The following is a 46,593-nucleotide window of genomic DNA, read 5'->3' as shown; positions in this document are numbered from 1 at the left end:
GCGATTGATCCGCAGCAGCGGTTGATGCTGGAGGCGGCGTGGGAGGCGTTCGAGGACGCGGGTATTGACCCGACCTCACTGCGCGGCTCCGACACAGGCGTCTACTGCGGTGTGGGCGCCTCGGATTACGGAGCGGTACCGGCCGGCAGCCTTCCGGAAGTCGAGGGACTGCGGTTGACCGGAGCGACAACGAGTGTTGTGTCGGGTCGGGTTGCTTACAGTCTGGGGCTTGAGGGTCCGGCGGTGTCGGTGGACACCGCGTGCTCGTCGTCGCTGGTGGCCATGCACATGGCATCCCAGGCGCTCCGCTCGGGTGAATGCTCGCTCGCGCTGGTGGGCGGCGTGACGGTGATGGCAGGTCCGTTCCTGTTGATGGAGTTCAGTCGGCAGCGTGGGCTGTCGCCCGACGGGCGTTGCAAGTCGTACGCGGCCGGAGCGGATGGCACGGGTTTCTCGGACGGTCTTGGTCTGGTCGTGCTGGAGCGGTTGTCGGATGCGCGGCGCAACGGTCATCGGATTCTTGGTGTTGTCCGGGGCAGCGCGGTGAATCAGGACGGTGCGAGTAATGGTCTGACGGCGCCGAACGGTCCGTCGCAGGAGCGGGTGATCCGGCAGGCTCTTGCTAATGCTGGGTTGAGCCCTGCCGATGTCGATGCCGTGGAGGGTCACGGCACCGGCACGAAGCTGGGTGACCCGATCGAGGCGCAGGCGCTGCTGGCCACGTACGGGCAGGAGCGGGCTGACAACGATCCGCTGCGGCTCGGGTCCATCAAGTCGAACATCGGTCACACGTCGGCGGCGGCCGGTGTCGCGGGTGTGATCAAGATGGTCATGGCGATGCGGCATGAGAAGTTGCCTGCCACGTTGAACGTGGATGCGCCGTCGCCGCATGTCGATTGGGAGGCCGGTCAGGTCAAGCTGCTTACGGAGGCGGAGGAGTGGCCTGCGGGTGAGCGGCCGCGGCGCGCGGGGGTGTCCTCCTTCGGAGTCAGCGGTACGAACGCCCACCTCATTCTGGAAGAGGCGCCGCAGGATTCTGCGGTGTCGGTCGGGGAAGTGAGTGTGCCGGACCGGCCGGCCGCGGTGCTGCTGTCGGGCAAGGGCGAGGTGGCCTTGCGGGCCCAGGCCGAGCGGCTGCGCGCCCATCTGCTGGCGCATCCGGAGCTTGACGTCCTGGACGCTGGTTTCTCGTCGGTGGTGTCGCGGGCGCAGTTGGAGCAGCGGGCTGCGGTGGTGGCGTCGGACCGGGAGGGGTTGCTGGCGGGGCTTGCGGCTTTGGCCGGCGGTGTACCGGCGGCTGGTGTGTTCGACGGTCGGGTGGGGGCGGGTCGTACGGCGTTCTTGTTCACGGGGCAGGGGGCGCAGCGGGCGCGGATGGGTGTGGAACTCGCCGCTGCTTACCCGCAGTTCGCGCGGGCGTTGGATGAGGTGTGTGCGGAGCTGGACCCGCGGCTGGGCCGTTCGCTTCAGAGTCTGCTGGCTGCTGAGGAGGGCTCTGCGGATGCGGGGTTGCTGGATGCGACGGAGTTCACGCAGGCTGCGTTGTTCGCGGTCGAGGTGGCCCTGTTCCGGCTGGTCGAGTCCCTCGGAGTGCGCCCGGACTATCTGATCGGGCATTCGGTCGGTGAGCTGGTGGCCGCTCACGTGGCGGGGGTGCTGTCGCTGGCGGATGCGTGTGCGCTGGTGGTGGCTCGTGGCCGGTTGATGGGTGCGTTGCCGGCTGGTGGTGGGATGGCGGCGGTGCAGGCGGCGGAGGAGGAGGTGGCTGGGGAGCTGGCCGGGTTCGAGGGCCGGTTGTCGATCGCTGCGGTGAACGGTCCTCGTTCGGTGGTGGTGTCCGGGGACTTGGATGCGCTTGATGAGTGGTTGCCGCGGTGGCAGGGCCGGAAGACGACTCGGTTGCGGGTGAGTCATGCGTTCCATTCGCATCGGATGGAGCCGATGCTGGCCGACTTCCGCAAGGTGGCCGAGACCCTCACGTACCACGTCCCCCGAGTCCCGGTGGTGTCGAATGTGACGGGTGCTCTGGTGTCGGCGGAGCTGGCTGACCCTGGCTATTGGGTGGATCACGTCCGTCAGGCGGTCCGGTTCACCGACGGGGTTCGTACCCTGCAGGGCGAGGGTGTGACCCGGTTCCTGGAGTTGGGTCCGGATGGTGTGCTGACGGCGTTGGCGCGTCAGGCGGTGGATGAGGACACGGAGGCGGTGTTCGCGACCGTGTTGCGGGCGCGTCACCCCGAGGCGGAGACGTTCGCGGCGTTTATTGCGCAGGCGCATCTGGCCGGCGTGCCGGTGGACTGGTCGGCGCTGTATGCCGGTACCGGCGCTCGGCGCGTTTCCCTGCCGACCTACGCCTTCCAGCGCGAGCGCTACTGGCTGACCCCCGGCGCCGGGGCCGGTGACGCGGCCGCCGCCGGACTCGGGCGGCTCGACCACCCACTGCTGGCTGCCGCTGTCCAGGTGGGGGAGCGGGACGAGTGGCTGTTCACCGGACGCATGTCGCAGGACAGTGCGCCCTGGGTGCAGGACCACGTCGTGCTCGGCACGGTGATCGTGCCCGGCACCGCGCTGGTCGAACTGGCCGTGACGGCAGGGCAGCACGCGGGCAGCCCGGTGCTCGAAGAGATCGTCATGGAGGCACCGCTGATCTTTGAAGGCAGTGCGGCGGTGCAGTTGCAGGTCACTGTCGGCGAGCCCGATGAGGATGGCCGCCGTGCGGTCGTGCTCTACTCCCGTGCGGAGCAGCGGGGTGAGGGCGAGCGGCCCGAGGTGGTGTGTCACGCGCGGGGTGTGCTCGTGGCGGAGACGCAGCCGTTGGTGTCGGTGTTGCCGGTCGAGTGGCCGCCGCCGGGTGCCGAGCCGGTTGATGTCGAGGCGTTGTACACGCGTCTGGCGGACGCCGGGTATGACTACGGGCCGGTGTTCCAGGGGCTGCGGGCGGCCTGGCGTGATGGTGAGTACATCTTCGCCGAGGTCGCGCTTCCTGAGGAGCACGCCGAGTCCGCCCGGGGTTTCGGTATCCACCCGGCACTCTTCGACGCCTCGCTCCACGGCGGACTCGAGTGGCTCGACCACGGGGAGGAAGGGTTCTCGGCAGGGCTGCCGTTCTCCTGGTCCGGCATTCGTCTCGGGAACGGTGGCGTCTCCCGCGTACGGGTGCGGATCGGATCGGGGGGTGAATCAGCGCTGCGGATCGACATCGCCGACGAGTACGGCGTGCCGGTTGCGAGCGTGGACGAGTTGGCCTTCCGTCCGGTCGACCAGGCGCAGCTCGCGAGCGTCCAGCGACCGGGGAACAGTTCGCTGTTCACGGTGGACTGGACCACCCTCCCGACACCGCCTGCGGCCTCCGTACGGATCGCGGTGCTGGGTGAGTCGGGGTATGCCGATCTGGATGCGCTGGAGGGGGCGTTGGTCGGTGGTGCGCCGGTGCCGGATCTGGTGCTGGCCGAGGTGGACGGGTCGGCGGGTACTCCGCTGACCGTGGCCACGGGGGTGCTGGGGCTGGTTCAGCGGTGGTTGGCGGGTGAGGTGTTGGCTGATGCGCGGTTGGTGGTGGTGACGAGGAACGCGATCGCGGTGGGTGATGAGGTTCCGGATCTGGCGCTGGCGCCGGTGTGGGGTCTGGTGCGCAGTGCGCAGTCGGAGCATCCGGGCCGGATCACCCTGGTGGACATTGACGATGATGCCGACGGTGACGGTGGTGTGCCGGACTGGGGTGTGCTGGCTGCTCTGGAGGAGCCTCAGCTCGCTGTTCGTCGTGGTGGGTTCCTGGCGCCGAGGCTGGCGCGGGCGTCCTCCGCATCGGTCGAGGCGCCGGTGCTGGATCCCGACGGCACGGTGTTGATCACGGGTGGTACGGGTGGTCTGGGTGCGGTGTTCGCCCGGCATCTGGCCGCACAGCATGGTGTCAGGCGGTTGGTGCTGGTCAGTAGGCGTGGGCCGGAGGCTCCTGGTGCTACCGGACTCGTGCGGGATCTGGCGGAGTTGGGCTGCGAGGCCCAAGCCGTGGCCTGTGACGTGTCCGACCGCGGCGAGCTGGCCGCTCTGATCGGTTCCCTCGCCCATCCGCTGACGGCGGTGATTCATGCGGCCGGTGTCCTGGACGACGGTGTGATCACCTCCCTCACTCCCGCGCAGCTCGAACGCGTCATGCGGCCGAAGGTGGACGCGGCCCTGCACCTGCACGAACTGACCGCGGACATGGAGTTGTCGGCGTTCGTGCTGTTCTCGTCTGTGGCGGCTCTGATCGGCAGTCCTGGTCAGGGCAACTATGCGGCGGCGAATGCCGTGCTTGATGCGCTGGCTGCGCGCCGTCGTGCTGCTGGTCTGCCGGCGACCTCGTTGGCGTGGGGGTTGTGGGCGGATGCGACCGGGATGACCGGGGAACTGGACGAGGCGGAGTTGGCGCGGCTGGAGCGGATGGGGGTCGGTGCGCTGTCGACCGAGCTCGGTCTGGAACTCTTCGACGAGGCCCGGCGGCGCGATGCGGCCCTGGTCGTGCCGGTGCAGTTGGACCTCGTTGCCCTGCGGGCGCAGGCCCGGACGGGCCTGCTGCCGGCACTCCTGCGCGGCCTGGTCCGTGTGCCGGCACGACGTACGGACCGGACGGCCGGTGGTTCGCTCGCGCAGCGGCTGGCCGACGTCCCGCAGGCGGACTGGGAGCGGGTCGCGGTCGATCTCGTGTGCGGTCAGGTGGCGGCCGTACTCGGCCATGCCACACCCGAGGCGATCGAACCCGAACGCGCCTTCAAGGAGCTGGGCTTCGACTCGCTCGCCGCTGTGGACCTGCGGAACCGGCTCACCCAGGCCACCGGCGTGCGGCTCCCGTCCACGCTGGTCTTCGACCACCCGTCGCCCGCCGCCGTCGCACGGTTCCTGCTGGCGGAGGTCGGCGAAGCACCGGCCCGCGCGCGGCACCAGAAGTCCGCGGTGGCCGCACCCGTCGATCCCGTGGCCGGCGGAACGCTCAGTGCGCTGTTGCGCCACGCCCACGACGCGGGTTCGATCGTTGCGGCGGTACCGCTGCTGACCGAGGCGTCCAGGTTCCGGCCGTCCTTCGCGTCGGCCGCTGAACTCGGCGGCAGCGACGGGTACGTCGTACAACTCGCGCAGGGCGGTGAGGGCAGGGGGCTGCCGAAGCTCGTCTGTGTGCCGTCGTTCGTGGTCGGTTCCGGTCCGCACCAGTTCATGCGGTTCGCCGACCACTTCGACGGGGAACGCGACGTATACGTCTGTTCGCTGCCGGGATTCCGTGGCGACGAAGCCGCGCCGGGGTCCTGGAACGCCGCGATCGAGGTCCTCGCGGAGGCGATCCGGCGGGCCGTCGGCGACGATCCGTTCGTCCTGGTCGGGTACTCGATCGGTGGTGTCATCGCGCATTCGCTCGCCGTCCGGTTCGAGAACGAGGGCGTGATACCTGCGGGTGTGGTCATGATCGACACACCCACGCCTGAGGGCGAGGAGGAGACCAACCGGGTCTTCTCCCTGGTGATGACGGAAATCCTTGAGCGCGATCACGAGGCCATCGCCATCGACGACGCCAACTGGCTCGCGATGGGCACCTACATGCGCCTCCTCGCGGAGCGCGACGCAGCCCGGATCACCGCCCGCTCCCTCCTGATCCGCGCGGGCGAACCGCTGGGCCGGCGGAGTGAGAGCGGCGGAGCAGACATGCGCGGCGGAGCAGACGTGCTCGGCGGAGCAGACGTGCTCGGCGGAGCAGACGTGGACGGCGGAGCAGACGTGCGCGGCGGAGTAGACGTGCGCGGCGCAGTGGAGGTAAGCGGTGAAGGACATGCGAGCCGTGAAGGGGGCGCGAGCCGCGAGGGAGATGCCGGAGCGGCCGACGGCTGGCCCGCTTGGGAGGTCGGCGACGACCAAGTGGTGATCGTCGCCGACCATTTCGAGCTGATCGAGTCCGCGGCATCCGCGACCGCGGACGCAACTGAAAGGTGGCTTGAGGCATGAGTTCGACCACGCCCCGTCGAGGTCTGCAGATCGCCGTGGTCCTCACCGGCGTCTTCGTGTCGTCGCTGGATCTGTTCATCGTGAACATCGCGTTCCCGGACCTGGGCCGCTCGTTCCCCTCGGCGACCCTGAGCGATCTGTCGTGGGTGCTCAGCGCGTACGCGATCACCTTCGCGGCTCTGCTCATGCCGGCCGGCCGCTGGGCGGATCGCTCCGGACGCAAGAAGGCGTACCTGAGCGGGCTCGTGGTGTTCACGGTGGCGTCGGCCGCCTGCGCGGCCGCGCCTTCGCTGGGACTGCTGGTCGCCGCGCGGGTTCTGCAGGCGATCGGTGGCGCCATGATGCTGCCGAGTTCGCTCGGTCTGATGCTGCCGCTCTTCCCAATGGAGCGGCGCGGTACGGCGATCGGGCTGTGGTCGGCGATGGGCGGCGCGGCCGCGGCGGCGGGCCCGCCCATCGGCGGGCTGCTCGTGGAGGCCGACTGGCGCTGGGTGTTCCTCGTCAACCTTCCCATCGGCGTCGCCACGGTGTTCCTCGGCTGGTGGACGCTGCGGGAGATCCGGGAGGAGTCGCGTCAGGTCCCCGACGCGCTCGGTGCCCTGGTACTCGCCGGGACCATCGCGGCGGTCGTCGCGGCGATCGTGCAGGGCGAGGACTGGGGGTGGGGCGGGGCCCGGGTCCTGGGCCTGTTCGCCCTGGGCCTGCTCGGTGCCTGGTACAGCCTGCGGCGTGCCTTCCGGCATCCCACTCCCGTCATCGAGCCGGCCATCCTGCGGATGCGGGCCGTGGCCTTCGCCGACCTCGCGACACTGCTGTTCTTCGCCGGGTTCGGAGCGATGATCCTCGCGTCGACGCTGTTCCTGACAGAGGTCTGGCACCATTCGGTGCTGCGGGCCGGCCTGGAGATCACACCCGGTCCGGTGATGGCCGCCGTCTTCGCCGTGCCCGGCGGCCTGCTCACCACCCGGTACGGGGCGCGTGTCGTCGGCCTGGGCGGCAGCGTGCTGTTCGCGGCCGGCGGTGTCTGGTGGGGAGTGGCGACCGGCGGCACCCCGGACTACGTCGCCGACTTCCTCCCGGCGGGCATCATCGCGGGGATCGGCTCCGGTCTGGTGCTGCCGAGTCTGTCCGGGGCGGCCACGCTGCCGCTGCCGCCCGAACGCTTCGCCACCGGCACCGCGATGCTCTCGATGTGCCGTCAGGTCGGGCTAGCGCTGGGTGTCGCCGCCGTCGCGGCCGTGCTCGGTTCCCGGCCGGACGTCTCCGCCTTCCACACCACGTGGCTGTTCATGGCGGCGTGCGGGCTCGCGGGCGGAGCCACGTTGCTGGCGATCGGCGCAGAACGGCGCCCGGTGGCGGCGTACACGCTCGCTGAGGCACGCGAATGAGAGGGCCCAAGAAACGTCCGCGGCCTGAACCGACCATGTGGTGTTCGAGAAAAGGATGACAGAGATGGATGTGTCCAAGTCGAGTTCGGGCCAGGGCGGTCAGCCCGAGGCGGAAGGCTGCCCGGTCGACCACAGCGCGCTCGCCGCGGCCTCCGGGGCTTCCGCTGCCGGCGAGGCTCCCGAGATCTCCGGCGCCGAGCGTCCGGCCGAGTCGGCCGCCCCGCACCAGCGGGCCGCCATGCCGGCCACCGCGCTGCCGGGGCCGCGGATCCCCGCGCCGTTGCAGATCATCAAGTACTGGAAGCGCCCGGCCGATTACGTGGAGCGCTGCCAGGATCAGTACGGCGGCCGGTTCGCGCTGCGTATTCGCGTCCCGCCCAAGCCGCTGTACGTACTCTCGGACCCCGAGGACATCAAGCAGATGTTTCTGGCGCCCGCCGATGTCCTGCACACCGGCACCGGTTCCTCCACCATCGAGAAGTTCACCGGCCAGTCGGGTCTCGCCTGGCTGGACGAGGACGAGCACAAGGTCCGGCGCAAGCTCCTCATGCCGAGCTTTCACGGCAAGGCGCTCCAGCGCGTCGGGACCTCGATCGACGAGATGGCCGTACGCGAGGTGGCACTGTGGCCGCGCGGCCGTGACATGCCGCTGCACCCGCACATCCATCGCTTCACCCTGCATGTGATCCGCGAGGTGATCTTCGGGTCCAAGGTGCCGCGGCAGTGGGACGAGCTGATCGAGGTGCTGATCGGGATGATGCGGTTCAACAACCGCATCGGCTCGGCCATGATGATCCACAAGATGCCGCCCGCGGCGGTCAAGGTGCTCAGGGCCATACGGCCGCTCGGCTTCCACGAGTTCCTCACGCTCCGGGAGCGCGCCGACGCACTGATCGCCGAGGCGGTCGACGAGCGCCGCGCCTCGGGCGATCCCGGTGACGACATGCTCGCGGTGATGCTCGGCATCACCCATGAGGACGGCTCGCCGCTGACCCACCGGGAACTGCGTGACGAGATGATGACCATCTTCCTCGCCGGTACCGAGACGACGGCCGCTGCCATCGCCTGGTCGTTCGAGTTCCTGAGCCGGGAGCCGGAGGCGCTGAAGAAGCTGGTCGCCGAGATCGACGCCGGCGAGAGCGACGAGTACCTGACGGCGACGGTCCACGAGGTGCTGCGGATGAAGCCGTCGATTCCGCAGATCATCCCCCGTACGGTCATGAAGCCGATCGAGATCGGCGGTGTGCGTTTCGAGCCCGGGATGCTTCTGTGGGCGAGCGCGTACCTGATGAACCGCGATCCGTCCCTGTACCCGGAGCCGAAGGCGTTCCGCCCCGAGCGTTTCCTGGGGACCAAGCCCGGTGTCTACACCTGGATCCCGTTCGGAGGCGGGCGGATCCGCTGCCTCGGGGACAAGATCGCCCTTCTGGAGATGAAGGCCGTCCTCCGCGAGGTGCTGTCGCAGTGCGAACTGCACCGCCGGGATCCGCGTCCGGAGGGGACCCGAAGCCGCAGCGTCTCCGCTCTGCCGGAGCGGGGGGCGATGCTGGAACTACGGCCCAGGGTGCGGGAGGCGAGCCTGAGCGCCGGCTGAGTCCGGACAGCGAAAAGGGCCGCGGGGCTGCCTCACCATCCCCGCGGCCCGCTGTCCTTTCACCTCACGTCACGGCCCAGGCTCTCGGCCACGTGCCCGGCCCCTCGACGGGAGCAGCCGGGCCGGACACCGGTCAGGCCGTGATGTTGATCCCGGCTGCCGCGAACTGCGCGATCATCGCCTCACGCAACGCCAGGGTCGCAGTGAACGGGCGGACCATCACCACGAGTTCACTGACCGCGCCGGACTCGTCGACGTGGAAGAAGTTGCTTCCCTCGATCTTCTTGTCGCCGACGTGCGCGTGGAAGAGGAGGGAGTGGTCGACGCCGTCCTCGGAGACGATGTCACGCACGAAGACGACGTCTTCGAGAACCTGCCCCACCGCGCGCAGGATCGGGGCGACGGCTTCACGGCCCTCGAAGGCCTTGAACACGACAGGGCTGCGGAAGACCACGTCGTCGGCGAGCAGCGCCACGGCTGCGTCCATGTCTGTGGTTTCGAGCGCGGCGCGGAACGGATGCACAGTCGGACCTCCTGCTGGACAGCAACGAGTGTGGATGTCGCGCCCACCCGAGTGGACGCGCCTCACGCTATCCCCGCCCCCTGGCCGTCACCCGACAGTCGTCCTAAAGCTGCCAGCAAGTTCCCAGCGGCCACGCACACGTTCAGCGGCCACGCCTCTCGCACAGCACGTTCCGTCCGGCCGCCAGGCTCCCCCCACCGCACACCGTCCGTCTCCGGAAGAAGCCCGGCCCCCTCGGTGAGTACGGGACCAGGAGGTTCTCCGCCCAGGGCGGGGCCCGCCTCGTGACAGCGGCGGCCCCCGCCTCGAACCTTCCGTGAACGGACGGGAACTGACGAGCCGTTCAGCTTCTCGGTCCCCTGGGCGCCGAACATCCCTCGGCCAGCAGTTCGAGCAGCTTCTCGGGAGGGCGCAGGAAGTCGTAGTGCCCACCGGGGAGGATCGTCTGACTGAATCTGCGGGGCTCGGTGTAGGAGGTCCAGCCCCCCATCAGCGCGGGCTCGATCTCCCGGTCGTCCCGCCAGCCGATCGCGTGGATGTCGGAGGGGATGATGACAGGCTGCTCCAGACGGTACTGCTGACTGGCGCCGAGATCGGCCCGCAGGACCCGGAGGTTGATGTCGATCAGGTCGGGCTGCGGAAGACCGCCCATTGCCCGCGTCAGCTGCATCAGCTCCTCGGCCAGCTCGGCATCGGTCATGCTGAGGAACCGTCCGTAGGGACCGTCGTGCGGGGCGACCTGGGAGGAAACGAACAGGATGTCGGGGCAGGGCAGGCCGTTGCGCGCCAGGTGAAGGGCGGTGGCGAAAGCGGGCAGCACGCCGCCGCAGTGACCGAAGAAGCCGAAGGGCCGGTCCAGATGAGGGAGCAGGCGCTCGGCCGCCTGCTCCGCGAAGGCCTCATAGGTGCCGAAATGCGGCTCTCGGATCCGGTTCTCGCGGCCCGGGGGCTGGATCAGGCATATCTCGACATCGCCCATTCGCCGCGGCCACTTGTTGTACATGGAAGCGCCGAGACCTGAGTAGGGGAAGCAGAACAGCCGTGCTGCCGCCCAGTCCTGCGGGTCCCGCAGCAGAAGCCGGCCCGGTTGTCTGGCAGTTCTCATCCTTCACCTCCGGACGGCGGGTACGGGTACGGGCCCGGCCGAGGCAAGGGCCCGGGACAGCGCCGCGGCGGCACCGGGACGCAGCCGCGCGGTCACCGGCACGCTCTTGACGCCGGCCACGAAGTTGGAGGCCAGATGCTCGACCGGGCCTGCCACCTGGAACTCCTCGATCAGTTCGGCGATCTCGGCGAACGCCACCTGCAGCGCGATACGGGCGAGCGGCGCGCCGATGCAGTAGTGGGGGCCGAATCCGAAGCCCACGTGGCGGTTCGGGGTACGGGTGATGTCGAAGCGGAAGGGGTCGGGGAAGACCCGTTCGTCGCGGTTGGCGGAGCCCAGCCATGCCACCACCGCGTCCCCCTCACGCAGGACCGTGCCCGCCACCTCGGTGTCCGCCGTCACATGACGCATGATGTGGTTGGCCGGTGAGGTCCAGCGCAGCCCCTCCTCCACGCAGCTCGCGGTACGCGACGGGTCCTCGGTCAGCCGGCGGTGCTCGGCGGGATGCTCGGCCAGCGCCAGCACGGTGCCTGCCAACGCATGCGGCGTGGTGACGTTGGCGCCGAGCAGAAGGCTGTAGCAGTTGTAGACGATCTCGTCATGATGCAGCCGGCGGTCCCCGGCCTCCATCCGGATCAGGAAGTCCACCAGGTCTTCCTCGGCGTCGGCACCGCCGTGCCGGAGTCTTCGGCGGACCTGTGCGGAGAAGTAGGAGAACAACTCGGCATGGGCGGCGGCCAGTGTGCCGTAGCCGTCGCTTTCACGGTATTCCTCGTCATGAGGGGCGACCGCTGCCGTGCTCAGTCGAGTCAGCTCCGGCCAGTCGGTCTGCGGCAGGCCCATCACTGTGCCGATGAACGCCATCGGGAAGCCCGCCCCCGCCCGGGCCGCGTCCCACGTGCCACCGTCGAGGAGAGGAGCCAGCAGCCGCTGCACGATGAGCCGGATCGCCGGGCTGCGGGAGGCCAGGGAGCGGTGCGACAGCACCTTGGTCATCGGTTCGCGCATCGCGGTGTGGATCGGCGGGTCGCTGGCCACCATCATCATGTCGGCCGCGGGATCCGCACCACCGAGGACGGAGAGCAGCGTTCCGCGCCGCGAGGTGAACCGGTTGTGGTCGCGCAGTACGTCATTCACGTCCTGGTAGCGGGTGACGGACCAGAAAGCGCGGCCGTCCGGCAGGACCTGGCGGTGTACCGGAGCCCGCAGCCGCATGTCAGCCCAGACGGTGTGCGGATCACCGTCGGTGTAGAGCGCGGTGTCGAAGAGGTTCACCCCGCCCAGGTCGGTTTCGTGCCGCTCCGGATCCGGCACCGTGATCCTCATGCCCGCGCCTCGTCTTCTCGTACCGCGGCGGTGATGAACTCCGCCAGCTCGGAAATGGTCGGATGCCGGTAGAAGGTCATCGCCGGGACCCTCACGTCGTACTCGACGCTGATCTCGCTCGTGATTCTGGCCGCCATCAGCGAGTGGCCGCCCAACTCGAAGAAGTCGTCGTCGGCGCCCACTTCGGACAGCTCCATGAGCTCGGCCCACAGTTTGGAGAGCCAGATCTCGACGTCGGTGTCGGGCCGGCGGTAGCTCGTGCTCAGCTCCGGGCGGACGGGCAGGAACACATCGGCAAGAGCAGCCCGGTCCACCTTGCCGTTGGCGTTGAGGGGCAGCGACGCCAGCCGCACAAAAGTCGCGGGGATCATATGGGCCGGGAGCAGCGCCGAGAGGTGGCCGCGCAGTTCGGCTGACAACGACGCCTCGCTGCCGACGTAGAAGGCTGCCAGATGGCGGTCCGTGCCCGGCTCGCCCCGGACGACGACGGCCGCGTCCGTTATCTCCCCGTGGCTGCGGAGCGCTGCCTCCACCTCGGCGGGCTCGATCCGGAACCCGCGGATCTTCACCTGGTCGTCGGCCCTGCCGTGAAAGAGCAGGACGCCGTCGGGTCGGCGGCTCGCCAGATCGCCGGTCCGGTACAGCCGTTCACCCGGTGATCCGAAGGGGTTGGCCACGAATCTCTCGGCTGTCAGGCCCGGTGCGTTCAGGTATCCGTGCGACAGGCCGAGGCCCCCGGCGTACAACTCGCCCACCTCGCCTTCGGGGACCGGAGCCAGGCGCTCGTCCAGGATGTGCACCACGGTGCCGTCGATGGGACGGCCGATGGGCACGGTGCCGCCCCCCACCGGAGATGCGATCGGGTGGCAGGTGGTGAACGTGGTGTTCTCCGTGGGACCGTAGCCGTTCACCAAGGTGGTGTCGGGAAGCTCGCGCAACGCGCGGTCGACATGGCCGGGCGAGAGGGTGTCCCCGCCGGCCAGCAGGTATCTCAAGCCGGTCAGATCGGCGGTTCCGGACTCGACCACCGCGTGGAACAGTCCGGCGGTGAGCCAGAGGAACGTGACGCCCTCCGCACGGACCAGGGCGCTGATTTCCGCCGGCGAGAGGTCGCCGGGCGGAGGTATCACCAGCCGCCCTCCGTTGAGCAACGGTCCCCATATCTCCAGGGTCGAGGCGTCGAAGGCGACCGGGGCGAACTGGAGGAAGACGTCGTCCTGCTGGATCGGCAGGAGACTGTTGCCCAGCACCAGCCGGATCACCGCGCGGTGCGGTACGCACACGCCCTTCGGACGGCCGCTGGAACCGGAGGTGTAGGCGATGTAGGCCGTACTCGATCCGGTGGAGGCCGGAGCCGGAACACGGTCCGGTACACCGTCGTTGTCCGGACCGGACAGCGGTTCGTCGTCCAGGACCAGAGCGGCGGCGGTCTCGCCGACCCGGCCGACGAGACCGCGCTGTGTGATCACGACGGCGGCCCCGGCGTCCCGCACCAGTTCCGACAGGCGCTGCGGCGGCTGCCTCGGGTCCAGCGCCAGGTAGCCGCTGCCGGTCTTCAGTACTGCGAGAAGGGAGGCGATCAACGCCGCGGACCGCTCCAGGCAGATGGCGATGGGTGGGTCACCGCCTCCTCGCAGTGCTCGTAACCGGCGGGCGAGCCGGTCCGACCACGCGTCCAGGGCGGCATAGGTGAGCTGGGCGTCCGGCGCACTGACCGCGATGCGGTCCGGAGTGGCGGCGGCCTGTAGAGCCACGATGCGATCCAAGGTCGTCATACGTGGGGTGATCCCTTTCCGATCGGTCGTTTTCCCGGGTTACCGGGACCTGCTGTCAGGGAGATCCGGGTCGGCGACGCCGTGACGCCCGGCTCGCCGAGGCACCGTGCCGGACCGCGTCGACTCCGGCGCCGGCCCGGTCGTCGGGCCGAGGGCCCACGGGGCTGCCAGGGAGGCACCGGCTCGGCGGGGACGAGTACGTCCAGCGAGAGCGGACGGTTTGCCGACTGGCAAGGGGGAAATGGCGCAGAGATTACTTCTCGACCGGAAGGAGCTGATTCGGGATCTCGGGCGGAATGTGAAGGACGTGTGCGGTGAACGGGACAGTGCGTGATTCCTTCCCGAGTCGCATGGGAGGGGTGTCGAACAACGCCATGAAGGAAATGCCGACGGTTCCTGGCTATGCGGTCACTGCGCACCCTTCGGGGTGGATTGCGAACTCGAGGTGGATCGCAGACCGCGATGAGGTTTGTTTTTGTCAGGTCGACGTGCAGGTCGATGTGCCCGGCGCATGTGCCACTTCCCACAAAGCGGCGACATTAGCGCAACTTTCAACTGGTTGACAAGAGTGCTTTTCGGCCAGCGATCTCTGATTGCCCATCACTCTTGATGCGCCGGACTTGACATCTACGTGCAGTGCGAAATTTACTACCCGGGCTGCTCTCCGGGTATCGCCGAGTGGATGCGTCGCACTGCTTAACAAACACCCTAAAGGGAGCAATTGCGCAATCCTTCGCTGAAAGGTCGTGATGTCCCAATGGCTGGCCCGCACTCGCTGTGACCATCGCCCGCTCCGGTCCCGGGAGTCCAGCGGTCCAACTGTCCGCGTGTCCACGGCCGACGGTTCTCGACCGCATCAGTGGCGATGAAATCCAGTTCCGGCCGGCCGGTGTGTTCCGGTAGACAGGGTCACCGGGAACGACAGCGAAGGGGGAAGCAGTTGCGCACGGATCTGTCCATTTTGCGGGAACGCTCCTTCCTGCTGCTGTTCTCGGCACGCTCCATCTCGCTGCTCGGCAATGCGATAGCCCCGGTCGCCACGGCATTCGCCGTGCTGGGCATGCCCGGCGGCTCGGGCTCGATGCTCGGGCTGGTCCTCGCCGCCCGGCTGATCTCGCAGGTGGTGTTCCTGCTGTTCGGCGGCGTCCTCGCCGACCGGCTGCCGCGCAACCGGGTGATGATCTCGGCGGACCTGGCCGCGGGCCTGTCCCAGGGGGCGGCCGCGTTCCTGGTGCTCACCGGGTCGGCCTCCGCTCTCAGGCTGGCCGTGCTGGCCGTGGTGAGCGGCGGCGCCACCGCGATGTTCACCCCCGCGTCCCGTGCGTTGGCAATCCAGCTGGTGCCCCCGGAGAAGATCCAACCGGCCAACGCGCTGGTGCAGTTGTCGATGAACGCCGGCAGCATCTGCGGCGCCGCAGCCGCGGGTGCGCTCGTCACGGTGTTCGGTCCTGGCTGGGCGCTGGCCGTGGATGCGGCGTCCTTCCTGGTCTCCGCGACGCTGCTATCCGGCATCCGCCTCAGGAGACAGCACGACGAACAGCCGGCTACGGGGAACATGCTGGACCAGCTGAAGGACGGCTGGCGCGAGTTCACCGCACGCCAGTGGGTGTGGGTCATGGTCTGCCAGCTGGCTCTGGCGAACGTGTGTATCGCCGGCGGCTTCTCCGTTCTCGGGCCCATCGTGGCGACGGACCACCTCGGTGGTGCGTCCGCCTGGGCCACCGTACTGACCGCCCAGGCAATCGGATTCGCGGTGGGCAGCCTGATAGCCCTGCACCTGCGGCCGCGGCGGCCGGTCCGGGCCGCCGCCCTGTTCACCCTGGGCTTCGTACCGCCCTTCATCTGCCTGGCCGGCGCCGCACCGGTCCGCGTCATCGCCCCCGCGATGTTCGTCACGGGCATGTGCGTCAGCCTGTACGACGTCACCTTCCAGACCGCTCTGCAAAAGCACATACCGCCGGAGTCGATGTCCCGGGTGATGTCCTACGACTCGTTCGGCTCCTTCGTCTTCATGCCGCTCGGACTGGCCGTCGCCGCGCCGCTCGCGGACCTGGCCGGCATAGGTACGACCCTGGTCGCCGGGGGCTCCGTGATCGCCCTGACATCGCTCTTCCTCCTGACTCTGCCCAGCGTGAAGGGGGTGCGCGACGAGTCGCGGCGGCCGGCTCAGCCACCGTTGCAGCCGGCCGACGGCCCTGGGCCGAGCGCACCCTCCGCCAGAAGACAGCCGCGCCGTCTTTGACATCGATCAGCCGTCTTCATCGCCCCGGGGAGTGAGATCATGCCGGTACGGCCCCTGAAAGACGTGATGGTGAGCCGGGACGGGCGCGGCCCGACGCAGCCGCACCGCATCCCGGGCCGGCAGCCTCTGCCAGCAGACGGCGGGGCCCTGCTGCCGAGACCCGGCCGAGCCTCCGTCCACCCCAGGGCAGACCCTTCTTCTCGCGTTCGATCGACGCCCCGGGGCCGCGGCCGGACCGGCCGGTGACCGAGGCGGAACTGGACCAGACGACCGACCGACTGGCCGATGCCTTCCGGCACGAGTGGAAAGGACGCGGAACGGCGTGAGCGACTCCACCTCTTCCGTCGAGAAGGAATTGCTCGACATCATGAGGACCGAACTCGACGATGAAGACATCGATCTCGACGACGACTTCTACGCCATGGGAGGGGATTCACTGATCGCGCTGCGTGTGGTGGCGCAAGCGGTCGGCAGGGGGATCGACATCCGGCTGCGCGACATCCTCTACTACCCGACGGTCCGTGAACTCGCCGCTTCCCGCACCCGCGCCGCGGATCCGGTCCCGCCCGTCGGGACGGCCGTCGGCACCTCCGCCTTCGGCCTGATCGACGACGTGGATCGCGCTCGGCTGCCGCGCGGTGTCGCGGATGCGCTGCCCGCCTCCGCACTCCAGGTGGGCCTGATCTACATGTCCGAGATAGCCGGAGACACGCGTCTTTACCATGACCTGATCGGCGTCGAGGTCAAGGGCCGTTTCGTCGAGGACCTCTTCCGGACGTCCCTCGCCGCGCTCTGCGCACGGCACCCGGCGCTGCGGACGTCCCTGGATCTGGCCGCGTATGCGGAGCCGATGCAACTGGTGTGGGCCGAAGTCGAACCGCCGCTCAGTGTGGAGCGCGTGGACACCGGCGATGCGGAGGCCGCGGACACCAGGGTGAAGGCGTGGGCGGAAGCGGAGCTGAACAGACCGATCGACTGGAGCGCTGCTCCGGTCTGGCGTTGCCATGTGGTCGTCCTCCCGGATTCCTTCCGCCTGGCGCTGGCCATTCCCCACAGTGTCATCGACGGCTGGAGTTACGCCCGCTTGTTCGTCGATCTGCTCGGCCTCTACGACCGTGCACTGGTCGGCGACGGGGGGACACCGACGTCACCGCCGCCCTGGGGGCATGCCGAATTCGTACGGTTGGAAAGGGAGTCGCTCGGCTCCCCGGAGGCCGCGGCCTTCTGGCGGGCGGAGGCCGACTTCCCCCCGCTGCTGTTCGACACCGCGGAGTTCGACGATGTGCCGCTTCAGGACGGGCGGCACTTCTTTCCCATCGGCCCGGAGACGATGGAGGGCCTTCGGGAGACGGCGAAACGGGCGGAGGTCCCCCTCAAGTGCCTTGTCCTCGGGGCGCAGTTGTGGGCGCTCGGCGAGGCGACCGGCCGCTCACAGGACATCCTGGCCGGAGTCACCGTCAACGGCCGGCCGGAAGTCCCCGACGCCGACCTGCTTGTCGGGCTCTTCCTCAACACACTGCCGATACGACTGCACTCGAGGGACGGCGGCTGGGCCGAACTCGCCCAGCGCGTCTTCGCCGCGGAGAAGCGCATGTTCGCGTACCGGCGCTACCCCTTGGCCGAACTCCAGAGGCAGCTGGGGCGCCGTCCCTTCGACGTCGCGTTCAACTTCACCGAATTCCACACCTATGAGGAGCTCGGCGCGCTGCGTGAGCTGAGCACGGCCGGCTGGTGGTCGTACGACCGCAACAGCTTCCCCGTCAATGTCGAGTTCATGGTGAACCCGCGTCATTCCGGCACCGGCGTCTCGATCTCCTATGACCCGGCCCTGGTCACCGAGGAGTGGGTCACGGGGTTCTCCAGCGTGTACCGTGCCGCGCTGGAGTCTGCGGCCGGGGAGCAGACGTGACCCTGGCCGTCGTGTACGACCGCGGAGCCGCGTCCGCGGGGGACATCGCCGTCGGATTGGCCGATGTCTCGTCCGTCGTGTTCGTACTGCCCCGCTCACGGCACAACGAGCAACTGCACGAGGTGCTGCGGGGGCTGGGCGACGTGGTGGTGCTGAGCGGTGATCACGAGGCCGACGCCGCGGCTGTGCGCGGCACTCGGCCGTCCGGCATCGTGACATTCAGCGAGCCGATGCTCGCCGTCACCGCCGCGCTCGCCGAGACCCTCGGACTGCCGTTCCACAGTCCCCGGACCGCGAAGCTGCTCACCGACAAGCTGGCTCAGCGCGACCAGCTGCGCTCCGCGGGAGTGGACGACGTCAGAAGCCGCTTGGTGCGCTCCGCCGCTGAGTGGCCGGACGCCGTGCGGCATGTCGGCCTGCCCGCCGTGCTGAAACCTCTGCGGGGCGAGGGCAGCCGGGACACCTACTTGATCACCCGGGAGGAAGAGGGTCGCCGGCTGCTTGCCGGACTGGCTTCGGCCGACGGCCCGATGCTGGTCGAAGAGCTGCTGCACGGACAGCCCGCCCCGCCCTTCGGGGACTATGTATCGGTGGAAAGCGCATGCGGACCGGACGGCGTGCGGCATCTCGCCGTCACAGGCAAGTTCCCCCTGGCACAGCCCTTCAGGGAAGTCGGCAAGTTCTGGCCGGCCACTCTCCCCCCGGAAGAGCGGCGCGAGGTTCTGGCACTGGCGACCCGCGCGCTGCACGCACTCGAGGTGACCACCGGGCTTGCGCACACCGAGATCAAGCTCACCCCGGACGGGCCGCGGGTCATCGAAGTGAACGGCAGGCTCGGCGGCCACATCAACGACATGGCGAAGCAGTCCTGCGGAGTCGATCTGGTGAAGCTGGCCGGTCGGCTGGCTCTCGGACAGCCCGCCCCGGTCACCCAGCTCGACCCCGCCGGCGTGCACTTCCAGTACCACACGCTGGCCCCGGTCGAGCCCTGCCGGCTGGTGCGGAGCTTCGGCAGCAAGGAAGTCAGACGAGTCGACGGGATCTCCGGGTACCGCGCCTACACGAAGTCGGGGGAGGAGCTGCCGGGCGGCGTGGGAACACACTTCGTCGATGTTCTGTGGGGATTCTCCGCGACCCACCAGGAGATGCTGGAGGTACTCGGATCGGCATTGCCGAAAATCTCACACGAAGTAATGGCCGGGGATCTTCGATACCGTATTTCGCCCCACCTCTGAGACCGGTCTGACATCTCTTCGAAGGAGGTGGCACGCGTGCGCGCTGACGTCCGGACGTACTGTTCCCTCTGCGGCGTCGGCTGTCCGTCGGTCGTCACGGTCGACGCGGGACGAGTGCTGTCCCTCGAACCCGACCGAGGCCACCCGCTGGGCGGAACGACCTGTTCCAAGGGCCGGGCCGCCCCGGAGATGCACGACCACGCCCATCGGCTGAATCATCCGATGCGACGGACCCGGTCGAAGACCGACCCCGATCCGGGGTGGGAGCCCCTCTCCTGGGACGATGCGCTCGACCTGATCGCCACGGAGCTCAGCCGCATCCGGGAGGAGTCGGGGCCCCAGGCGGTGGCCTTCGGCCGGGGAACTCCGGGCGGCACGGGTCTGCAACCGGCCGAACCGTGGGTGCAACGCTTCGCCAGAGCGTTCGGCTCGCCCAACTACATGACCAACACCCACCTGTGCAACTGGGCTCGGGACGGCGCGTCGCACCAGGTCTTCGGTGAATACCCGCTGCCGCCGCCCGATGTGGACCGCAGCAAGTGCATCCTCCTCTGGGGGGCGAACCCGGCGGCGACCCGTATCAACCTGGCGCGGTCGATCGTCCGCGCGCGTCAGCGTGGGGCACGGATCGTGGTCGTCGATCCGCGGCGGGTCGGCCTCGGGGGGAGGGCGGACGTGCTGCTCCAGGTCCGTCCGGGCACCGACGCGGCGCTGGCGCTGGCCTTCGTCCACCTGCTGATCGAGAACCGCTGGTTCGACGAGGCGTTCACCCGCGACTGGTCCAATGCTCCGTTCCTGGTCAGGGAAGACACCGGCCGACTGCTCCGCAGCGACGAGGTCGTCCAGGGCGCGTTCGCCGACACGCGCGCGGGCGGCGAGACGGGCTACGTCGCCGGGCAGAGCGGACCGGGCCGACTCATCGAGTACGTGCCGGCGCTGGGCTGTTACCGTGGTGCGACCGGCCCACCCGCGCTGCGGGGGAGGACCGTGGTCGAACTCAGGGACGGGCGCCGGGTACGCTGCCGTACCGTCTTCGACCTGCTCGCCGACGAGGCGAGCCGGTGTGCTCCGGAGGAGGCGTCGCGGATCACCGGCGTGCCCGAGGGGCAGATCCATGACGCGCTGCGGATGATGGTGGAGAGCCGACCGGTCTCGCACTACGTGTGGAACGGGATCGCTCAACACACCAATGCGACCCAGTCCGGTCGAGCCATCGAGATCTTCTACGCGCTGCTCGGAGACTGGGACCGTCCCGGCGGCAACGTGGTCCAGCCCGCCTTGACCACGGCCCGTATCGAGGGTGAGGTGCCGCTTCCGCCCGACCGGGAGGCGCTCCGGCTGGGCCTCGACGAACGTCCCCTCGGGCCGCCCGCGATACCCGGTGACATAGCGGCCTACGATCTCTTCACCGCGGTTCTCGAGGCCCGGCCGTACCGGGTGCGTGCGCTCCTGTCGTTCGGCGGCAACACCTTGATCAATTCGGCCGACCCGTTGCGGGGGCGCGAGGCCCTGCGGAATCTGGAGTTCTTCGCCCAGGCCGAGTTGTTCCACACACCGACCAACCATTTCGCAGACGTGATCCTGCCGGTCACGAGCTTCCTCGAGACCGATTCCCTCGTCATCACCAGGGCGGGGCGCGCCGAGCGTCGCCGCCGGGCCGTCGATCCGTTGCACGAACGGCGATCCGACGTCTCGATCGTCTTCGATCTGGCCACGCGTCTCGGTCACGGCGACAGGTTCGCCGGCGGTGACGTGGCGGCCGCCTACGACGAGGTACTGGCACCGGCCGGGCTGACCTGGGAGGGGCTGTCACGGCATCCGGAGGGCCTCTCGGTGTCCGCGGCACAGGTGCGCTACGAGAAGTACGCCGCGAAGGGCCTCCACGGGACGCCGAGTGGCTTCGCCACCGGGTCGGGCAGGGTCGAGCTTTTCGCGGACGGGCTACGCGCCCACGATCGGACACCCCTGCCGGTCCACGAGGAGCCGGCCGAAAGTCCGCTGAGCACCCCGGAGCTGGCTCGGGAGTATCCATTGGTCATGACCAACGCGAAAAGCGCGTGGTACCTCCACGGCCAACATCGTGGGATCGCCGCGCTGCGCCGCCGCGATCCGGACCCGACGGTGCAGATTCATCCGGACACGGCCGCTCGCCATGGCATCGACGACGCGACCTGGGTGTGGATCGAGACCCCTCGGGCACGCGTACGGGCCAAGGCCGAGGTCACCCCTGACATCGTCCCCGGCGTGGTCTGCGCCAACCACGGATGGTGGGAGGGATGCGAGGAGTTGGGCATGCCTCCCCTCGATCCGTTCAGTGAGGAGGGGGCCAACGTCAACCTGCTCATGCACAACGACGTTCGTGACCCCATCAGCGGGAGCGTGCCGAACCGTTCGTCACTGTGCCGCGTACGACCGTTGGGCGATGACGGCTGACCCCCGTCAGCCGAGGGCCGATTCGCCTCGTTTTTTCTTGGTTCCTGCAACTCGTGGCAATCACCGGCACATTGCCGGTCCAAATTCTTCGACGGTTGTTCAGGGGGATGCATGCGGGTAGATTGGTCGACGGCTTGATCCAGAACGAGCAAGTGCGCTGCATGTAGGTTCAACAGCTGGGTCACACGGGGGATCGTTGATAGCCATGTCCACTCCGCCTTGTCCATGTGATTCTTTCCAGAAGCGGCGGATGTTGCGTTACGTCCGTTCTGCGTTGCGGTGTTGTGGTTTCTCTCCATCCCTCGATCACAGAGAACATCGTCGATTTGCTCGGCGGCACAGTGGTGCGCTCGCACGACCGCGGCGTATCCCTCCGCAGAGCGGACACGGCGGCAGGCCGACAGGAATCGAGGTCGAGTAATGGCGTATATCCCTGCCCGTCCTGATGTCTACCCGTGGACCGGACGAACGCTTCTGGATGTCTTCGCCGAGGCCGTTCACGAGGATCCGCAGCGAATTGCCGTGGAATCCGGCGGCACCCGTATGACGCTGGGAGAAGTCGACCGCCGTAGCGCCGTGATCGCCGCCGAACTCGCCGCGGCCGGGATCGGAAACGGCGACGCGGTCGCCGTCATCGTGAACCGCAGCGTGCACCTGCCGGCCGCGCTGCTCGGAGTACTGCGCAGCGGTGCCGCCTTCGTGCCGATCGACCCCGACTACCCGGCCCAGCGCCGCGCCTACATGCGGCAGGACGCGCGCACACGGGCGACGTTGACCCTGGAACGGCTGCGCGGCGAGGTGGACGACACTCGCCCCGTCGTCCTCGTGGACGCACTGAGCACGGACGTTCCGGAGGTGAGCCTGCCCCCGGTCCACGCGACCGACCTCGCCTACATCATGTACACGTCCGGTTCCACCGGGCGCCCCAAGGGCGTGGAGATCGACCACCAGTCGTTAATCAAGGCCCTCTTGGCGACGGCCGCGGTGCTGGAGCTGAAGAGCGACGAGGTCTGGCTGTCGGTGACCTCCCCGTCCTTCGACATCAGCCTGGTGGAACTCTTCCTTCCGCTGCTGACCCAGGGACGGCTCGTCATCGCGGACAACGACCAGGTCGTGGCCGGTGACGCGCTGCACGCCCTGCTGATCGAGAGCCGCGGGACGATCATGCAAGCCACTCCGCTGACCTGGCGGATGCTGCTGGAGGCCGGCTGGAGCGGGCCGCTGCGCCTCGCGGCGTGCGCCGGCGAGGTCATGCACCCGGACCTCGCACAAGCCCTGACCGGGCGTTGCGACGAGGTCTGGAACCTCTACGGACCGACCGAGACCACCATCTACGCGACCGCCCACCGAATCGGTCCGGCGGACACCGGGAACGTTCCGGTGGGCCGTCCACTGCCCGACACCGACGTGCGCATTCTCGACGAGGACCTCGCCGACGTACCGCAGGGCGCGGAGGGAGAGCTCTGGATCGGCGGCACCGGGGTGGGTGTCGGCTATCGCGGCCAGGACGAGCTGACCGCGAAGTGTTTCCGTACCCTGCCGGGTGCCCCGCCCGCGGAGCGGTTCTACCGGACCGGCGACCTGGGGCGCCGACGCGAGGACGGGACGATCGAGCTCCTCGGCAGGGCGGACGGCCAGGTCAAGATCAGAGGGTTTCGGGTCGAACCCGGCGAAATCGAGAACCAGCTCCTGGACCACGAAGGCGTGGAGAGCGCGGTGGTGGTGGCACGCACCGCCCCCGGGGGATCCGGCGTCCAGCTGGCAGCCTATTTCCGGCCTGCCGGAGACGGCCGGGTCAGCACCGCGGAGCTGCTCGACTTCCTGGGCGATCGGCTTCCGAAGTACATGGTGCCGACCACCGTCGTCCAGGTCGGCGAATGGCCGCGTACCGCCAGCAACAAGATCGACCGCAATCGGTTGCCGGACCCCGGCGCCGCCACGGGCCGGACCCGGTCCGGTTCCGCTCCGCGGACGTCGACCGAGCGTGCTCTGGCCCGCCTGTGGGAAGAGGTGCTCGACCACCGGCCGGTCTCCCGTGAGGACGACTTCTTCGCCCTGGGCGGGCATTCGCTCCTCTCGATGCGGCTGATCGCTCGCATCCGTCAGGAGATGGGCATGGCCGCGACGGTACGAGATCTCGTCAAGGCTCCCGTCCTGACCGACCTTGCCGAGCGCGTCGACCGGACACCCCCGGTAGCGCGTCCCGCAACACCACCGACCGGCACGCCGAGGTCGTTCCTGCCGGTCTCACCGGAACAGCGCCTCCGCCTGGCCAAGGAGCGGTGGCGGCTGGAGCGCGGCCTCGGCCCCGGAACGCACAACGTCCGCATCGGGTCCACGGTCGAAGGGCACTTGCACCTGGACAAGTTGGAGCAGGCCCTGACCGATGTGGTGAACCGCCACGAGGCTCTGCGGGCACGGTTCCTCCAGGGCGGATCAGGAGGCGTCGCGGGCCAGGAGATCGCCCCTGTCCACCCGGTGCGCATCCGCAGGGAAACCGTGCCTGCGGGGCAGGGCGTGCCTCTCCCGGCCGTCAAGAAGGTGGCCAACGAACCCTTCGACCTCGGCTCGGGTCTGTTGCTGAGGGCGGCGCACTGGGCCTGCGACGACGGGACGGGTGTGCTGTTGCTGGTGTGCGACCACTCCGTCTTCGACGGGGTCTCCGCGGCCGTGCTCATCGGCGACCTGCGGCGTGCCTACGCCGCGCGGCTCGCGGGCATGGAGCCGCCGTGGGAAGGCCCGGACCCGGCCTACCGGACCTTCCTCCTGGAAGAGGCGGCGTGGCTGGAGTCACCGGAAGCCGACGAGATCCTGGCGACATGGCGCGGGAGACTCGCCGGCGACGCGCCGTACTGCCTGCTCGAGGGTCTGTCCCGGCCTGCGGAGAGAGCCGCGCACGAGCCCCTGGCGGGGGCGCGGACCCTGGATCTGCCCCGCACCGTCACCGACCCGCTGACGGCCACGGCCGGCGAACACGGCGCGTCCCTCGCCCACGCCATGCTGGCCCTGGTCGCCGTGGCCCTCTCCGGAATGACGGGTCAGGACCGCGTCGGGGCGATCGTCCCCATGGCGAACCGTGAAACCGCCGGCTCGGACCGGCTCGTCGCCTACGCCGCGCACGGTCTGCCCGTGCTTCAGGACGTGGCTCTCGAAAAGCCCTTCACGCACCAGATAGAGGAGGCCGCGGGGCGCACGATGGAGGTCCTGGCCGGCCAGCGGATGGCGCTGGCGGAGATCGTGCGCAGACTGGACCCCGACGCCTTCGGCATGCCGTCCGCACAGCCCTACGTGATGTTCAACTACATCGCGGCGGACCTGCTGGAAGCCTCGATGGCGCCCGTACTCGACGGGGTGCGGGTGACACCCCTGGCCGTGGGAGCGGTCGAGCCGGCGGCTCCTCTCGTCGTCATGCTCGAGGAGAGCCCGGAGCGCCTCATCGTGAGTATCGTCCACGACCGGAGGTTCATCGAGGACGCGGACGCCGAACGCGTGGCCGCTCTCCTCGCCGGACTGGCCCAAACGGCGGCGGTCACGCCCGAGGCGACCGTCGCTGAACTCCTCGCCGCTCAGGACGTCGATACGTGACCGCCGCGGAAGTCTCGAGCGCGGACCGGCCGACGCACATCCTCCCCCGCGGACCGGGAGTCGTCTGGTTCGCTGCCGCAGGTTTTGTCAACGCGTTCGGCACCGGATTCTTCTACCCGTTCACCTTCCTGTTCTTCGTGAAGATGTCGGGTGTCTCGCTGAGCACGGTGGGCGTGGTGCTCACGATCGCCGCGCTCGCCGTCCTGCCGGGTCTGCCCGTCGGCGGCCGGCTCATAGACCGGTTCGGGCCGCGGCAGGTACTCGTCGTGGCGGCTCTGCTACGAGCCTGCTGTTTCGTGGGTTTCGTGTCGACGCGTGGCATGGTGCCGCTGCTCCTGTTCAACATCGCCTTCGCCCTCGGCAACCGCGTTGAACAGGCGGCGGTTCCGTCGCTCGCGGTGGGCCTGGCCGGTGAAGGACAAAGTGCCCGGTGGCTCGCCCTGTCCCGGGTGGTCTTCAACGCCGGTATCGGCTCGGGTGCCATGATCGCGGGGTTGCTCGTCGTGGACTCGCGGTCGGGGTTCACCGTGCTCGGCGTGGTCAACGCGGTGAGTTTCGCGCTGACCGCCCTGCTCTACCTCCAGCTGTCCGCCGGGAAATCCCCGACGAGAACCGAGGACACGGCGGACAGCGCCGTGCGCAGCCGCGCCTGGCGCGACACTCTCTTCCTGCGCGTGTCGGGCGCCAATGCCGTCCTGTGGACCTCGACTCTGATCGTGGAGACCGCGCTGCCGGTCTTCGTCGTTCAGGAACTGGGTCTGGCCACATGGACGGTGGGCGCGCTGTTCGTCGTCAACACCAGCCTGCTCACGCTGCTGCAGTTGCCGGTGGGCCGCTTCCTCGAACGGTTCCGACCCGGCCCGGTCCTGGCGGTCGGAGGGTGCAGCTTCGCCGTGCTGTACGTGACGGTGGCGGTGCTGGGATCTGTCCCCCATACCGCCAGAACAGGGGCCTTGCTGGGCGCTATGGCCGTGTACACGCTGGGAGAGATGGCCGTCTCGCAGGCGGGACTGGTGATGGTGACGAGTGTTCCTCCCAAGCGTGAGCTGGGCAGCTACCTGGCCTTCAACCAGCTGTTCGTCGGTGTGGGCGCCGCGCTCGCACCGACACTCGCGGCGAGTCTGCTCGACAGCCGGTCGGGCGTGCTCTGGTGGACTCTCACCGCGATGAGCGTCCTGGCTGCGCTGCTCATTCTGCGCCTGCCGCGAGATGCCGCCCCGGAGCCGGGAGACGGCCCTGCGGACAGGCGCCGAGGATGAAACCCGAGTACCACCGGACGAATTAGGTTCGATGCGGATCGAGTGTCTCTCGGACAGGTCCGCGGGTTCCTTCTCCTACCGCCGGCCCAGGAAACACACGCCATTGTGTTCCGCAGCACCAGGAATGAGGGATTGTCCCATGCCAGGCAAGCCACGATTCATGCACTTCTTCCTCGTCATCGGCAACGTCGGACAGCATCATGGGGCGTGGCGCGAACCGGGCAGCGGCATCGAACTCGCCGACTCGATCGACTTCCATGCCGAGGTGGCGCAGCGTGCCGAGGCCGCCAAGCTCGATGCCGTCTTCATCGCCGACCACCTCGCGATGCTGGGCCGGGAGGCGCACGCGCCGGCGCAGCACCTGGAGCCGGTCACCCTGCTGTCGGCCCTGAGCACGCAGACCCGATCGATCGGCCTGGTGGGTTCGGCCAGCACGACGTTCAACGAACCCTTCAACGTGGCCCGCCAGTTCGCCTCGCTCGACCACCTCAGCAAGGGCCGGGCCGGTTGGAACATCGTGACTTCGGCTTTCGGCGAGGAGAACTTCGGTTCCGATGACCTGCCCCCGCACGCCTCGCGTTACGAACGCGCGGGAGAATTCGTGGAGGTGACCAAGGCGCTGTGGCGCAGCTGGGACGCCGACGCCTTGGCGCTGGACCGGGCGTCCGGGGCGTACGCCAGGCCGGAGAAGGTCCATCCGATCAACTTCATGGGCAAACACCTGACGGTCTCCGGGCCGCTGAACATGCCCCGGCCGCCGCAGGTGCACCCGGTGCTGGTGCAGGCCGGCACGTCCGCCGACGGCATGGCCTTCGCCTCCAGGCATGCCGAGGTGGTCTTCTCGGCGCACCAGGGACTCGCGGCGGCGAAGCGCTACTACGACGAGATCAAGGACGGTGCGAAGCGGGTGGGCCGTGACCCGGACTCCGTCAAGGTCCTGTTCGGCCTGAGTCCGATACTCGGCGACACCCAGAAGGACGCCGAGGAGCGGCAGCGCGTCCTGGCGGGGCTTCTCAACGGCGACTACGTGAGGCAACTGGTGGGCTTCCAGCTCGGCGGAGTCGACCTGACCCAGTACGACCTCGACGAGAAGATACCGCTGGACGCCTTGCCGGACCCGACGACCATCAACCGCAGACAGGGCCGCTTCGATCTTTACCGACAGCTCATCGAAGAGGGCGAAACCCTGCGGCGCCTGACCGAGATCGAAGCCACGGCGGCGGGACTCCAGGTGGCCGTCGGCGATGTGGAGCGCATAGCCGACGAGATGATCACTTACTTCGAGGCCGGCGCGGCCGACGGCTTCATCCTCATTCCGCCCTCTCAGCGGGTGGACGGACGGCGCCTGCTCAGTCAGGTCATTCCGCTGCTGCAGGAGCGTGGGTATGCCCGCCCGACCTACCAGGGCACCACCCTGCGCGAGCATCTCGGCCTCGCCCGGCCCTGAACGTCATGTGTGTTCCGGCCGCGGCCTGTCGGCTGAGGCCTGCCGGGCGGGAGCTGCTCGCCGGTCCGTCGGGGCGACCGCCCTCGGACCGGCGCGGGGCCGTGGTGGTGCGGTCCGGTCCGCGGCTGTTCCCGCGGACCGGTCGTCTCATTTGGGGGCCGGCGCGAACGTAATCATTTCGACTTCCTCCAGTGTCACCATTCCTCCTTCAAGGAGCTCTGACAATTGAGGAAGAAATGTGCGGACTTGCTCCTCCGTGTCGACGATGATCACCAGAAGTGGTAATGAGTCCGACATGGAGAGCAGTCGAAAGGTGTGCACGATGCCGTCCGCGCCGTAGCCTTCTACGCCCCGTATCACGGTGGCCCTGGACATTCCGGCGTCTCGAGCCCTCCGTACGATCTCGTGAAACAGGGGCTTGTGGTTCCACGTGGAGTCATCGTGGGTGAAGATCGTCAGCTTGAGTCCACGGCTGGCTGACATGGCGCGTCTCTCTTCTAAGCTGTGACGGTCAACGATCCAGTTCGGCAGGGCAGAACAGGGCATTCAGTGAGTTCACGATCTCCGTCAAGCTATCAGCGGTCTGTGATCACCGCAATGCCCTGCGGCGGCCCCATGTCACGTACGAAGTCGGGCAGTTGAGATCTCGGCAGTGGGAAACCTGTGCCTCCGGTTACTCGAACCGAAGCCCGTCTCCTTGATCCTGCGCTCCTCGATGCGACATGTGACGCAGTCGATGTTTGGCCGATGAAAACCTATACGGGCGGTGATGGCGAGGTCATGAACGGGACTTGTGTCCACCCGATTGCGAAAAATGGATAGCCCCCGGACGTAAATCGGATTGAGGTGAGTTGATCTGCCGGGATAGTGTTCTTGTCAACGGGGAGTACTCATCATGCCCCGGTGTCTCTGACCGAGGAGGTAGCGATGGCCGCGAATACGCCTGCGACCGGTGCTCGTGCGCTAGACCAGGATTCGTTCGACGGACACCTCAGGAAATTCTCCGAGAATGCCCCCATCCTCGAGTATTCGCAGCAATTCCGTCGGGAAGGGTACGTCAAGCTTCCCGGTCTGGTGCCGACGGATTTGTTCGCCGAGGTCACCGACGAAGTCAACGACCTGCTGGCCCAGCACGCTCGACGCATCGACATCGAGCTCAAGGAGACCGGTAACTCGCCACGCAAGATGCGCACGGTCAGCGCAGCCGACATCGTCCGCGACTCCGGGCTCATTCCCGCGATCTACGACTCCGCGAGCATCCGTGAGGTGCTGGGCCAGATCGCCCAGGCGGACGTGCTGCCCTGCCCCTGGGACGGCGAGAAGTACGTCATCATCCGTCAGGATCAGCCCGGCGACACGCATGGGTGGCACTGGGGCGACTTCAGCTACACGCTGATCTGGATCATCGAGGCGCCCGGTCCCGAGGTGGGCGGCATGCTGCAGTGCGTGCCCCACACCAACTGGGACAAGCAGAACCCGCGGGTGCACGAGTATCTCCAGAAGCACCCCATCCGCACCTACGCGAACGCGACCGGCGACCTGTACTTCCTGCGTTCGGACACCACGCTCCACCGGACGATCCCGCTCAGCAAGCCGGCCACCCGGATCATTCTCAACACCTGCTGGGCAAGCGCCGCCGATGTCGCCCGCCCGGCGACACACGAAACCATGGATGCGATGTTCTCCTCCTGACCGACGCATGAAGGGGGAATTTTCATGAGCACCACACCTGAATTGCACAGCGACATCGACCTGAGGGAACTGGTCATTTCGCTGCTGGCCGGGGACGAGGACGTGGCCACGGTCAACGCCCGGGCAACCGACATGGTCTACCGGTCGGAAGTCCGCACCGCCGCCGAGGAATTGGCACACGTCGCTTTCGTGCGCGGCGATCGTGCGGCGCTGCACACCGCGCACTGGGTGCTGAGCGACATCTACGAATGGTGTTTCAGCCTGCCCTCCATCGATCAGGTCGACTCGCTGGTGAGTGAGATCCTGGACGATATCCGGACAGTTCTGGAGAACGCCATGCTGGCGGATCTCCGAGGGAAGCTGGACGACGGCGGACTGGATTCTGCGCCCCAGGATCCGGAATCCTTCCTGCCCTGGTACCGGAACTTCATCAGCAGCCACAGGGCGAGCAATCACCCGTTCTATCGAGACTTCCTGGAAAACCGGGCCTCAGTTGAGGACATCCGGTTCTACTTGGCCCAGGAAACGTCGCTCGATCCACGCTTCGACGACATCTTGTCGCTCCTGACCGTGGGTACCGACGGCTCGGAGAAGATGGAGCTCGTCACCAATCTCTGGGACGAACTCGGCAACGGCAGCCCGGACGAGGTGCACACCGCGGTGTTTGCGAAAACTCTTGCGGACGCCGGTGTTTCGAAGAGTTTCGTCGACACCAACATCATGTTGGAGTCGCTCATCTGCGGAAACGTCTCAGCAGCCCTCGCGCTGTCCAGGCGGCACTGCTACAAGGCATTCGGATACTTCGGTGTCACCGAGTATCTGACGCCCCGTCGATTCCGTTCCTACATCGTGGGCTGCAAACGGATGGGGCTGCCGAAATCGTCCTACGTCTACCACGACCAGCACATCCAGATCGACGCCCGCCACGGGCCGGCCTGGTTCAAGAACATTCTGCTCCCGGTGATTTCCCGCGAGCCGCGATGCGCCTCCGACATCGCACTGGGAACCGTCATGCGGCTGGAGACCTCCGCCTGGTACCTCGATGCGCTGCAGGCGAAGCTAGAGCCGGCCGGATGAGCCTGCCGAGGCGACGGGATCTGTGTCCATGCGGTTAGCCATCATCGGCGGCGGCGCGTCCGCGGTCACACTGGTGGACGCCCTCGCGCGGAGCGCGCCCAAGGAGAAGGTCAGGGTCAGCATCTTCGAACCCCGGGCAGTGCTCGGCCCGGGGCGGCCCTACCAGGAGGACGCGGACAGCGCCCTGATCAACAGACCAGCCGATGCGATGTCCATCCGGCACGCTGATCCGCTGGATTTCCGGAACTGGCTGAGGGAGGTGGCCGGTAGCGGCGAATTTCCGTCGGTCGACCCGGAAGCACGGTTCCAGCCGAGATGGCTGTTCGGTGTCTACCTGCGTCGGCGGCTCGCCTCGGCCGCGGCCCGACTGGCCGCCGGCGGAGGGACGGTGGACGTCTGTGCCGCCGCCGTCGAGGACGTGATCCCCGTCGACGGCCAACTGCTCACCCTGACGTCGACAGGTGTGACACAACCACACGACCATGTCGTGATGTGTCTGGGCACGCCCAGGCCGGCCGACATCTACGGGCTGTCCGGACGGCCCGGCTTCGTCGCCGATCCCTATCCGTTGACCGAACCGCTGCCCACCGGAGAGCCGGTGACCGTGCTGGGCAGCAATCTGTCCGCGGTGGACATCGCGGTCGCGCTCCTGCGCCGCGGGCACACCGCCCCGATCCGACTGATGTCCCGCAACGGGCTGCTGCCCAGCGTGCGCTGCCGGCCGGTCGCCATCGACCCGGTGGAGGCCGACCGGCTGGCCGAGGCGGTCCGGCACACGCCCCCGGCGGCGCTCTGGACGACCGTCCGCAGGCTGCTGCGCAGCAGCCTGGCCGCGCACGGGGCATCGCCCGACGAAATCGCTCTGGACCTGGCGGTGGGTGAGTCGGCCGCCGGGCGGGTCGCCCGCCAACTCGGGCGGACGGATGCCGCGGACTGCTGGCGGGCGGTGTTGCTGCCCCTGCTGGATCCCGTCGGTGAACTGCTCTGGCAGCGGCTCCCGTTGCACACGCGAGAGTCGTTCCTGCGTCGGCACAACACGCGGATCGCCACCGTGCTCAATCCGATGCCGCCGGCGACGGCGGCCCTGCTGCTGGAAGCACTGCGCAACGGCTCGCTGGAAGTCCACTCGGGGGTCACCGCGGTCACCGCCCGGCCGGGCGGCGGTTTCACGGTGACTGCCGCCGGGCAGGAACACCGCGCCGGTGTGCTGCTGAACGCCGCGCGAGCCACGCCTTACGACCCTGAAGAGTCGGCTGGATGGCTGCTCGGCCGGCTGGCCGAACGCGGATTGGCCCGCCCGCATCCGTGCGGTGGTGTGTACGTCGACTTCACCACCAACCAGGTCCTTGGGCGGGCCTCCGGCCTGTACGCCCTCGGACATCTGGCCTCGGGCGACATCTACTACGCCAATGCGGGCTCACTTCTGGGCATCAGCGCCAGGGCCGAACGCATCGTGGCCCGGATCCAGCGCGGTTCGACACCCGGCACCTCCCCATTGGCCACGTCTTCAACACTGACGATCGGGGGTCGGCTCGATGGCTGAGTACTGGTACACCATGCGCGACGAGATATTCGCCGACGGACTGCGCGGCCGGCTGCCCAGACTTCCGGCAGATCCCGCGGAACTGGAGCAGTTGGCAAGGCAGCACCTGCCCGTAGGCCTGTGGTCGTTCGTGGCGAACGGCGCGGGCGGGGGTCGCACTCTGGCGGCCAACAGGGCCGCCTTCGACAAGTGGGAACTCGTGCCGCGCATGCTGCACACGGACGAGCCACTGTCGCTGCGCACCGAACTGCTGGGCACCAGGATGAGCGCACCGGTGCTGCTGGCTCCGATCGGCCTGGCCGGTCTGGCCCACCCCGATGGCGAGGCCGCCGCCGCCCGGGTCGTCCGCGAACTCGGACTGGCCATGGCCCTGTCGAACTCCTCCTCGCTGTCCCTGGAGGAGGTCGCGGATGCCGCACCCGGAGCGGGGCTGTGGTTCCAGTTGCATCCCCCGAAGGACGACGAACTGGGCGCGTCGATCGTCCGGCGGGCGGAGAAGGCCGGGTACCAGGGCATCGTGGTCACCGTCGACTCCTGGACCCGAGGCTGGCGGCCCGCCGACCTCGACCATGGGTACGACCCGTTCCTGCGCGGCCAGGGAATGGGCACGTTCCTGGCCGATCCGGTGTTCAGGAGGTCGCTGCCCACGGACGTGCCGGTCGGCAGTGAGCCCTGGCTCGCGGCCGCCGCGGCCCGATGGCGCGAGGTGTTCGGCCACTCCAGCCTGTCCTACGAGTACTTCGACAGGCTGCGCGAGGCGACCGACCTGCCGATCCTGATCAAGGGCGTGCTGCATCCGGACGATGCGGAACAGGCCGTCGCACACGGTGTGTCGGGTGTCGTGGTGTCCAACCACGGCGGCCGTCAACTGGACCGGTCGATGGCCGCTCTCGACGCGCTGCCGGCTGTCGCCCGGCAGGTGGCCGGCCGGGTTCCCGTGCTGTTCGACTCCGGAGTGCGCAGCGGTGCGGACGCCGCCGTCGCGCTGGGCCTCGGTGCGGACGCCGTGCTGTTGGGACGGCCATGGCTGTACGGGCTGGCCATCGACGGTGCCGAGGGGGTGCGCCACGTACTGCGCTGTGTGTTGGCCGAGCTGGAACTGACCATGCTCATGTCCGGCGCCGCAACAGTCGCCGATCTGCGGCGCATGGTCTCACCGGTCCGCGGACGAGCGGACGAGCGCTGAGCAGGACCATCGATCAACCATACGGGTGAAAGGGAGAACACATGCGATCCCAGAGCAAGGTGCTCGTCATCGGTGGCGGACCGTCCGGGTCCACCGCCGCGACGTTCCTGGCACGCAACGGTGTCGATGTGACACTGCTGGAACGGGACACCTTTCCGCGCTACCACGTAGGGGAGTCGCTGTCCCTGTCGGTCGTGCGCATGATGGACCTGCTCGGAGTCTCCGAGAAGCTCGACAAGTTCGGCTTCCGGCACAAGGACGGCTCCTACTACGAATGGGGCAAGGAGAAGTGGGACTTGCCCTTCACCGATGTGCCCGGCGGCAAGCACAGTTGGCAGGTCACCAGGGCCGACTTCGACAAGATCCTGCTTGACCACGCCCGGGAAGCGGGGGTGGAGGCGTTCGAGGGCCACCGGATCCGCGACATCAAGTTCTCCGGGGACCGGGCGGTGGCAGCGCGCTGGCAGAACGCCGAAGGACGCGAGGGCGATATCGAGTTCGACTACGTCGTCGACGCCTCCGGCCGTGCCGGCCTGCTCGCCAAGCGCCACTTCGACATGCGGCGGATGCACGACGTGTTCCGCAACATCGGCGTCTGGACGTACTGGAAGGACGCCAAGGACATTCCCGAGGGCCCGGACGGCGCGGTCACGGTGTGCAGCATTCCGGAGGGCTGGATCTGGGTGATCCCGCTGCACAACGGGATCACGAGCATCGGCCTGGTCACCGACAAGAAGCGGTTCAGCGAGCAGTGCCATTCCCCGTCCGACGTGCAGGCCCTGTACGACCGGGCCGTGAACGTGCATCCGCTGGTCAAGCGGACCATCGCCGACGCGGAGCAGGTCTCGAAGATCCGCACCGAGACCGACTACTCCTATGTGGCGGACCGGTTCAGCGGCCCGGGCTACCTGATCTCCGGCGACGCCGCCTGCTTCCTCGACCCGCTGCTCTCCACCGGCGTGCACCTGGCCACCTTCAGCGGCATGCTGGCGGCTGCCTCGGTGACCTCGATGGTGGACGGCACGGTGGCTGAGGAACGGGCGCTGAACTTCTACGACGTGGCCTACCGGTACTCCTACGAACGGCTGCTGGTGCTGGTCTCGGTGTTCTACGACAGCTACCGCGGCAAGGACGACTACTTCTACCGCGGCCAGGCGATGACCCGCTCGGAGCAGCAGCGGCTGCACATCCACGAGGCGTTCCTCAGCATCATCGCCGGCGTCGAGGACCTGGCCGACGCGACGACGGTCGACGCCTACCAGGTCATCGAGAAGAGCCTGCACAGCGGGGACCCCGGGGCGATCCCGCCCACTCGGATCCACAGCCAGTCGCGGGAATGGACCATCGTGCCCAACTCCCCGGCGAACGCCATCGAGGGGGTGTACCTGGAGATGGAGCCGGGCGTGCGGCTGCGTGACACACGGCATTGACGGACCGGAGACGACCAGGAGACAAGGGAGAAGGCAGTGGCCAACATTGACCGTATCGCCGCGAAACTCATGGAATCAGCCGGTGACGATTCCTATCCGGTGACCCGGCGCACCGTGCCGATCCGGTACCGGGAGCGCGTTCGCTATGACCGCGAGGCGGCGCACGCCATTCTGGACGAGGGTCTGGTGGCGCACATCGCGTTCAGCCGGGAGGACTATCCGGTGGTGCTCCCCGCGGCGTACGCCCGGCGCGGCGAGACGTTGTACTTCCACGGCTCGCGGGCGGGACGATTCGCTCAGCTCGGGGCGGAGAACGCACCGGTGTGTGTGACCGTCACCCTGCTCGACGGCCTGGTCTTCGCCCGGGCCTGGCTGATCCACTCGTTCGCCTATCGGAGCGTGATGGCACACGGCCGACTGCGCCTGATCACCGATGACGAGGAGCGGATGCAGGCGCTGGCGACCATCTTGGAGCACATGGCCACCGGCCGCAGCTCGGATGCCAGGCCGCCGACGCGGCAGGAGTTCGCCAGCGTGGCCGTGGTCGCGCTGGACCTCGAGGAGGTGTCCACCAAGGTACGCCGGGAAGAGCAGAGCAAGTACGAACCCGCCGACCTCCAGGGCGGGTGCTGGGCCGGATTCGTGCCGCTGCGTCAGGTCGCGCTGGATCCGCGGTCCGCGCCGGACCTGCCGGAGGACGTGGAGGTGCCGGCCATCGTGGAGAAGTACAGCGGGCCCTTCCCGGTGCCGGAGGAAGCCATGGCCGCTGTTCCCAGCCCGCCGACCAAGCCGGGCGCGTAGCGGAGGGGGCTGCTGCCCGGTCCCCGATGGGGCCCCGGGCAGCAGCCCCGATCGCAGACACCGATCAGCCGCACACGGCCCTCCCGGGCCACACCGAGACTTCACGGAGCACCTGCCATGGCCGACTTGATCGCAGCCCTGCACCAATCCGCCTCCGACACCAGGCTCATCGTCTACGACCGGGACGGCAACAAGCTGACCGCGCAGCGCGTGGAGCTCACACCGTCCGCTTCCGGAGACGGCACACTCGAATACGACCCCTTGGAGATCTGGCGGCACGCTCAGGCCGCCGTCGGCGCGGCCCTGTCCGAACTGGGCCGTCCGGCTTCCGACCTGGCGGCCGTCGGTATCGCGGCCCAGCGTGAGACGACGGTGGTGTGGAACAGGCACACCGGACAGCCCTACGCCCCGGCCATCGCCGGTCCCGACCTGCGATCCGCGGGGCAGATGGCCGACTTGGCGCGCGACGGCCAGACCGAAATGATCCACAAGAAGACGGGACTGGTGCCCGACGCCTTGTTCTCGGCCGGCAAACTGAGCTGGCTGCTGCGGAACGTCGACGGCCTGCGCGCCGACGCGGAGCGCGGCGACGCCCTGTTCGGCACCATGGATTCCTGGTTGGTGTGGAACCTCACCGGGCGGCACGTCACCGACGTCACCAGCGCCAGCCGCACCATGCTGCTGAACCTGGACAGCGAGGACTGGGACGACGAACTGCTGGCCCTGTTCGGCGTACCGCGAGCGATGCTGCCCGAGGTGGCGCCGTCGTCCACCGCGGACCGCTTCGGGAGCACGGCGGCATCCGGGCCGTTCGGCACGGAACTGCCTGTGTCGGGGGTGCTCGGGGAACACCAGGCGGCCCTCTTCGGCCAGCACTGCTTCCTCCCGGGCCAGGCCCGCTACAGCTTCGAGGGCAGCAGTGCGCTGCTGGTCAACACCGGCACCACTCGGGCGGATGCCGATTCCCGGCTGCTGGGCACCATCGCCTACCGGCTGGCCGACGAACCCGCGGTGTACGCGCTCGAGGGGTTCGTCCCCTACACAGGTGCCACGGTGCAGTGGCTGGTGGACGGACTCGGCATCATTCGGGGCGTCGGGGAGATCGAGGCCATGTCCCGGCGGGCCGACGATCCGGAAGGACTGTACTTCGTACCCGCGTTCACGGGACTGGGGCTGCCGCGCTCCGATCGCAGCGCCCGTGGGGCCATCCTCGGCATGGACACCCATCACAACCAGAACCACGTGGCCCGAGCGGCCCTCCAGGCCCTCGCCTACCAGCTTCGCGACCTGACCGAGACCATGCGGGAAGAGACGGGGTACGCCCCCACTCAAATCCGAGTCGACGGCAACGGCGCTTGGTTTGATATGTGCATGCAAATTCATGCGGACATCCTCGGCGTCCAGCTCCGTCGCCCGTCGGACGTCGCGGACACCGCGGCCTTCGGCGCGGCCAACGCCGCCGGCCTGGGCGTCGGCCTCTGGGCGGACCTTACCGAGGTCGTCGGCACCCGCCAGGAGAGCCACCGCTGGTCCGCGCAGTGGATGCCCGAGGACCGGCAGCGCGGTTACGCCGGCTGGCGGGCGGCCGTCGAGCACACCGTGGGCTGGGTCGACAAGGCCGGCTTGCCGCAGGGCGACTGGCTGGCCACGGTGACCGCGGCCGAATGGCGTGCGGACGGCTCACGGTGATGGCCGCTGTCGGTCAGACCGGTCTGCTGACCGCGGCCGCTCCTGTGGCTCCCCTGGGCGGCCACCCGCTGGTGATGCTGCTCACCCAGCTCAGCCTGCTGATCGTGTGCGCCTACCTCCTGGGGCGGCTGGCCAATCGGGTGGGCCTGCCGGCGGTGGTCGGCGAGCTCAGTGTCGGTGTGCTGCTCGGGCCGAGTGTGTTCGGAAACCTCGCCCCGGGGGCGAGTGATTGGCTGTTCCCGCGCGATGCGGGGCAGTTCCACCTGCTGGACAGCATCGCCCAACTCGGCGTGCTGCTTCTGGTCGGGGTGACGGGAATCAGCCTGGACTTCAGCCTGGTACGCCGCCGCGGCGGGACCGTCCTGTGGACCAGCCTGCTGGGCCTGACCATTCCGTTCGGCCTGGGGGTCGGGGTGGCCATGACGCTGCTGCCGGGGACCCTGCGCCCTGGAAACACGCAGCCTCTGGTGTTCGCGCTGTTTCTCGGGGTGGCGCTGTGTGTCAGCGCGATCCCGGTCATCGCCAAGACCCTTCTGGACATGGGGCTGATCCACCGTAACGTCGGTCAGATCATCCTGGCCGCCGGGACCATGGACGACGTCGTCGGCTGGCTGTTGCTCTCCGTGGTGTCCGCCATGGCGGTCGACGGCCTGCACACGGGAACCGTGGTCGAGCCGATCCTGCACCTGATCGGGCTCCTCCTGGTGCTGATCCTGCTGGGCCGGCCCCTGGTCCGCGCGGCGATGCGCTGGGCGCAGCGCTCCGAATCCTCCGCGGCGGTGGTGGTCACGGCGGTCGCGGTCATCCTGATGTGCGCGACCGGCACCGCGGCGCTGGGCCTGGAACCGGTCTTCGGCGCGCTTCTCGGCGGCATCCTCATCAGCACCAGCAGCACTGTCAGCCTCAGTTCGCTCGCACCGCTGAACAACGGGCTCTCCGCCGTTCTCGCGCCGGTGTTCTTCGCCACCGCGGGGCTGCGGATGGACATGCGCGCGCTGGTGCACCCGACGGTACTGGCCGGCGCCCTGCTCATCCTGGGGGTCGCGATTCTCGGCAAATTCACCGGCGCGGTGCTCGGTGGGCTGACCGGGGGCCTCAATCGGTGGGAGGTCCTGGCGCTCGGCGCCGGCATGAACGCGCGCGGGGTCGTGCAACTCGTGGTGGCTTCGGTCGGTCTTCGGCTGGGTGTACTGAATACCGAGTCCTACACCATCATCGTGCTCACCGCCGTAATTACTTCGGTGATGGCGCCGCCCTTGCTGAGAATTGCGACGCGGCACCTGGAGGTCACAGTCGACGAAGAATCGCGGCGTCGGATGATGGAGCCTCTCCTGGATTGAGGACCTACGCGCCGGACGTGCGTATCGCTCGATACCGCCGTACTGTTTCCGAGGGATTCTCGTGGTACTTCTTCCGATATTCCTGAGCGAATCGACCCAAGTGACTGAAACCCCACCGGGCCGCTACTTCGCTCACCGTTTTGTTCGCGGCGTCCGGTGCGGTCAATTCGGCTCGGACCCGTTTCAGCCGGACCTGGCGGAGATATCCGTACGGCGGCAGGCCGAAACGGCGGTGGAACCCCTTTTCCAGCGTGCGCACACTGACCCCGGCGGCCTGCGCGAGGTCGGCCACCGTGTGACCGGCCTCCGGATATTCGTTGATCAACCGCACCGCCGTCTCGATCGGCTCGACCGGCTGGGCCGGCGGGTCGTGGACCAACGCCGGGCTGTGCGTGTTCGGCTGGGTAACCAGCAGGCCCGTCATCAGGGCCCGTTCCAGCTCGGTGGCGACCAGCGGATGGAACAACTCCTGACCCATGCTGTCGGTTGCGTTGGCGCGTTCGACCAGGAACATCAGCGACTCGTACCAACTCAGTGCGCCACCGGCGTCGAACCGCATGAGCGGCTCGAAGGCCGGCGACTCGGCCGAGGAGCAGTTCAGCAGGCTCTGCACGTGCGCGGTCAGCACCGCCTGGTTCATGTGGACGATCAGCTGCTGGCAGTCCGCCGAACACCGGGCGCTGACCGGGTCGCCCGGTCCGAGCACCGCGCCCATGCCGGGCACGAGGCGCATCCGCTGCGCGCCGCGCAGCCAGATGCTCCCGGTCAGCGGCACCAGTACCAGATAGCCGGACCGCGCCCCGGCCAGTTCGAACTGTGCCGTGGCGTTGAGGGACAGATAGCTCAGCCGCAAAGAACCCAACTGGCAGCTGTGAAAACGGATCTTGGGGTGCGTCGTTGCCGCCACCGACAATTCGTGCCGACCGAGGAGCGGAGTGAGCCATTCTCGGCTGGCGGCGACATCATCGGTGTGTAGGACAGCATGTTTAGTCAACAGTGGTGCTGCAGACATCTGATCTCCCTCGCGCCAGGTCATGGCGAATCGAAGTGGAGTAGTTGCTGTTAGTGGGGGGTGAGGTTCGGAAGAAACACGACATCACAATTCGATAATAATGACTGACGTGAGGCTGAAGTGCAATGATCAGTCAGGACGCCTTTTCGGCCATAGTCGAAAACGGACGAAAACCTGCCAGCGGGGGTTCGCCGGTCAATGGACCGGTGGTGCCGGGCCCCGTGTTCTGGGCCGAGTGGACGGGCGAACGGAGAACGAAAGGGGGAATCCCTGCTTCCGGAAGTCCTGTTCCCGATCCTCCACGTGGCCGGGAAGTGCTGTGGATGCGCTTGCTGCGGTCACGTGTCACCCTCCGGATCCCGCCATACCGCTGTCGGCCACCAGCACGAACCGACGAGTCTCGATCCGTCGCGCCCCGCCAACCGCTCCTGAACCGTCAAGAGAGAAAGGCCCCACGATGATCCTCAGGTCATGGGGTGCGCGAGCACCCATCGGCAACACGGCCACCTTCCTCGACACCTTCAGCGAGACCATTCGGCCGCACATGGAAGGGTTCGGCGGCTATCGCGGCTGCTACGTGCTGTGCCGGGAGGAGGGCGACCAGGTCCACATCCAGGTGCTCAGCCTGTGGAATTCGCTCGAGTCGATCAGAGAGTTCGCGGGCACCGACGCGCTGACAGCGGTGGTGTCGCCGGCGGTCGAGGGCCTGATGACCGACTACGACACCGAGGTCAGGCACGACACCGTGGTGGTCGACACCGCGAGCGGCCACCACGCGATCCCGGCCACGCCGAACCAGGGCAGCGGATCATGACTCTTCAGTCACCCGACCTGATGCACCTGTTCGTCGCGGTGACGGTTCTGCTGGTCGTCGCTCACACCGTCGGCCATCTCTTCCTGGTTCTCCGCCAGCCGCCGGTCATCGGCGAGATACTCGGGGGCCTGCTGCTCGGCCCGACCGTCCTCGGTGTGTTCGCGCCCGATGCGCACAAGTGGCTGTTTCCCTCCTCGGGCCCGGTGGCCGCGGGTCTCGGCGTGCTGTACGAGGCCGGGCTGCTCCTGCTGCTGTTCCTGTCCGGCCGTGAGATGGTCGAACACCGCGGCGACGGCCGGGGGAAGTCCACCGCCTCGATGGCGCTGATCGGTGTCGTCGTGCCGTTCGCGGTCGGGATGTTCGCCACCCGTTTCGTCGACGTGACCGAACTGTCCGGACCGCAGGGCACGCGGACGAGCGTGGGGCTGGTCTTCGGCATCGGAGTGGCCGTCACGAGCATCCCGGTGATCTCCCGGATCATGCTCGACCTCGACATCCTGCGGACCGCCTTCGCCCGAACGGTGCTCTCCATCGCCGTGTTCGAAGACGTGGTGCTCTACGTCATGCTGGCCGTGGTGCTCGGCCTGGCGCAGGCGAAATCCGGTAGCTCCTACGGCCTCTGGTCGTTGTTCCACAACAACGGAGCGGTACCCAGCACGATCTACTACGTGGTGGCCAGTCTGGTCTTCTTCGCGGTGTTCCTGCCGTTCGGCCGGCCGCTCTTCCGCCTGCTGTCCATCGGCCCGGGAAGCTTCATAGAAAAGCGCAGTCCCACCGCGTTCCGGCTGGTGTTCATGCTGCTGATGGCGCTGACCTGCGTCGGCCTCGGGATCAACCCGGTGTTCGGGGCGCTGCTGTCCGGAGCGGTGGCCGCCCGCGCGGACATGCGGGTGACCAACCCGGAGCGGCAGGCATCGACGGCCGGCGCGTGGGAGGCGCTGAAGAAGTTCTCACTCGCCTTCTTCGTTCCGCTCTACTTCGCCAACGTCGGTGTCCAACTCGACCTGGCGCACCACTTCTCGGCGCTCTTCTTCTTCGCCTTCCTGATCATGGCCTGCCTGGTGAAGCTGGGCAGTATCTGGGTGGCGGCCAGACTGGCCGGGGAGGACAACAGGGCCGCCGTCCACTTCGCGGTCGCTCTGAACGCGCGCGGCGGTCCGGGCATCGTGCTGGCGACGGTGACGCTGGGGGCCGGAGTGATCAACGAGGACTTCTACACAGTGCTGGCCATGCTGTCGATCGTCACCTCGCAGATCGCCGGTGTGTGGTTGTACGTCTACCGCAGAGAAGTGGCGGACATGGCCCGGCAGGCCCCGGCTGAGCCCGTGCTGGCGGCATCGAGTGGTGTGGCCCCATCGACGAAGCAGGTGTGAGCACCATGACGGACTTCATCGGAGCCTTCGACCAGAACACCACCGGTACCCGGTTCACCGTCGTCGACGCGGAGGGCGTCGAGGTGGCCGGCAGCGTGCGGGAGCATGCCCAGCTGCGGCCCGCGGACAACTGGGTGGAGCACGACGCGGAGGAGATCTGGGCCCACGCCCAGGGCGTCATGGCCGACGCGCTCGGCGAAGCCGAGCTGACGGCCGCGGATCTGGCGGCCATCGGCATCACCAACCAGATCGAGACCACCGTGGTCTGGGACCAGCGCACCGGCGAGCCCTACCACCACGCCATTGTCTGGCAGGACACCCGTACGGACCGGCTGGCCGCCGCACTGGCCGCGGACGGCCGGGCCGAGACGATCCACCGCAAGGCCGGCCTGGTGAGCAATGCGCACTTCTCCGCGACGAAGATCCAGTGGCTGCTGGAGCACGTGGACGGGTTGCGCGCGGCGGCCGAGCGCGGCGATGCCCTCTTCGGGGGCATGGACACCTGGCTGATCTGGCGGCTGACCGGCGGGGTCGCGGGTGGCCGGCACGTGACCGACGTGACGAATGCCAGCCGCACGATGCTGATGAACCTGACCACGCTGGACTGGGACGACGAACTGCTGGACTTCTTCGGCGTGCCCCGTGCCATGCTGCCCGAGATCCACTCGTCGATCAGCCCCGACGGCTTCGGCACCACCGGACAGGACGGTCCACCGATCACCGGCGTCCTCGGGGGGCCGCAGGCCGCCATGTTCGGCAACGGCTGCTCGACCACCGGTACGGCATGGTGCAACTACGCCCACCGCAACCTGGTCATGCTCAACATCGGCGGCGAACCGGTGCGGTCCGGGCGCGGCCTCCACACGACGGTCGCCTATCAGCTGCCCGGCAGGCCCGCCGTGTACGCGCTGGAGGGGAACATCCCGCACACCGGCGGTACGGCACGCTGGGTGGTGGAGGATCTCGGCTCGCTGCCCAGCCCGGCGGCGTTCGAGGCCGCGGCCGCCTCGGTCTCCGAGACCGACGGCCTGTACTTCGTACCCGCGTTCACCGGCCTCGGGGCACCGGACCCGAGGCCGGACGCCCGTGGCGCGCTCATCGGCCTGGCCCCCGGGCACGGCAGGGGCCACCTCGCCAGGGCCACCCTGGAATCGATCGGGTATCGGATGCACGAGGTGCTCGCCGCCATGACCGAGGACTCTGCGGTGGTACCCGTCGGGCTGACGGTCGACGGGCCGGCCGCCGCCTCGGACGTCTGCCTGGCGATCCAGGCCGACGTGACCGGGGTGCCGGTGCGCAGAGCCGCCATCGCCGAGCCGCCCACGCGCGGCGCGGCGTACGCGGCCGGGCTCGGCGTCGGGTACTGGAAGAGCACCGATGAACTTCCGGTGGACCGGTCGGCCGAAGATCGTTGGGAGCCACGCTGGGAGGCCGGGCGGCGGCGGGCCGAGCTGGCGGGCTGGCGCCGGGCGGTGGACCGCAGCGGCCCACTGGTCACGGCGGAGGCAGCAGCACGTCCGTGACACGCGGTGCCCGTGCCGGGTGGCACGGGCACCGAGCGGTACGCGTGGTCCGTCAGCCGAGGGCGTCGAGCGCGGCGAGGATGTCCGCGGGTTCGGCGCGCACGGTGAAGTCCGTGTCGACGAAGGCCCATCGGACGACGCCGGACCGGTCGACGACATAGGTGGCGGGTATCGGCAGGACGTGCGGGTGACCGCCGTTGACCCGTTCCAGTTCAAGCCCCGACCGGGCGTAGTGGGCTGCCAGCTCGTCGGATACCCGGAAGGCGACACCATAGCGCTGCGCCGTGGCCGAGCCGACGTCGCTCAGCACGTCGAAGGCCAGTTCCTGCTTCTCGCTCAGGGACAGCGACTCGTCGGGTATCTGCGGGGACACCGCGACCAGCTGGGCGCCCCGTGCCGTGATGTCCCCGTGGTGCCGCTGGAGGGAACGGAGCGTCATGTTGCAGTACGGGCACCAGGCGCCCCGGTAGAAGGTGAGCACCACCGGGCCCTGGGAGAGCAGCGCTTCCAGCGCGACGGTCCGGCCCGTGGCCGACGGCAGGCTGAAGTGCGGTGCCCGCGCGCCGACGGCCAGCGCGCGCTTCGCCTGATGGGACTCGGCGAGTTCCCGGGCCGCCCGCGCCTTGAGGGCCCACGCCTCGGCCGGGTCCTGGCGCTGCTGGACTTCGCGGAACGCGCGCAACTCGTCGTTGAGGCTCATCGTGCCCTGACTCTCCTTGACTTGACAGCGGGGGAGACCGGCAGGCGGACCACGGTCACGGCAGTCGTGCACCGCGCCTTCCAACGTAGCGTGTCCCCCGCGGCCGCGCGGTGGACTTCTGCCCGGTCAGGAATCCGGCACATGGACGACGCACTCGTGGGGGAGGAGTACCACGGTTGTTCCAGCCCGGAGCGGGAGTCCCGGTGGCGGGCCGTCCCCCTTCGTGGGTGCGGCGCGTATCGGGAGTAATTGATAGCCTGTCACTTCCGCATGCACGAGGAGGTGATTGCCGGATGGTACGGCGTATGGGCTGTCGCCACTCCTCCTGGCCCGCCGCTCCCGCTCACTGAGCGGGGCTCGGCGAAATCCGGTACCCGGCGCAGGGGCCGGGCCCTGGGATCTGGCGATGCGACGGATGAACCCGTGTTCGCCTCCTTGGTCCGACACCTCGTCGCCTCCGCACCGGTACCCCATCGGCCTCGCGTTCCGCCTTGGAGATGAGCCGTTGTCGATCGGCCATGACAATGTGAACAACCCAGTGGATCCGACGGCCGAGAAGCCGCGGGTCCTTTGCATGCACCGAAGCGAAACCCTCCCCATCAGCAGCGCCGAAGGAGAATCACGTATGGGCGTTCTGGAGTCGGTCCGCGGGCCGCAAGACCTGAAGAAGCTCGACACCGGTGAGCTGGACACACTGGCCGCGGAAATTCGCGAGTTCCTCATCAACGCCGTTTCCCGCACGGGAGGGCACCTGGGGCCGAATCTGGGTGTGGTGGAGCTGACCATCGCGCTGCACCGGGTCTTCGACTCCCCCAAGGACAGTATCGTCTTCGACGTCGGCCACCAGGCCTATGTCCACAAACTGCTGACCGGCCGCCAGGACTTCTCCAAGCTGCGCAAGGAAGGCGGCCTCTCGGGATACCCGAGCCGCGCCGAGTCACCGCATGACATCGTGGAGAACCAGCATGCCTCCGCGGCGCTCAGCTGGGCCGACGGCATCGCGAAGGCCAATCGGCTGATGGGCCGGCATGACCGCTCGGCGGTTGCGGTGGTGGGCGACGGGGCGCTGACCGGGGGCATGACGTGGGAGGCGCTGAACAACATCGCCGCGGACAAGACCCTCCCGCTGGTCATCGTGGTCAACGACAACGGTCATTCGTACAATCCCACCATCGGTGGGCTGGCCACGCATCTGGCGGCCCTGCGCACGACGGACGGTTACGAGCAGTTCCTGGAACGCACCAAGAGCGTGCTCGCGAGTACGCCGTTCGTCGGCCGTTCGGTCTACGACGCGCTGCACGGGGCGAAGAAGGGTCTGAAGGACTTCATCGCGCCGCAGGGCATGTTCGAGGACCTGGGTCTGAAGTACGTGGGGCCGATCGACGGTCATGACGTGGCGGCCGTCGAGAACGCGCTGCGCCGGGCCCGGGGCTTCGGCGGCCCGGTGATCGTCCACTGCATCACCGAAAAGGGCCGGGGCTACAGCTACGCCGAGGAGTCCGACGAGCGTTTCCATCAGGTGAAGGTGATCGACCCCGACACGGGGAAGCCCGTCTCCGTGTCGGGCAAGGACTGGACCACCGTCTTCGGAGAGGAGATGGTGCGGCTCGGCGGCGAGCGCGATGACATCGTGGCGATCACGGCGGCGATGCAGCGCTCCACGGGCCTCGCGCCGTTCGCCGAGCGGTTCCCCGACCGGTTCTTCGACGTCGGTATCGCCGAACAGCACGCGGCGGCGTCCGCGGCCGGGCTGGCCACGGCCGGGCTGCATCCGGTGGTCGCGGTGTACGCGACCTTCATGAACCGGTGCTTCGACCAGCTGTTGATGGATGTGGCCCTGCACCGGTGCGCGGTGACCTTCATGCTGGACCGTGCGGGTATCACCGGCGATGACGGCGCCTCCCACAACGGCATGTGGGACATGGCGGTCCTCCAGGTGGTACCGGGGCTGCGGATCGCCGCGCCGCGCGACGCCGAGCAGCTGCGGGCGCAGATGCGCGAGGCCGTCGAGGTGACGGACGGTCCCACGGTCGTGCGCTACTCCAAGGGCACCGTCGGTCCCGAGGTGGCCGCTGTCGGCACGGTCGGGGGCATGGACGTGCTCAGGGGTTCCGCGGAGGCCGGCGCCGATGTGCTCGTCGTCTCCGTCGGGGCGCTCGCTCACATGTGCCTTGATATCGCCGACCGGCTGGCCGAGCAGGGCATCACCGCCACCGTGCTGGACCCGCGGTGGATCAAACCGGTCGACGAGGCGCTCCCCGCCGTCGCCGCCCGGCACCGGCTCGTGGTGACCGTCGAGGACGGGGTCCGCGCCGGCGGCGTCGGTGCCGCCATCGCGCAGTCGCTGCGGGACGCGGAGGTGGAGGTCCCGGTCCGCGACTTCGGTGTCCCCGTCGAGTTCCTCGACCACGCCGAGCGCAGCCGGGTACTCGCCCGTGTGGGTCTGACGGCGACGGACATCGCGCGCCGGGTCTCGGGCGTCTTCGCCGGTCTGGGGCGGGACGAGATGGTGTTCCCGGGCTGAGCCGGGACGCCCACACGCCTCGCGTCGGCCTGCGGACCCGCCGCGGGGCCCCAGGCCGCGGTTAGTTTTATAACCCGGGGGACGGCAACAGCCCCGGG

General features: G+C 68.5%; 29 protein-coding genes. 22 read left to right on the top strand and 7 right to left on the bottom strand.

Annotated elements, in window-relative coordinates; all coding sequences use genetic code 11:
- The first annotated feature begins 24 nt into the window (after positions 1-24).
- The 3 genes from AB0N16_RS40355 (at position 25) to AB0N16_RS40345 (ending at position 8,952) form a co-directional block, all read left to right on the top strand.
- Positions 25-5,970 carry a type I polyketide synthase gene (locus AB0N16_RS40355; protein ID WP_365805821.1) on the top strand — a complete coding sequence of 1,982 codons (5,946 nt, stop codon included), beginning with the start codon at positions 25-27 and terminating at the stop codon, positions 5,968-5,970.
- Complete coding sequence (locus tag AB0N16_RS40350) at positions 5,967-7,358, top strand: MFS transporter (RefSeq protein ID WP_365805820.1); 1,392 nt, start codon at positions 5,967-5,969, stop codon at positions 7,356-7,358. Before AB0N16_RS40355 ends, AB0N16_RS40350 begins: the two co-directional genes overlap by 4 nt.
- A 64-nt stretch (positions 7,359-7,422) precedes the next feature.
- Positions 7,423-8,952 carry a cytochrome P450 gene (locus AB0N16_RS40345; RefSeq protein ID WP_365805819.1) on the top strand — a complete coding sequence of 510 codons (1,530 nt, stop codon included), beginning with the start codon at positions 7,423-7,425 and terminating at the stop codon, positions 8,950-8,952.
- A gap of 133 nt (positions 8,953-9,085) precedes the next feature.
- Here AB0N16_RS40345 and AB0N16_RS40340 read toward each other — a convergent pair whose 3' ends face one another.
- The 4 genes from AB0N16_RS40340 to AB0N16_RS40325 all read right to left on the bottom strand — a co-directional run bounded on the left by AB0N16_RS40340 (position 9,086) and on the right by AB0N16_RS40325 (position 13,681).
- Entirely contained in the window at positions 9,086-9,475 is a 390-nt protein-coding gene (locus tag AB0N16_RS40340; RefSeq protein WP_365805818.1) for a nuclear transport factor 2 family protein, read from the bottom strand.
- A gap of 343 nt (positions 9,476-9,818) precedes the next feature.
- Entirely contained in the window at positions 9,819-10,580 is a 762-nt protein-coding gene (locus AB0N16_RS40335) for a thioesterase domain-containing protein (protein WP_365805817.1), read from the bottom strand.
- Positions 10,581-10,583: 3 nt separating this feature from the next.
- Positions 10,584-11,906, bottom strand: a complete 1,323-nt coding sequence (locus AB0N16_RS40330) for a cytochrome P450 (RefSeq protein WP_365805816.1) — start codon at positions 11,904-11,906, stop codon at positions 10,584-10,586.
- On the bottom strand, positions 11,903-13,681 hold the full coding sequence (locus AB0N16_RS40325) for a non-ribosomal peptide synthetase (RefSeq protein WP_365805815.1): 1,779 nt from the start codon (positions 13,679-13,681) through the stop codon (positions 11,903-11,905). The genes AB0N16_RS40330 and AB0N16_RS40325 overlap by 4 nt, the downstream gene beginning before the upstream one ends.
- Positions 13,682-14,621: 940 nt before the next feature.
- Here AB0N16_RS40325 and AB0N16_RS40320 point away from each other — a divergent pair.
- From AB0N16_RS40320 to AB0N16_RS40290, 7 genes are all read left to right on the top strand, one after another.
- Positions 14,622-15,923 carry an MFS transporter gene (locus AB0N16_RS40320; protein WP_365805814.1) on the top strand — a complete coding sequence of 434 codons (1,302 nt, stop codon included), beginning with the start codon at positions 14,622-14,624 and terminating at the stop codon, positions 15,921-15,923.
- A 322-nt stretch (positions 15,924-16,245) separates the two neighbouring features.
- Positions 16,246-17,832 (top strand): condensation domain-containing protein, encoded by a 1,587-nt coding sequence (locus AB0N16_RS40315; protein ID WP_365805813.1) that lies wholly within the window; start codon positions 16,246-16,248, stop codon positions 17,830-17,832.
- Entirely contained in the window at positions 17,829-19,067 is a 1,239-nt protein-coding gene (locus AB0N16_RS40310; protein ID WP_365805812.1) for an ATP-grasp domain-containing protein, read from the top strand. The genes AB0N16_RS40315 and AB0N16_RS40310 overlap by 4 nt, the downstream gene beginning before the upstream one ends.
- Before the next feature lie 36 nt (positions 19,068-19,103).
- Positions 19,104-21,500: a molybdopterin-dependent oxidoreductase gene (locus AB0N16_RS40305; protein WP_365805811.1), complete on the top strand. Its 2,397-nt coding sequence runs from the start codon at positions 19,104-19,106 to the stop codon at positions 21,498-21,500.
- 420 nt (positions 21,501-21,920) lie between these two features.
- Positions 21,921-25,085, top strand: a complete 3,165-nt coding sequence (locus AB0N16_RS40300; protein WP_365805810.1) for an amino acid adenylation domain-containing protein — start codon at positions 21,921-21,923, stop codon at positions 25,083-25,085.
- Entirely contained in the window at positions 25,082-26,344 is a 1,263-nt protein-coding gene (locus AB0N16_RS40295; RefSeq protein ID WP_365805809.1) for an MFS transporter, read from the top strand. Before AB0N16_RS40300 ends, AB0N16_RS40295 begins: the two co-directional genes overlap by 4 nt.
- A 139-nt stretch (positions 26,345-26,483) precedes the next feature.
- Positions 26,484-27,791, top strand: coding sequence for an NtaA/DmoA family FMN-dependent monooxygenase (locus AB0N16_RS40290; RefSeq protein ID WP_365805808.1), 1,308 nt, complete (start codon positions 26,484-26,486; stop codon positions 27,789-27,791).
- Between the two features lie 147 nt (positions 27,792-27,938).
- Here the strand turns inward: AB0N16_RS40290 and AB0N16_RS40285 are convergent, their stop codons facing one another.
- Positions 27,939-28,274: a DUF190 domain-containing protein gene (locus AB0N16_RS40285; RefSeq protein ID WP_365805807.1), complete on the bottom strand. Its 336-nt coding sequence runs from the start codon at positions 28,272-28,274 to the stop codon at positions 27,939-27,941.
- Positions 28,275-28,694: 420 nt separating this feature from the next.
- Here AB0N16_RS40285 and AB0N16_RS40280 point away from each other — a divergent pair, with 420 nt between their 5' ends.
- The 8 genes from AB0N16_RS40280 (at position 28,695) to AB0N16_RS40245 (ending at position 38,549) form a co-directional block, all read left to right on the top strand.
- Positions 28,695-29,483 (top strand): ArpA protein, encoded by a 789-nt coding sequence (locus tag AB0N16_RS40280; protein ID WP_365805806.1) that lies wholly within the window; start codon positions 28,695-28,697, stop codon positions 29,481-29,483.
- 24 nt (positions 29,484-29,507) lie between these two features.
- Positions 29,508-30,560, top strand: coding sequence for an iron-containing redox enzyme family protein (locus tag AB0N16_RS40275; protein ID WP_365805805.1), 1,053 nt, complete (start codon positions 29,508-29,510; stop codon positions 30,558-30,560).
- Positions 30,561-30,588: 28 nt separating this feature from the next.
- Complete coding sequence (locus AB0N16_RS40270) at positions 30,589-32,103, top strand: FAD/NAD(P)-binding protein (protein ID WP_365805803.1); 1,515 nt, start codon at positions 30,589-30,591, stop codon at positions 32,101-32,103.
- Positions 32,096-33,289, top strand: coding sequence for an alpha-hydroxy-acid oxidizing protein (locus AB0N16_RS40265; RefSeq protein WP_365805801.1), 1,194 nt, complete (start codon positions 32,096-32,098; stop codon positions 33,287-33,289). The genes AB0N16_RS40270 and AB0N16_RS40265 overlap by 8 nt, the downstream gene beginning before the upstream one ends.
- 41 nt (positions 33,290-33,330) lie before the next feature.
- Complete coding sequence (locus tag AB0N16_RS40260; RefSeq protein ID WP_365805799.1) at positions 33,331-34,719, top strand: NAD(P)/FAD-dependent oxidoreductase; 1,389 nt, start codon at positions 33,331-33,333, stop codon at positions 34,717-34,719.
- 36 nt (positions 34,720-34,755) lie between these two features.
- Positions 34,756-35,520, top strand: coding sequence for a pyridoxamine 5'-phosphate oxidase family protein (locus AB0N16_RS40255; protein ID WP_365805797.1), 765 nt, complete (start codon positions 34,756-34,758; stop codon positions 35,518-35,520).
- Between the two features lie 117 nt (positions 35,521-35,637).
- On the top strand, positions 35,638-37,209 hold the full coding sequence (glpK, locus tag AB0N16_RS40250; protein WP_365805795.1) for a glycerol kinase GlpK: 1,572 nt from the start codon (positions 35,638-35,640) through the stop codon (positions 37,207-37,209).
- Positions 37,209-38,549 (top strand): cation:proton antiporter, encoded by a 1,341-nt coding sequence (locus tag AB0N16_RS40245; protein ID WP_365805793.1) that lies wholly within the window; start codon positions 37,209-37,211, stop codon positions 38,547-38,549. Before glpK (AB0N16_RS40250) ends, AB0N16_RS40245 begins: the two co-directional genes overlap by 1 nt.
- A gap of 4 nt (positions 38,550-38,553) precedes the next feature.
- On the opposite strand, the gene AB0N16_RS40240 is transcribed toward AB0N16_RS40245, so the two are convergent.
- Positions 38,554-39,561: an AraC family transcriptional regulator gene (locus AB0N16_RS40240; RefSeq protein ID WP_365805791.1), complete on the bottom strand. Its 1,008-nt coding sequence runs from the start codon at positions 39,559-39,561 to the stop codon at positions 38,554-38,556.
- 457 nt (positions 39,562-40,018) lie between these two features.
- Here AB0N16_RS40240 and AB0N16_RS40235 point away from each other — a divergent pair, with 457 nt between their 5' ends.
- From AB0N16_RS40235 to glpK (AB0N16_RS40225), 3 genes are read left to right on the top strand one after another with little or no spacing between them, the layout of a single operon-like run.
- Complete coding sequence (locus tag AB0N16_RS40235) at positions 40,019-40,375, top strand: hypothetical protein (protein WP_365805789.1); 357 nt, start codon at positions 40,019-40,021, stop codon at positions 40,373-40,375.
- Positions 40,372-41,748 (top strand): cation:proton antiporter, encoded by a 1,377-nt coding sequence (locus AB0N16_RS40230; RefSeq protein WP_365805787.1) that lies wholly within the window; start codon positions 40,372-40,374, stop codon positions 41,746-41,748. Before AB0N16_RS40235 ends, AB0N16_RS40230 begins: the two co-directional genes overlap by 4 nt.
- Positions 41,749-41,753: 5 nt before the next feature.
- On the top strand, positions 41,754-43,271 hold the full coding sequence (gene glpK, locus AB0N16_RS40225) for a glycerol kinase GlpK (protein WP_365805785.1): 1,518 nt from the start codon (positions 41,754-41,756) through the stop codon (positions 43,269-43,271).
- A gap of 52 nt (positions 43,272-43,323) precedes the next feature.
- On the opposite strand, the gene AB0N16_RS40220 is transcribed toward glpK (AB0N16_RS40225), so the two are convergent.
- Positions 43,324-43,971 carry a peroxiredoxin-like family protein gene (locus AB0N16_RS40220; RefSeq protein WP_365805783.1) on the bottom strand — a complete coding sequence of 216 codons (648 nt, stop codon included), beginning with the start codon at positions 43,969-43,971 and terminating at the stop codon, positions 43,324-43,326.
- A 625-nt stretch (positions 43,972-44,596) separates the two neighbouring features.
- Here AB0N16_RS40220 and dxs point away from each other — a divergent pair.
- Positions 44,597-46,495 (top strand): 1-deoxy-D-xylulose-5-phosphate synthase, encoded by a 1,899-nt coding sequence (gene dxs / locus AB0N16_RS40215; RefSeq protein ID WP_365805781.1) that lies wholly within the window; start codon positions 44,597-44,599, stop codon positions 46,493-46,495.
- Positions 46,496-46,593 lie beyond the last annotated feature (98 nt).

The sequence above is a fragment of the Streptomyces sp. NPDC051105 genome, assembly GCF_040682795.1.
Lineage (GTDB): Bacteria > Actinomycetota > Actinomycetes > Streptomycetales > Streptomycetaceae > Streptomyces.
Note: the sequence above shows the minus strand (reverse complement) of the source record. Positions and strands in the feature narration are given on the sequence as shown.

Excerpts from the sequence above, each read along its gene's own strand:
- AB0N16_RS40355 (WP_365805821.1), top strand. The coding sequence starts at position 25 with ATGCTGGAGGCGGCGTGGGAGGCGTTCGAGGACGCGGGTATTGACCCG.
- AB0N16_RS40350 (WP_365805820.1), top strand. The coding sequence starts at position 5,967 with ATGAGTTCGACCACGCCCCGTCGAGGTCTGCAGATCGCCGTGGTCCTC.
- AB0N16_RS40345 (WP_365805819.1), top strand. The coding sequence starts at position 7,423 with ATGGATGTGTCCAAGTCGAGTTCGGGCCAGGGCGGTCAGCCCGAGGCG.
- AB0N16_RS40335 (WP_365805817.1), bottom strand. The coding sequence starts at position 10,580 with ATGAGAACTGCCAGACAACCGGGCCGGCTTCTGCTGCGGGACCCGCAG.
- AB0N16_RS40330 (WP_365805816.1), bottom strand. The coding sequence starts at position 11,906 with ATGAGGATCACGGTGCCGGATCCGGAGCGGCACGAAACCGACCTGGGC.
- AB0N16_RS40325 (WP_365805815.1), bottom strand. The coding sequence starts at position 13,681 with ATGACGACCTTGGATCGCATCGTGGCTCTACAGGCCGCCGCCACTCCG.
- AB0N16_RS40300 (WP_365805810.1), top strand. The coding sequence starts at position 21,921 with ATGGCGTATATCCCTGCCCGTCCTGATGTCTACCCGTGGACCGGACGA.
- AB0N16_RS40290 (WP_365805808.1), top strand. The coding sequence starts at position 26,484 with ATGCCAGGCAAGCCACGATTCATGCACTTCTTCCTCGTCATCGGCAAC.
- AB0N16_RS40285 (WP_365805807.1), bottom strand. The coding sequence starts at position 28,274 with ATGTCAGCCAGCCGTGGACTCAAGCTGACGATCTTCACCCACGATGAC.
- AB0N16_RS40275 (WP_365805805.1), top strand. The coding sequence starts at position 29,508 with ATGAGCACCACACCTGAATTGCACAGCGACATCGACCTGAGGGAACTG.
- AB0N16_RS40270 (WP_365805803.1), top strand. The coding sequence starts at position 30,589 with ATGCGGTTAGCCATCATCGGCGGCGGCGCGTCCGCGGTCACACTGGTG.
- AB0N16_RS40265 (WP_365805801.1), top strand. The coding sequence starts at position 32,096 with ATGGCTGAGTACTGGTACACCATGCGCGACGAGATATTCGCCGACGGA.
- AB0N16_RS40260 (WP_365805799.1), top strand. The coding sequence starts at position 33,331 with ATGCGATCCCAGAGCAAGGTGCTCGTCATCGGTGGCGGACCGTCCGGG.
- glpK (WP_365805795.1), top strand. The coding sequence starts at position 35,638 with ATGGCCGACTTGATCGCAGCCCTGCACCAATCCGCCTCCGACACCAGG.
- AB0N16_RS40245 (WP_365805793.1), top strand. The coding sequence starts at position 37,209 with ATGGCCGCTGTCGGTCAGACCGGTCTGCTGACCGCGGCCGCTCCTGTG.
- AB0N16_RS40240 (WP_365805791.1), bottom strand. The coding sequence starts at position 39,561 with ATGTCTGCAGCACCACTGTTGACTAAACATGCTGTCCTACACACCGAT.
- AB0N16_RS40235 (WP_365805789.1), top strand. The coding sequence starts at position 40,019 with ATGATCCTCAGGTCATGGGGTGCGCGAGCACCCATCGGCAACACGGCC.
- AB0N16_RS40230 (WP_365805787.1), top strand. The coding sequence starts at position 40,372 with ATGACTCTTCAGTCACCCGACCTGATGCACCTGTTCGTCGCGGTGACG.
- glpK (WP_365805785.1), top strand. The coding sequence starts at position 41,754 with ATGACGGACTTCATCGGAGCCTTCGACCAGAACACCACCGGTACCCGG.
- AB0N16_RS40220 (WP_365805783.1), bottom strand. The coding sequence starts at position 43,971 with ATGAGCCTCAACGACGAGTTGCGCGCGTTCCGCGAAGTCCAGCAGCGC.
- dxs (WP_365805781.1), top strand. The coding sequence starts at position 44,597 with ATGGGCGTTCTGGAGTCGGTCCGCGGGCCGCAAGACCTGAAGAAGCTC.